Raw genomic sequence first — 55,018 nt, 5'->3', positions numbered from 1 at the left:
AATGCATATCAGTTGACTTTTTCGGGTATCGCCCGTTGATATCGAGTGGCGGGCTGTCCGTAGTCTGACCCTGCGCTTCCGCACGGCTGTTCCGTGCCTTGTGATCTGACCGATGATGCTGAAAATCGAAGCCGTTGCCGCGCCGCAATCCCGCCCCCTGGACCGCGAGGATATCCAGTCCCATCCGCTGTTCGCGGAAATCGAGCGCCAGATCGCGCTGCATCTCATCGCCATCCACGATCGCACGCCGCGCCTGTCGCGCCTCAAGGCCTCGCACCGCAAGTGGCTGATGACGCATTCGCTTTTCGCGCTGAGCCTGCAGCGCCGCGACGACGATCCGCTGTCGGGGCTGACGGCCACCCGCTTCGTCGACACCGTAATGCGGCTTGCGGCCGCGAGCCGGAACACCGCGACCGCCTATCTGGCCGAACTGGTCGCCTACAAGTTTCTCCGCGACGTGCCTGACGTCCCCGACCGCCGCGTGCGCGTGCTCGAGACGACGGAAGCGGCCTATGACGCCATGCTCAGCTGGTTCAATGGCCACCTGGCGTGCCTCGACCGTCTGGACGGCGGCACCCGCCAGCAGCGGAGCCTTGCCGACGGACGGATCTTCCGGCTGGCCCAGCCGATGATCGCCGAACGCCTGTCGGAAGACCCCCTTTGGCGCGATCCGCCCGACAGTATCGGCAACTTCCTCTGGTCCGACTATGGCGGCATGGTCCTGCACGACTTGATCACCCGCATCGAACACTACGATCCGCAGGCGGAAACGACCGAGATCGCCCCGCTGGCGCTGTCGACGCTGAGCGACAAGTACATGCTCTCCACCACCAATCTGAAGCGCATGTTCAAGAAAAGCGAGGACGACGGGCTGATCGGCTGGGAGCAACCGCGTCGTCGGGGGCACATGTGGTTCTCGCGCTCGTTCCTGCACGACTATTTCCAGTGGCAGTCGGCCAAGTTCGCAGCCGTCGACGCGGCGTTCCACGAGGCAAGCTCGCGCTTGGACGACAATCGTTGGACAGCCGCACCGGGTGCATCCGGCTAGGCCGTGCACCCCTGCGGATAGCGCGGCTTGCCGTCGTCGATCTCGTAGAAATCACCCTTGTCGGCGCAGAAGATGTGGTAGCCGATCGACAGGCCGCTCGGCTGCTCGAAGGCACCGGCCATCACGGACACATAGTCCTCGCCATCGCCCTGCCAGAACAGCGCCGACCCGCAGACCCGGCAGAAGCCCCGGCTTGCCGTATCGCTGGCGCGATACCATGTGACATTGTCGGCGCCCTCCACCTCGATCCTGTCGCGCGCCACATTGGTCGCGGCATAGTAGAGCCCCGTCTGCTTGCGGCATTGCGAACAATGGCAGGCGATCACCTCGCGCAACGGCCCTCGCGTTGAAAACCGGACCGCGCCGCACAGGCAGCCGCCGCGATGCTCATCGTTCATCCCTCACTCCCCTCAAACGAAAACCGGGCCAGCATTTCCATGCCGGCCCGGTCCGTCAACTTAAAAGCGGTGAAGCTTAGCTTCAGCCGTTTTCACCGGCCATCAGCCGTTGGCGACCATCATCCGCTTTTCGTCGCGGCCGCTCTTCATCCGCTCGGCCAGCAGGAAGGCCAGTTCCAGCGCCTGGTCGGCGTTGAGGCGCGGGTCGCAATGGGTGTGGTAGCGATCCTGCAGGGCTTCCGCCGTGACCGGACGGGCGCCGCCAGTGCACTCGGTCACGTCCTTGCCGGTCATCTCGATATGGATGCCGCCCGGATGCGAACCCTCGGCCCGGTGGATCTGGAAGAAGCTCTCGACTTCCGACAGAACGCGCTCGAACGGGCGGGTTTTGTAGTTGTTGAGCGTGATCGTGTTGCCGTGCATCGGATCGCACGACCAGACGACCTTGCGGCCTTCCTTCTCGACGGCGCGGATCAGCTTCGGCAGATGGTCGGCGACCTTGTCGTAGCCGAAGCGGCAGATCAGCGTCAGGCGGCCGGCCTCGTTTGCCGGGTTCAGCGCGTCGATGAGCTCGAGCAAGCCGTCAGCCGTCAGCGACGGACCGCATTTCAGGCCGATCGGGTTCTTGATGCCGCGGAAGTATTCGACATGCGCATGATCCGGCTGACGCGTCCGGTCGCCGATCCACAGCATGTGGCCGGACGTCGCGTACCAGTCGCCGGTGGTGGAATCCACCCGGGTCATCGCTTCCTCGTAACCGAGAAGCAAAGCTTCATGGCTGGTGAAGAAATCGGTCTCGCGCAGGCTCGGATTGTTTTCCGACGAAATCCCGATCGCCCGCATGAAATCCATGGTCTCGGAAATGCGGTCGGCGAGCTTACGGTAGCGTTCCGCCTGGGGCGAGTCCTTGATGAAGCCCAGCATCCACTGGTGGACGTTTTCCAGGTTGGCATAGCCACCCATCGCGAAGGCGCGCAGCAGGTTGAGCGTCGCGGCGGACTGGCGGTAGGCCATGATCTGCCGTTCCGGATTCGGAATGCGCGATTCCGGCGTGAACTCGATGCCGTTGATGATGTCGCCCCGGTAGCTCGGCAGTTCGGTGTCACCGGACTTCTCGAAATCGGACGACCGCGGCTTGGCGAACTGGCCGGCAATACGGCCGACCTTGACGACCGGCAGCTGGGCGCCGAAGGTCAAGACGACAGCCATCTGCAGGAAGGCGCGGAAGAAGTCGCGGATATTGTCGGCGCCGTGTTCGGCGAAGCTCTCGGCGCAGTCGCCGCCCTGCAGCAGGAAGGCATTGCCTTCCGCCACTTCGGCAAGCTGCTTCTTCAGGCGGCGTGCCTCACCCGCGAAAACGAGCGGCGGAAAGCTTGCGAGCCGCCCTTCCGCGGCCGCCAGCGCGGCAGCATCCGGATAGGCCGGAACCTGCTTGATCGGCTTTTGCCTCCAGCTGTTCGGGGTCCAGTTCTGTGCCATGTCATCACCTGTTGTCGATCGGGCCGGCATATCCGGCTTTTTGAATGGGCGGCTTATAGACGGTTAATCGGGTCTTGCAAAGCCGCAGTGCGACGCCCGCTGTCCGATTCGACACCCCTTCTCCGGCAAAAGCCATCAAAAAAGATGCTGCATCGCAACGGAAACGCAGCGCTTTCCGTGCCTAGACCCGCTCCCCGTTCCGGACGCGGTAGGTGGGGCTATACATCGTCACCAATTCTTCCGCCGCCGTCGGGTGAACGGCCATGGTGCGGTCGAAATCGTCCTTGGTGACGCCCGCCTTCAGCGAAACGCCAAGAAGCTGCGCCATCTCGCCGGCGTCGTGACCGAGGATATGGGCACCCACCACCTTGCGGTCCGCAGCGTTGACGATCAGCTTCATGATCATCTTTTCCTGCCGCCCGGAGAGCGTCGCCTTCATCGGCCGGAACTGGGCGCGATAGACCTCGATCTCCTCGAAGCGCTTCGCCGCATCCTCCTCGCTCAGCCCAACGGTGCCGATTTCCGGCTGCGAGAAGACGGCGGTGGCGATCAGATCGTGGTCCGGTGCGGTTGGATTGTTCTTGTATTCGGTCTCAATGAAGCACATCGCCTCGTGGATGGCGACGGGGGTCAGCTGCACCCGGTCCGTCACGTCGCCGAGCGCGTAGATGTTCGGCACGTTGGTGCGGGAATATTCGTCGACGATGACCGCACCACGATCATTGACCGCCACGCCCGCGGCCTCGAGGCCGAGACCGGCGGTGTTCGGATCGCGGCCAAGCGCCAGCATCACCTGATCGGTGGACAGGTGGCCGTTGTTTTTCGTCTCGGCCAGCAGGCCGCCGGCGGCGGTACGGCTGACCTTGGTGATGATATCCTCGCAGAGGATGCGAATACCCTTGGCTTCCATCGCCTCGTGCAGCCCGTGACGCATGTCCTGATCGAAGCGCGACAGGATTTCCTTGCCCCGATAGATCAGTGTCGTATCGACGCCGAGGCCGTGGAAGATATTGGCGAATTCCACCGCGATATAGCCACCGCCGGCGATCACGATCGAGCGGGGCAGTTCCTCCAGATGGAAGGCATCGTTGGAGGTGATGCAGAGCTCGTATCCCGGCAGCGAGGCGTGCGGATTGGCCGAACCGCCGACGGCGATGACGATGCGCTCGGCCGTCACCACCTTGCCGCTCTTCACGAGCCTGATGTTGTGCGGCCCAACCAGTTCCGCCCGCGTCTCGAGGATTTCCGCACCGGCGTTTTCCAACCCCTTGCGGTAGAGACCCTCAAGCCGGGCGATTTCCCTGTCCTTCGCCTCGATCAGCGCCTTCCAGGAGAACGAAGTGTCGCCGACCGTCCAGCCATAGCCGCGGGCGTCTTCGAAATGCTCGTGAAACTGAGATGCGTAGACGAAAAGCTTCTTCGGCACGCAGCCGCGGATGACGCAGGTGCCGCCGAACCGGTACTCCTCGGCGATGGCCACCCTCTTGCCCATGGCCGCGGCGAGCCGGGCGGAGCGTACACCGCCGGAGCCGCCGCCGATTACGAAAAGGTCGTAGTCGAACTGGGTCATGGTCATCTCCGGATTAACAACGTGAAAAGCCGCCCTTCTCAGGCGGCCATTGGAAAGAAGGCCCGGACATGGTGTCCCGGGCCTTGATTTGCAAGACGATCAGGGATTGGCCGGAGCCGCGGTCCCCTCGGCGGCCGCCCCGTCCGCCGGCTGCTGCGTCGGCACGAGCTTCAGCATTTCCTCGTTGGTCTTGGTGCTGAGGTCACGCTGGATGCCCGATGCCCAGATGTCGGCGGCCTTCAGCATTTCGCGCGCCGCGATCGGACCGTCCTTCAGGAGCTTCTTGCCCGTTTCGCTGCCGTAGAAGTCGGCGATCGCCTTCAGTTCCTCGACGCTGAACGACTTGGCGTAGACCAGCGCCGCTTCGCGCTCCAGATCGGCACGACGCGGGGCCAGCGACAGCGCCGTCTGGTCGACCGTAGCGGAGATCTGATCCTCAAGGTTCGGATAGTTGAGGATAAGTTCGCGCTTCAGCCTTTCAGCAAGCGTCGGCAGGATGTTGTCGAACTGGTTCGTCAGGCCCAGCGCGCTGATCGCGGCGCGCGCAGCCTGCACATGTTCTTCCGGCACGTCTTGCGCCCGGGCCGAGGCACCAAGGGCAAGTCCGCTGATGACGATAGCGACCGATACGGCGCGGCCGAAGCCCGTTTTCGTGAACATGAAACTCATTGCTCCTGTTTATTTTTGTCTCTCGACCGTGCGCGCGCCGGACGGACCGGCGATGATCGCAAGCGCAGCCAGATTGATGAAAAGCCCGTGCTCGACGACCCCCGGAATCGCGTTCAGCGAAGCTCCGAGCGCCTCTGCATCAGGAATACGGCCAAAAGATGCATCAAGGATCAGGTGCCCGCCATCCGTCATGAAAGGGTCATCGCCCGACTTCCGCGGGGCGATTTCGCCGCTCAAACCGAGCCGGGCGGCCACCTTCTCGACAGCGATCCGCGTCGCCACCTGACCGAAGGGATTGATCTCGATCGGCAACGGGAATGCGCCCAGCGTGTCGACCATCTTCGTCTCGTCGGCGATGACGATCATCCGCGAGGAGGCCGCAGCGACGATCTTCTCGCGCAGCAGAGCGCCACCGCCACCCTTGATGAGACGCAACGAGCGATCCACCTCGTCGGCGCCGTCGATGGTCAGGTCGAGTTCGGGGAGTTCGTCGAGCGATTTCAGCGGCACGCCGAGTTCGACACACAGACGAGCGGTACGTTCCGATGTCGGAACGCCCTCCACCTTGAGGCCCGACGCGACCTTTTCCGCCAGCAACCGGACGAATTCTTCGGCGGTCGACCCAGTCCCGATCCCGAGCCGCATGCCGTCCTCGACATGCGACAGCGCCGCCTCGGCGGCCTTGATCTTCATCTGGCGGGCGTCCATGCGCCGGATACTCCGTCTGTTTCGTCGCAAGCTGTTTACACGCCTCGCCCGCCAAACGAAAGCCCCTTTTGCCACCCTCGCGCGCCTTGCATTTCGGGCATGCGTGACGTACGCGCAGACCATGAAACGCTTCGAAAGGCCGCGCCGTGACAGTCACCACAATCGTATTCGACCTCGACGGAACGCTGGTGGATACCGCTCCGGACCTGATGCACAGCCTGAACCACACGATCGCCGCTGTCGGTCTGGCGCCTGTCGGCTACCAGGACATAACTCATCTCGTCGGACAGGGCGCCAAGGTGATGATCGAGCGCGCCTTCAGGCTGCGTGAAGCACCCCTGGCGGATAGCGAACTGCCAGCCCTTCTCGACCGTTTCATCGACCACTATTCCGCGCATATGCCGGGCGAAAGCCTCCCCTTTCCGGGGGTCGTCGACGCCCTCGACCGGCTGACGGCTGCCGGCTACCGGTTGGCGGTATGCACCAACAAGATGGAGCGCCTTGCCGTTCCGCTGATCGCAAAGCTCGGCCTTGGCGATCGTTTCGCCGCGATAGCGGGCGGCGACACCTTCCCCACCCGCAAACCGGATGGGGCGCATATCGTCTCGACGGTTGAAAAGGCGGGCGGCGATCCCCGCCGTGCGATCATGGTCGGCGACAGCGTCAACGACATTCTGGCGGCCCAGAATGCCCGAATGCCTTCGATCGCCGTGCCGTTCGGGTATTCGGACGTTCCGGTCGACACACTCGGCGCCGACCGCATCATCGGTCACTTCGACCAGCTGACATCGGAACTGGTCGAAGCTCTTCTCGCCTGAAGCCGTTGAGCCAGGGCGTCAGCCCTGGGCTTCGCGTGCCTTGGTGGTGGCCTCGAACGCCTTCATCGTGTGCTCGTCGCGACCATAGACGTCGTCGAAGAACTCGACCTGACCGTCCTTGTTCGGCCATGCCGTGAAATAGGACACGTAGACCGGAATGTCGCCCTTGACCGGGATCGCCTTGTTGCGACCCTGGGCGATCTCCCGGCCGACGTCCTCGACGCTCGTGCCGAGCACCGCCGCCGCCATCACCCGCGGTTCGGCAAGGCGCACGCAGCCATGGCTGAGCGCCCGAACGTCACGCTGGAAGAAGCTCTTTTGCGGCGTGTCGTGCATGTAGATCGCGTGGCTGTTGGGGAACAGGATCTTCAGCTCGCCAAGCGCATTGCCGCCGCCCGGCGGCTGACGGACGTCGACGCTATGGGTAGAGTTCCAGTCGACCTGGCTCGATGCGACGGTTCGGCCCTTGTAGCTCACTTCATAGCCGAGACGATCGAGATACGTCGGATCCTGGCGCAGCTTCGGCAGCATCTCGTTGACGATGATTGACTGCGGCACGCCCCAATAGGGATTGACCTCGACGGTCTCGATCTTGTCCTGGAAGAAATAGGTCTGGTTGGCGCGCGAGCCGACGACGACGCGCATCGACAGCTGCTCGCGTCCATCATTGACATAATAGACACGATAGGCCGGCTGGTTGATGAAGACGTAGCGCGAGCCGAGATCGGCAGGAAGCCAGCGCAACTGCTCCATGGCGATCACGAGCTTGGAAATCTTCTCGGCATTGCTGTGCCCGACGAGCGCGCGGATCGTGGCGGGGCCAATGACGCCATCCGGCTTCAGGCCGGCTTCCTTCTGGAAATCCTCGACGGCAGCGACGAGTTCTGGCGTGTAATCCTGACCATCGACATAGGCTGAAAGCGTCGCGGCATGCGCAGCCTTCATCGCCTCCGATCCGTTCTTGCGCAGCGCCGCGACGACATTGCGCAGTTCGGCGCTTGTCTGGCCCGGCTTCAGCAGCGTGCCGCTGGCGATCACGATCGACGGACCCGACGAGGCTTCCGCGGCACGCAGCTTAACAAGTTCGCTCTTCAAAGCCGCGAATTGCGGGCTGGACGGGTCACGGTTCCGCAGATAGGCCGCGACATCGGGGCTGAGCCGCAGCATGTTGAGCACAGGTCCGAGGTTGACCGGCTTGCGCTTGAAGTCATGGTAACCGGAGAGCTTGTTCGGGTCGATCCGACCGCGCACCGTGTCCTGAACATAGGCGACGACCTTGGCCGACAGCATCAGCTCGAACCGTGCCAGGGCGCGGCGCTGGGCATCGATATCGGCACCGGCGAGCGTGGCTTCGGGAGGGCTGACCAGGTAGTCGGACGCATCCAGACCGACATCGCCTGCGGCAGCCAGCGCCGACATCGCCGATTTCGCCTTTTCGGTAACCGCATCGCCTTCGACCCAGATCAACGGCTTGCCGGAGGCATAATAAGCCTCGACCGCCTTGGCGACGTCGTCGGTCGCCAGAACCTTAGTCTCGGCAAGGGCCGCCCGAACGTCGGAAACAGGCGCAACCGAGCCGGTCGTCACGTCGGTGTCGGTCGCAGCCGGTGCGGAGACGGCGGGCAAAGCGATCTTGATCGGCCGCTGCGCCTCGGTCTTGTAGGTGTAGTAACGCGGTCCGCTCACCTTCGGCAGCGGTTCGGGATCGCCGTCGAGCATCGGCGCGGCAGCGGACGAGGAGCCGCCGAAAAGCGTGGGACGCTTTTCAGCATTCCTCTCTGTCGACTTGCCGGGGCCGCCGCGCAGAAGGTCCATCAGCGTGGTCGCGTGGGCATCCGCAACGAGGGCGGTGCTCGCAATCAGGGAAATGGACAGGGCCGAGGCCCAAACGAATGGTGTCTTGAACTTAGGCAATGTCATTCCCCGACGGATCTAGGCGAAGGCTGAATCGAAGTTTGGAGCTGAATGCTCCAGTTAGCGGATAGGCGAAAGGTTGAAAAGGCAAAGCCTGCAACACCCGTCGGCTAATTTGTCACTTGTCCGTGAGACGGCCACGGTGCTCGTCACAGGCCAACGATTGTAAAAGGGCCGCCAGTTAATGCAAAGTTAATCTGGACCGTAAAATCCACAGCATTCCTCGGTGACCTCGGAACGCCGCCAGCGCGTGAGCGAAAAACGATAAGATGACTGCAGACATCAAATTAACCGCTTCATCGTATCGCCGACCGGCAGGCCGTTGTGATAAGGCGATGGCCTGCAATTTCTGTGACGGAGACACTTCATGACGACGACACGCACCGAAACCGACACCTTTGGCCCGATCGACGTGGCGGCCGACCGCTACTGGGGCGCGCAAGCCGAACGCTCGCGCGGCAACTTCAAGATCGGCTGGGAAAAGCAGCCGCTGTCGGTCGTTCGTGCGCTCGGCATCGTCAAGCAGGCGGCCGCCCGCGCCAACATGGCGCTCGGCGTTCTCGATCCGAAGATCGGCAATGTGATCGTGGACGCCGCGCAGGAGGTGATCGACGGCAAGCTCGACGACCATTTCCCGCTGGTCGTCTGGCAGACCGGGTCCGGCACCCAGTCCAACATGAATGCCAACGAGGTGATCTCCAACCGCGCCATCGAAATGCTGGGCGGCGAGATGGGCTCGAAGAAGCCGGTCCACCCCAACGACCACGTCAACATGAGCCAGTCGTCGAATGATACCTATCCGACGGCCATGCACATCGCCTGCGCCGAGCAGATCGCCCATCACCTGATCCCGGCTCTCACCCATATGCACAAGGCGCTGGAGGCGAAGTCGCAGGCCTTCGCGCACATCATCAAGATCGGCCGCACCCATACGCAGGACGCGACGCCGCTCACGTTGGGTCAGGAGTTCGGCGGCTATGCAGCCCAGGTGCATTCGGCGATCAAGCGCATCGGCGACACCATGGGCGGACTGCTGGAACTCGCACAGGGCGGCACGGCCGTCGGCACCGGCCTCAATGCTCCTGTGGGCTTCGCCGAAAAGGTCGCAGAGGAAATCGCCAGGATTACCGGCATGCCGTTCGTGACCGCGCCCAACAAGTTCGAGGCGCTCGCCGCCCATGACGCAATGGTCTTTGCCCATGGCGCCATCAACGCCGCGGCCGCCGCCTGCTTCAAGATCGCAAACGACATCCGCTTCCTCGGCTCCGGTCCCCGCGCCGGACTCGGCGAGCTGGCCCTGCCGGAAAACGAACCGGGCTCGTCGATCATGCCCGGCAAGGTCAACCCGACCCAGTCGGAGGCGATGACTCAGGTCTGCGCCCACATCTTCGGCAACCAGGCGGCCATCACCTTCGCCGGCAGCCAGGGCCATTTCGAGCTCAACGTCTACAATCCGATGATGGCCTACAATTTCCTGCAGTCGGTACAGTTGCTCGGCGACGCCGCGATCTCCTTCACCGACAATTGCGTCGTCGGCATCCAAGCCCGCGAGGACAATATCAGGAAGGGCGTCGAGAATTCGCTGATGCTGGTCACGGCGCTGAACTCGCGTCTCGGCTACGACACCTGCGCGAAGATCGCCAAGACAGCCCACAAGAACGGCACGACGCTGCGCGAGGAAGCGGTCGGCGGCGGTTACCTGACGAACGAGGAGTTCGACCAGCTGGTGCGGCCGGAACTGATGATCGGTCCGAAGTAAGCCGCGTCACATCTCGGCGAGGTGAGCGTCAGACCGTGCTCACCTCGACACGGTTTCGTCCGGTTTCCTTCGCGCGGTAGACAGCCATATCCGCCGCGTGAATGAGTTCGGCGATCGACGGGTTTTTCGAGGCCCGCGTCGCAACGCCAAAGCTCGAAATCAACGAGCCCTGCTCCACGGCGTTCGTCGAGGCGGTCTCGAGAGTAGCGCGCAGGGCTTCCGCCCGTTCGCGCGCGTCCTTCTGGTTCGCCCCCACCAGGACCAGCGCAAACGTCTTCTCCGACAGGCGTCCGCCAAGATCGGCGGGGCCAAGGACACCGCGAACGATGTCGCCGACGACGACCAGAGCCCTGTCGGCCGCCTCGCGGCCATGCCGGCGGCGGATGTCGCCGTATCGGTCGAGGTCGAAGACGACGACGCTCAGCTTTCCCTGGCCGAGGACGACCTCCGCCAGCCGCTCATCGCCCATGTCATAGATGCCGCGCGCGTTCGCTAGTCCGGTCAAGGGGTCGCGCATGGCGCGCTCGGTCACCTGCTCTCCCAAAACGGCGATCTCGCCAACGAGGCCGCAGACGCCGCGCGTAACGATCCCGATCTCGCTATTTCCGCGCTTGTCGAGCCTGCTTTCGCTGAGATGACCGGTCGCGCGGTAGACGGAAATGGCCTTGGAAAGCCGGCGGATTGGTGAAACGATCTTCCACATCAGCCCGAGGCAGACGACAGTGCCGACCAGAGTGGCCCCGAGCACGGTCCAGAATGCCGCAAGGTCCTCAGCCAAGCCGCGCGAGAAGAACAGGGCGGCCAGCGCCAGCAGCGGCAGGTGGATGCAGACGAAGCTGACCACGAATATCCTGAAAATCATCGTCTGGTGCCACACCGGTGATTGCTGCGTCGTCATGCTCATTCCTGTCTCCGCTCGTCGTCTGCCGTCACCCCTCATGTCATGACAGACATTATGAATATCCTAAAAAAGGAATGCTATGTGATCGTCCTGACCGGCCGGGGCCATAGGCTTTCGGCTCATTGAATTTCCGCCGCGATAATCCTAAACCACGGCGATTTTCCGCGTCCGCACGAAAGGCTCGCATCCATGGCTGACGATCTCTTCCCGCTTGGCGAAGACCAGACCCCCTACCGCAAGATCACGTCGGACTACGTGTCGACGACCAGCTTCAACGGCAAGGACATCCTGACCGTCGATCCGGAAGGCATCCGCCTTCTTGCCGAAACCGCGATGGCCGACATCAACCATCTCTTGCGCCCGGGCCACCTCAAACAGCTGGCGTCGATCCTCGAAGACCCGGAAGCCACCGATAATGACCGTTTCGTCGCCTATGACCTGCTGAAGAACGCCAATATCGCCGCCGGCGGCATCCTGCCGATGTGCCAGGATACCGGCACCGCGATCGTGATGGCCAAGAAAGGCCGCCGCGTCTGGACCGAGGGCGGCGATTACGAGGCGCTCGCCCAGGGCGTGCGCGATGCCTATGAGCGCAAGAACCTGCGCTACTCGCAGCTCGCGCCGCTGAAGATGTTCGAGGAAAAGAACACGAAGACCAACCTGCCAGCACAAATAGACATCTACGAGGAGGGCGAGGACGCCTACAAGTTCCTGTTCATGGCCAAGGGCGGCGGCTCGGCCAACAAGACCTTCCTCTACCAGGGCACGCCCTCGCTGCTGACCCACGACCGGATGATCGACTTCCTCAAGGAGAAGATCCTGACGCTAGGTACGGCGGCCTGTCCCCCCTACCACTTGGCGATCGTCATCGGCGGCCTCTCGGCGGAGATGACGCTGAAGACGGTCAAGCTTGCTTCGGCGCGCTACCTCGACGACCTGCCGACCGAAGGCTCCGAAGGCGGCCACGCCTTCCGCGACATCGAGATGGAGAAAGAAATCCACAAGCTCACCCAGTCGATGGGCGTCGGCGCCCAGTTCGGCGGCAAGTATTTCTGTCATGACGTCCGCGTCATCCGCCTGCCCCGCCACGGCGCCTCGCTGCCGATCGGGCTCGGTGTCAGCTGTTCCGCCGACCGCCAGGCGAAGGGCAAGATCACGAAGGATGGCATCTATATCGAGCAGCTGGAAGCCGATCCGTCGAAATACATGCCTGATATCGACGAAAGCGCCCTCTCCTCCTCTGTCGTGAAGATCGACCTCAACCAGCCGATGAGCGCCATTCTGGCCGAACTGACGAAGCATCCGGTCAAGACGCGGCTGTCGCTGACAGGCACGATCATCGTCGCCCGCGACCTGGCTCATTCGAAGATCAGGGAACGGCTGGAAAAGGGCGAAGGCATGCCCGACTACATGAAGAACCACCCGGTCTACTACGCCGGCCCGGCCAAGACCCCTGCTGGCTACGCCTCCGGCTCCTTCGGCCCGACGACCGCCGGACGCATGGACAGCTATGTCGACCAGTTCCAGTCCTTCGGCGGTTCCATGGTGATGCTTGCCAAGGGCAACCGGTCCCGCGCGGTCCGCGAGGCCTGCAAGACGCATGGCGGCTTCTACCTCGGCTCGATCGGCGGCCCCGCCGCCCGCCTAGCACAGGACTGCATCAGGAAGGTTGAGGTGCTCGAATATCCGGAACTCGGCATGGAGGCGGTCTGGAAAATCGAGGTCGAGGACTTCCCCGCCTTCATCGTGACCGACGACAAGGGCAATGATTTCTTCCAGGAATTCAACCTTGGATGAATCGGGTACGTGCCGGGCAAAGCGGCAAGACTTTGCCCGGCACCCAAAAATTCAAATAAAGACAATCACTTGATTGGATTTTTGCTGAGACACCCAAGAATTACTGAACCACAACTGGGGTAATCTCCATTAAAACTTTTCAAACAATTTTACCGTAACCATTAAGCGAATGCGGTTTAAGAATTTGGGGGCATGCGGATGGCCACGGCAACGACGCCGAAGGGTATGAATCCGGACATTGGCGCACAGATCAGCTATGCCATGCGTTCCATGGGCATTGCCCCGATCCCGCGCAATTACGAGCTTTTTTACGAAGCCTACATAGGGTCCAATCCGGCGCTCAGCCGCGAACTGGCGGCACTCGGAAGCCAGGCGACCCAGGAAGAGCTCGACGCCATCGGCCAGCAGTATTTCTCTTCGCAGCATGGGCGAATGGTGGAGACTGCGCACGACCGGATCGCCGCCGAACTGGACAGCCTGCTTCGCCTGCTGCGCCAGGAACAGAATTCGCTGGAAAGCTACAGCCGCCTTCTCGGCGAAACCTATTCGCGCATCAATTCGAAGAACAACGCAAGCGCCGATATTCTCAGAAGCGCAATCACCATTCTGACGGAAGCAACCGAGGGCACCATGGCCCACGGAGAACAGACCGTTGAAAGCGTCACGCGCAAGTCCCACGAAATGGACATGGTGCGCAAAGAGCTCGACGAATACAAGCGGATCGCCAACACCGATTCTCTCACCCGTCTGTCAAACCGCCGCGCCTTCGACGACCGACTTGCCACGGTCTACGACGGCAGCGCCGGGCTCACCGGCCTCATCCTGATCGACATCGATCATTTCAAGCGCGTTAATGACAGTTTCGGCCATCCCGTCGGCGACAAGGTGCTCGCCACCGTCGCCACCGTGATCCGCAACCATGTGCGCAAGGACAGCTTCATCGCCCGGACCGGCGGCGAGGAATTCGCCGTCATCGTTGACGGACTGGGCGCGGAAGAAATCCAGCAAATCTGCGAGCGCGTTCGAACAGCGCTCGAGTCCACGCCGTTCAAGAACTCGAAGTCCGGCGTCAACTACGGCCCGATCACCATTTCTCTCGGCTACTGCATGGCAGGAGAAGCGGAAGATGCGGGCGACCTCTACAGCAAGGCCGATATCGCGCTCTACTGCGCCAAACATGCCGGACGAAACCGCACCAAGGTGTTCGAAGCCGGCATGCAGAAGGATTTCACGAAGAGCTGGTTGATCTATCGCCGCTGAACCGACGATTACCACATCGTTTTGGCGGCCCGCTCCGGCCACTGCCTGTCATAGGTTTCCTTGTCGAAATCGGCTTTCGCCGCCTGCAGGAGATCGCCGGGCGTTGGCAGGCTCTTCGGATCGGCGTAACGCTGCGGGTTCCAGAGTTGCGATCGGATCAGCGCGCGCGCGCACTGGAAATAGACCTCATCGATCTCGATCAGCACGACGCTGCGGGGGTGTTTTCCCTCCATCTCGAAGCTCGCGAGAAGGTCCGGATCGACGGATACGACGGCCTTGCCGTTGACGCGCATGGCCGTGTTCGAGCCCGGGACCAGGAACATCAGGGCAACGCGCGGATCGCGCACGATGTTGAGGAGCGAATCGATCCGGTTGTTGCCGCGCCAGTCCGGCAGCGCGAGCCGTGTCGGGCTTTCGACGCGGACGACGCTGCCATCGTCGCCGCGCGGAGAACAGTCCATGCCCTCCGGGCCGATGGTTGCCAGCGCCACGAACGGAGAGGCTTCGATCATCTGCCTGTATGCAGGCGTGAGAGACGCGGTGACCTTGACCACAGATGCTTCGCTGACACCGTCATAGATCGCCTTGAGCTCTTCCACGCTGCGAAGAATGGTCATGTCGGATGCGCCTCCCTTGGGGTGTCTCCCTGCTGCTATCGCCCGACCATATCAGTTTCATGACGACCGGCCACCGCCTCTGTCGCTGCATCTCCATGGGCGAAGGCGGCGACGGCTGCGATGACCTCCGGGGCGCTGACGATGCGCCGGTGACCGTGACCGTTCGCCCATTCGAGGCGAACATGTTCACCTAAACCTTCGTATCTGCGGGCGTGGCGGGGATGGACCTCCTTGTCGTCCTCGGCATGGATCACCAGCAAAGGGCGTCCCAGGCGGCGGGCGATTGTAACGGTGTCAAACGCCTCCAGCGTCGTCCCGACCCTGCGCTCCGCGTGGCCGAAAAGACGCCTCTGCGCCTTGGGCGGCAGCCCCACCATGGCGAAGAAATCCTCGAAGATGAACTCAATTTGCGATGGTGCGCCGAGAACAGCGAGCCTCGGCGCCCGCACCGCCTCAATGCCCGGGAAAATCCCTCCGGCAGCAACCAGCAGCGACGCGCCACCGAAGGAATGGCCGACCGCCGCGTCGAACGGCCCGAGCGTCTTTTCGACCGCCGCGATCGCCTCGGCCGCCAGCCGCATGTCGAGCGCTCTTCCGTAGGATCGCCCATGGCCTGGCAGATCGAGGACGGTGACGTCGAGGCCGCTGGCGCGCAACCCCGAAGCCAGACCGGCCAGATATTCCGCCCGCGATCCCCAGCCGTGGATGATCAGGACCCGTGGCGCGTCGTGGCACGAAAGCCTGTACGTCATGACGGCGCCCGAGCCGGTCGGGACCGCGACACGCTGCGCGCTGGCGAGCGTCCGCACGCCCTCATCGAACGCCTTGCGGGCCTTCTCGCCTGCCGGCCGGCGGGACGGGGTTCGACGGAACAGCCGCCAGGCAAGCCTGCCGGCCAGATCCGGCGCGACCGCACCAAGCCCGCCGACTCCGAGACGGGTGACCTTGAGCAGAAACGGTGGCATAGTCGGGACTCCGGAAATATGTTCAACTATGAACAATAAGAACAAATATGGACGAAAATCAAGTTCTGCCTTGGGATCATCCGCGATTTCGCAGCTGGATAGCCGTCGGCCGCGCCTGCCAGATGATGCAACAAGCCCTGTCGCGGTCGCTCGCACCCCTCGACATCAAGCCGCCGCATCTCGACATTCTCGTCAATCTCTACCGTTTCGAAGGCATCTCGCAGCAGGAACTGGCCCGCAAGCTTCTGGTCGGCCGCTCCAACATGAGCATGCTGCTGCCGCAGATGGAAAAGCGCGGACTGGTGGAGCGTCGCGGCGATCCGGCCGACAAACGCGTCCTGCGGCTTTATTTGACGGAGAGCGGCAACGCGCTGACCCGCAAGGCCATGGTCATCCAGACGGAGCTGATCGAAGCGACGCTGTCGGCCACTCCGCTCGAAGAATGCCTTGCCATGGCCGAAGTGATGGAGGCACTGACCCGCCGGTTGCAGTCCGAGGAAAAGTTAGCCTGCTGACGCTCAGTTGCGGTGATCAACCACAACTTTCTCCAGACGTCGATCCGGCACGATCCACATCAGGGCGACGACCGCGTAGAGACCGTAGGATATCAGCGGAGACACGAAGGCCAGAGCAATCGCCGTCACGTATATGAAAGGCGAGATCAGTCCTTTTACGTCCCGACCAAGGGCCGATCTTAGTGCGTCCCGCCGGGACGACGAGTTGATGATCTGCACCTGGAGAATCTTGTAGGCGATCGCCGCCATCAGCATGACCGCGCCGTAGCAGGCGGCCGGCATCGCGGCGCCATGCGACTCACCCACCCAGCCGGTGACGAATGGCACGAGAGACAGCCAGAACAGCAGATGCATATTGGCCCACATCTCGCGCGCCGTGGTCCGCCCGCAGAACGTCAAGAGATGATGGTGATTGTTCCAGTAGATCGCCACATAGACGAAGCTCAGCACGTAGCTGAGAAATACCGGTAGAAGCGGAATGAGATTAGCGAGGTCCTCGCCGTGCGGAACCTTGAGTTCCAGCACCATGATGGTGATAACGATCGCAAGCACCCCGTCACTGAATGCTTCCAGTCGTGCCGTACTCATGACGCTCTCCCTCGCCCGTGTCGTCAGCGAGGATCGCGGCTGAGCCCCTTTTCCGCAAGTGCCTTCTCATAGTCGGCGAATTTTTCAGCGCCACTCTCCCCGAGCTCGCCGAGATAGATCCAGGTGAAGATGCCGCTGTCGTGACCGTCGTCGAAACCGATGCGCACCGCATAATTGCCGGTGGGGGTCATCGACGAAATCGCAACCAGGCGTTTGCCGGGCACGGTAACGCCCTGCCCCGGCCCGTGACCCTGGACCTCCGCCGAGGGAGACAGAACCCGCAGCATTTCGGCCGGAAGCGCGTAGGACGCCCCGTCATTGAAACTGACTGTCAGGGTTCGCCTGTCCTTGGAAACCTTGAGTTCGGTCGGCCAGATGTCGGTCATGAGCGCAATATCCCGCGAGTTTTCAGAGGCAGACCTAGTCGCCGCACGACCGCCGCGCAAGAGATTTTGAACCGATTGCACGTACCCTTCCTTGACCGGATTGCCCGCAAGTCCCAGATTAGCCGCAAGCTTAGGGAGACATGCCTTGGACAACAGCATCGCGGCCTTTCGGGAGGGAAAACCTCTTGCCGCCGCCGAAGGACCGATGATCGACCCGTTCGGACGCGCGGTGACCTATCTCAGGGTCTCCGTCACCGACCGTTGCGATTTCCGCTGCACCTATTGCATGGCGGAGAACATGTCGTTCCTTCCCAAGAAGGATCTGCTGACGCTGGAAGAGCTGGACAGGCTCTGTTCCGCCTTCATCGCCAAGGGCGTGCGCAAACTGCGCCTGACGGGCGGCGAGCCGCTGGTACGCAAGAACATCATGTATCTCGTCCGGCAGCTGGGGAGGCACATCGAGACCGGCGCGCTGGATGAATTGACGCTGACGACCAACGGCTCGCAACTTGCCCGCTTCGCCACCGAGCTTTATGACTGCGGCGTCCGCCGCATCAACGTTTCCCTCGACACGCTTGACCCGGCCAAGTTCCGCGCGATTACCCGCTGGGGCGAGTTCGACAAGGTCATGGAAGGCATCGAGGCCGCCCAGTCCGCCGGCCTGAAGGTCAAGCTGAACGCGGTTGCCTTGAAGGGCTTCAACGAGGACGAATTGCCGGAAATGCTTCGTTTCGCCCATGGCCGGGGCATGGACCTGACCCTGATCGAGACCATGCCCATGGGCGAGATCGACGAGGATCGCACGGACCAGTATCTACCACTCTCCGAAGTGCGGGCCCGGCTCGCCGAAACCTTCACTCTGAAGGACAACCTCTTCCGCACTGGCGGACCGGCCCGCTATGTCGATGTTGCAGAGACGGGCGGACGGCTGGGCTTCATCACGCCGATGACCCATAATTTCTGCGAGAGCTGCAACCGCGTCCGCCTCACCTGCACCGGAACGCTCTACATGTGCCTGGGGCAGAACGACGCGGCGGATCTGCGGACAGCGCTCAGGGCGTCCGATGATGACGCCTACCTTCACAGCGTCATAGACGAGGCGATCCTGCGCAAACCGAAGGGCCACGACTTCATCATCGACCGGGAGCATCGCCGCCCGGCTGTCGCGCGCCACATGAGCGTCACCGGCGGCTGAGCGCCGCCGGCAGGTACCTCAGGCGCTTCGGCGGAACGCGGTCTCCGCGATACCGGGCGTCTCGGTCTGGAAATGCCCGACCTTCTGCATCAATACGTCGACGCGCTGGCGAAGCCCGTGGATTTCGGCATTGTTTTCCTCGACCATCGCCGCGTTCTGCTGGGTGATCAGCTCGACGTCGCGCACCGCGCTGGTAACCTCGCTGATGCCGGTCGACTGTTCGCGGGTTGCCGACGAGATGGTTTCCACCAGCCCCTGAACCTCTTCCACCTGGTCGATGATGGACCGTAGCGCAGCGCCGGTGTTTTCCACGAGCTCGACGCCGGTCTTCACTTGGTCGCCACTGACGGAAATCAGCGACTTGATCTCCTTCGCCGCATTGGCGCAGCGCTGGGCAAGATCGCGGACTTCCTGGGCCACGACGGCAAAGCCGCGACCCGCCTCTCCGGCACGGGCAGCCTCGACCCCGGCGTTGAGTGCCAGCAGGTTTGTCTGGAACGAGATTTCGTCGATGACGCCGATGATCGTCGAGATTTTCTCAGACGACTGGCTGATCGCGGCCATGGCATCGACGGCCCGCCGAACCACGACACCCGACTGTCGTGCATGTTCGCGCGCAGCCGTGACCGATTGCGCCGTCCGTGCGGCACCGTCGGCGGTGGAGCGCACAACTTCGCCGAGATGCGAGAGCGCGCGCACGCTCTCCTCCAGTGCGGCCGCCTGCTGTTCGGTGCGGCGCGCCAGATCGTCGGCCGAAGCCGCGAGGTTTTCCGTGCCGGCATTGATGTCGCTGCTGGCGCCGCGAACCTCGTCGATGGTCGCCCGGAGCGCCTCGACCGCCTGGTTGTAAGTGGTCGCCATGGCGCGGAAATCGGCCGGCAGATCGTTGCGCATGGATGCATGCAACTGGCCGCGCGCAAGTGCCTCCAGAACAGAGGAGAGCGCATCGAGCGCCGCTCTCTGGTCCGCCTCGACCTGCGCCCGTTCGCGGGCGCGCTGCTCGTTCTCTTCAGCCGACCGTTGCCGCGAGGCGGCGGCCTCCTCCTCCAAGCGGCGGTTTTCAAGGGCGGCATCGCGGAACACCGTGACGGACCGCACCATGTCGCCAATCTCGTCGCCGCGATTGCGACCGTCAATCGGAACCGACAGATCGCCGCTTGCGAGCCTGGACATGACGCCGGTGATGCGCTTGAGCGGCGCGCGCAGCGTCTCGATCAGCATCAAGCCGCCGACGATCGCCAGAAGCGTGCCGACGACCATCGTGACCACCGAGATCGTCGCGGACCGCTCGCTGTCTTCCTTGCCAATTTCCTGGGCTTGGCTGACGAAATCGCGCAGCGCAGCCATGGCGGCGGCAACCTGCGCATTCGTCGCAAGCCGCTGTTCATCCCACGCCTTGCCGGCGTCAAGCAGCGCCTGCGAACCCGTCTCGATGGCCGCGACCCGCGGCGCGATCTTCTGCGGAAAGTCGCGTAATGCAGCGTTCTTCGCGCCGAGTTCGGAAATCCGCCCCGCCATGTCGGTCAGCGACGCAAGATTGGCGAGCACGGCAGCGCGGGTCTCGCCCTGCGGATTGCCGCGCATCTGCTGGATCCGCAGCTCAAGTGTCGCGATCTGCAGCGCGGCGGCATCCACGAGGCTCATGAGTTCGCGCTGGTCGATGACGAGCTTGTTGAGGCCGACGAAACGGTCAGCGGCGATATCGGTGTTCTTCGCGGCCTGCAGCGTGATCTTCTGCTCGATCTGCACCAGCTCGGACAGGACGCGCGACAGAGCCTGCGCCTTGACGTCTTCCGGCTCGCTCCCCTGGAGCAGCGCATCGATCTTGCCCATGGCGCCCTCCACCTCGGTGATCAGGGCCATGCCCTTCTTCGAGGCAATCGCCTTGGCTTTCGCGATATCCTTGTTGACCGGGCCGGCGAACTTCGTCGCCTCCTCGATCTGTTCGGCCGGCGTGAACGCCATCTGCACGCCGGCGCGCAGCTTGCCGAGCCGGTCGATCAGCATCTTGTATCCGGATGCGTCGAACAGCAGTTCCTTGGCAAAGGTTTCCTTGTCGGAAATCTCCTTGCGCACGAAATCCACCTGCTTGACGATCTGCTGGCCGTCGCCCTGGAGCTGCGCGAACGCCTCGGCAAGCCCTGCATCGAGCGCCGCGCGCTCGCTTTCGGTCTGCCACATCGTGGCGGCCTGCTGGCGCATCCGCTCCGGCAGCGCGCGCAGATCCTCAAGATCGGCGCGTTCGGCCTGCTCGGCGATGACGCCGTCAAGCACGGTCAGGCCACTCTGCTGAGCGTCAACTGCGGCGAGAAAAGCATCCCGGCTGCCTTCGGTCGGCTCAAGGCTGAACTCCTGCAACCCCTGCTGCACGCGTTCGAGATCACTGATGTTGCCAATGGTGGCGCGGGTAACCGTCATATGGCCGTTGAGCATCGTGGCAGTCCGGTAACCCAGAAGTCCGACGCCGGCCATCAGAAGAACGAGAGGAACAACAAATAGCAATACTTTGGTGACGATCCTGCGGCTCTGCAGGAGGCGATCGATAAAATTCATGAGGGCCCTCGGCAATATCAACCGACGGCAGCCATGCATCGGCCGGTCGTCGAACGGGCATAAACCCGCCTCATGCGGGTAGTGCCAGCTTTGCGAGCGAAGTTTGAACAAAGGTTAAACCGGAAGCAGAGTTTTCGCAGTGCAGCACATTTTCTTGGTGTCCCGATCCCAAAAAGGCGGTTTCGCCATCTCACCGCTTGGTCTACAAGAACCGGCGCAATTGAGAATCTGGTAAAACATGGCCTTTTCCGACAATACCCGCGGCGCTCTCCTGATGTCGCTCGCCATGGCTGGCTTCACCTTCAATGACGCGCTGACCAAGACGCTGACTGATGATCTGAATGTCGGGCAGATCATGTTCGTGCGCGGCGTGATGATGACGATACTCGTCTTCGCGCTGGCAAGACGTTTGGGCGGTTTCGCGCCGATGCGGACCGTCATGCAGCCGATGGTCCTGGCACGGGTGGCGCTGGAATGCGCCGCAACCATCCTCTTTCTCTCGGCGCTCGGACTGCTGCCGCTCAGCAGCGTGTCGGCGGTGCTGCAATCCATGCCACTCGTTGTCACGGTTGGCGCAGCACTCTTCCTGCGCGAACCGGTCGGCTGGCATCGCTGGACGGCGATCATCATCGGCTTCGGCGGCATGCTGCTGATTATCCGCCCTGGTCCGGAAGGGTTCCAGCCGGCATCGGTCCTACTTCTTATCTGTGTGTGCTGCACCGCCGGACGCGACCTCGTCACCAAGAGGATCGGCCCCACCGTACCGTCCGTCATGGTGACCTTGCTCACCGCCATAGCCGCCATCGTCATCGGCGCCGCGCTGATCGTGCCGCTCGGCGGGTGGCGCCCGCTCACGGCATCGGCGGTTGGTGTCCTGGCAATCGCCGCCGTCCTTCTCGTCGTGGCGCACCAGGCGATCGTCATGGCCATGCGCACGGCGGAAGTCTCCTTCGTCGCCCCGTTCCGCTACACGAGCCTCATCTGGGCGGTGGCGATCGGCATCGTGTTCTTCGGCGAGACGATCAACATTCCGACCGCCTTCGGTGCTGTCATCGTGATCTGCTCGGGCCTCTACACCTTCTACCGCGAAAACAAGCGCAAGAACGCCCGGCCCATCAGCCAGTCGTCCCGTCCGGGATCACCTTTGTGATAAAGATGATAGCGCTGACAGGATACCGACAGACATGACCGGCGGCCGTTTCCTCGACCGGCGCACGCCGCCGCACATCCTGACCCTCGTGCTGATCGCGGGCCTCTCGGCCCTGACGATGAACATCTTCCTGCCGTCGCTGCCGGAAATGGCGCGGCATTTCGGGGTCGACTATTCCGTGATGCAGTTCGCCGTGTCCGGCTACCTGACCGGCATCGCCATCCTGCAACTCGGCATCGGACCGTTTTCCGATCGCTTCGGCCGTCGCCCGACGATGATCCTCGGCATCGTCGTCTTCCTGTTCGCCACCCTTCTCTGCATCATGGCGCCCTCGGTCACCTGGTTCATGGTCGGACGCCTTCTCCAGACGACCGTCGTGGCCGGCATGGTGCTCTCCCGCGCCATCGTGCGCGACATGGTGCCGATGGAGGAAGCCGCCTCGATGATTGGCTATGTCACGATGGGCATGACCATCGTCCCGATGATCGGCCCGACCGTGGGCGGTGTCCTCAGCGACGTGTTCGGATGGCAGGCGAATTTCATCGCGCTCGGCGTCGCAGGCCTCATCGTACTGGCGCTCGTCGTCTTCGATCTTGGAGAGACCAATCGGCAGCGCTCCACGAGTTTCATGGATCAAGTGCGAGCCTGGCCGCAGCTGCTGCTGTCGCCACATTTCTGGGGCTTCACGCTGACGGCTACCCTGACATCGGGCGCCTTCTTCGCATTTCTGGGGGGCGCGCCATTCATCGGCAGCACGATCCTCAAGCTGTCGCCGAGCGTGCTTGGCATGCAGTTCTTCTTTGTCGCCGGAGGATATCTGATCGGCAACTTCCTGTCCGGCCGCTACACGCGCCGCTTCGGCATCCCGAACATGATGCTGTGGGGCGCCCTGCTCTCGGTGGTTGGAACGGTGATCCCGCTGGTGCTGCTGGTCTTGGGTTTCCACACGGCCCTGTCCTTCTTCGGTCCGCTGGTTCTGGTCGGGCTTGGCAACGGACTGACGCTTCCGAGCGCCAATGCCGGCATGGTAAGCGTCAGGCCGCATCTCGCCGGATCGGCATCCGGCCTTGGCGGCGCCATCACCATGGCCGGTGGGGCGATGCTGTCCGCCCTCGCCTCGGCGATCCTGACCGAGGAAACCGGCGCTCTTCCGCTTCTGATCGTCATGCTCCTCTGCTCTCTGGCCGCGATCGGCTCCGTGCTCTATCTTCGCCGCCTGGACGCTCCGGCATAAGCGGCAAAGGGAAGGCATGAGCACGCAATCCGTCGACCTCGCTGTGATCCTGGCCGGTGGCCTATCCCGCCGCATGGGGCAGGACAAGGCAACGGTATCACTTGCCGGCAAACCGCTCGTCGGTCACGTCATCGATCGCCTGCTGCCCCAGGCGCGAATGCTGGCGATCAACGCACCGGCGCCGCTCGATCTGCCCTATCGGATGCTGCCAGACACAAGATCGGATCGGCCAGGGCCGCTGGCCGGTATTCTCGCGGCCATGCGCGAATCCACGCGACTTGGTCTGCCGCACGTCCTGACGGGGCCGGTCGACACGCCCTTCCTGCCGGCCGACCTTTCGGAACGGCTTGCCGCAAAAGCCGCGCCGGGTTGCATCGCAGTCGCAAGCTCCGCCGGGCGAAGCCATCCGGTGGTAGCGCTTTGGCCGAGCGCTCTTGCCGAAGATCTGGAGCTTTGGCTGGCCGACCCGCAAAACCGCAAAGTCACCGCCTTCCAGGCCCGCCACCCAAGCATCGTTGTGGAATTTCCGCTGCGCGACGGCCCAGCCCGCCCGTTCGATCCGTTCTTCAACGTCAACAACGCCGACGATCTCGCAAGGGCGGAACAGATAGTGGAGGCAGGGGGATGGGACTGATGCGTGTCTTCGGCATCGCCGGCTGGAAGAATTCGGGCAAGACGGGCCTCGCCACGCGCCTCGTCGAGGAATTCACGCGGCGCGGATATCGAATCTCGACCATCAAGCACGCGCACCACGACTTCGACATCGACAAGGTCGGCGCCGACAGTTGGCGCCATCGCCATGCCGGTGCCCACGAGGTCGTGATCGTCTCCGGCACCCGCTACGCCATCATGCATGAATTGCGCGGCGCGCCCGAACCGAGCTTCGAGGAAATCCTCGGCCGCATCGGTCCCTGTGACCTTGTGCTGATCGAAGGTTACAAGCGCGAACCCGTTCCGAAGATCGAGGCGCGGCGCTTAGAGGCGGCCAAGCGCGAGCCCTTGGCGCCGACCGATCCGCATATCGTCGCCATCGCAGCCGACCACGCGGTCACTGACACCGACCTTCCGGTCTTCGATCTCGACGACACCGTCGCCGTGGCCGATTTCATCGCACGCATCACCGGACTGCCGCCCCGGACATGAAAAGGCCGCCGGATCGCTCCGGCGGCCTGGTCTTGGCGGCTGTGCCGATCAGCGCGAGGCGACCGGCTTCACCAGCGGCGTCACGCGCCGGATCGTAACGCGGCGGTTCTGCTCTTCGGCCGCTTGCGTGCGGATCTTCAGGTAGCGCTCGCCATAACCCTGCGTCGACATGTTCTCCGGCGGGATGCCGTAGACCTCGGTCAGCAGGTTGGCGACGGTTTCCGCCCGCTCGTCCGAAAGGATCAGGTTGGAGCGATCTGAACCGACGGCATCGGTATGGCCTTCGATCAGGAAGACCTCGCCTGGATCCCGATCGAGGATCTTGAGCATCGCCTCGGCGACCCGGCGCAGGGTTTTCGCCTGCGAAAGCGACACCTCGGCCGAACCGGTCTGGAACGTGATCGTGTCGAGATCGATACGACGGACCTTGTCGCGCAGTCGGGCCGACGACTTCACCTCGTCGATCGAGTAGACGCGCTCGACGCGCTCGACTGGCGGACGGGCGAGGAAGTCGTAGTAGTCACGATCCGGCTCGTCCGACATGGTCACGATATAGTCGCTGACCGGAACCGTCAGACGCATCGGCGGCAGGCTGGCGCCCACGTCGACATACATGCGCGGACGGTCGCTGTCGGCTTCGGGCGAGTAGAACAAGACATATTCCTCGCCGCGCGGCGAGAACCGCGAACGAAGGATGATGTCGCCGAACCGGTTGTAGATCGTCACAAGTCGCGAGCCGTCCAGTCGCTCGATCGTCTCGCGAACCCGGCCACGCGATAGTTCCTCGTAATATGTACGCTCTTCGTCGTAGCGCAGGCGCGGACGGTCATCGTGACGAACGACAACCTTGTCGCCGACATTGATGATCGTCCGGTTGTCGACCTGCTCGACGACGCGCACTTCGGTAACCTGGTTCACGACGTTGTTGGTCACATTGTTCGTGACATTGGTCACGTTGGTGACGTTGTTGACAACGGTCGTCGGGACCTGGAACGTCGGTGCGGCATTGAGTTCGGTGCCCTGCTCGTTCGCGGCTTCGCGGATCATCTCAGGCTCTATGCGGACGGCATCGGCCTGGGCATCCGCATCGCTTTCCGGCGGCGGAGCAACTTCTGCTTCCTCGCGCTGCTCGCTGCGCTGTTCGCGAACGTCGGTCTGGCCGCTATTGTCGGCGTCCTTGTCGCTGTCGAGAACGGCGGCGCCATCCTCGACCGGAAGGACGATGGTCTCGGACGTCGAACCTGGATCCTCGGCGATCGCCTGCTTCTCTTCCTCGGTGCGGGTGTCCTCGATCTCGACGACCGGCTGTTCCTCGGGCGGCTCTACCGCCGGGACGACAACCTGTTCGCCTTCCGGAAGCGGCTCTTCGCCGGCCTGCTGCTCGTCGGTCTGTTCCTCCTGGCCGGCAGTGTCCTCGCTATCCTGCGACGGACGAAGGTCGCCGTCACCGGGCTGTTCGGCCTGCTGCTCTTCGTCGCTCGAAGGCTTCTCGGCCTGTTCGTCCTGCTGCTGCTCGGCCTCGGCAGGTTGTTCTGCCTGTTCCTCAGTCTGTTCTTGCGCCTGCGGCTGTGTCGCCTCGACAGTGCATTCGTCTTCGGAAGCGGCCTCTGAGCCATCGGCGCAGGTCACGACGTCGGCCTGGGTTTCGTCGGCCGGCTGTGCGTCCTGGTCAGCCTGCTCGGCAGCTTGGCGTTCCGCTTCTTCGGCGGCCTGCTGTTCCTCGGCCTGACGCGCCGCTTCTTCCTCGGCGGCCTGTTGCTCGGCCTGGCGAGCGGCCTCCTGTTCTTCTGCCTGACGCGCTGCTTCTTCCTCAGCCTGTCGCTGGGCTTCCTCGGCGGCCTGCTGCTCTTCCGCCTGGCGTGCGGCTTCTTCGTCAGCCTGACGCTGGGCCTCTTCCGCCGCCTGCTGCTCTTCAGCCTGACGGGCAGCCTCTTCCTCTGCCTGACGTGCGGCTTCCTCTTCGGCGGCTTGCTGCTCGGCCTGACGTGCCGCCTCCTCTTCGGCGGCTTGTTGTTCTTCCGCCTGGCGAGCGGCTTCTTCGTCGGCCTGACGCTGGGCTTCCTCTTCCGCCGCCTGCTGTTCCTCTGCCTGGCGCAGCGCCTCGTCGTCGGCGGCCTGCGCCTCTATCGCATCGCAGGTCTCCTGGTCCGGAGCCTCCGACCCGTCGGCACAGGTGACAGTCTCGGCCTGGGCGACAAGCGTGCCGACCGGTTCGGCCTGTATCCTCGCCTCGCCCACGTGGGCGGTTGCGGCAGCCAAGGCGGGTTGTCCGGCGACGACGGCGGACAGCACCGGCACCGCGACAGTGGCAAAGAGTTTCGATCTCAACGTCATTTCATCTTCCTTGCAGGGCGTGCAGACACGCTCGTTTGAGGCGGGAGCGCGTGAAAACAGTCGTTACGACTCTCCGGACGCCCTCCCAGACACGTCCGAAGCTATTTTCCGGCACATTAACCGCCGCTGAACGAAAAAGTTTCGCAGCACCTCGGGATCACGCCTCCATGACGAATTTCACTCGATTGCGGCGCAATTCGGCGCGATTCGTCACCTACACCCGTCTTTCCTGTTGATTTTCCGGTGAAAGGCGTAGGAATATCGGCCCAGGCCCGACATGGAGACATGAAGGCTTCACCGTTCAGCGCGGGCATCACAACCGTGCGGACGACCAACAGAGAGGATCTCATGCGTATTTCCACCCGCTTCTTCGCCGCTGCATCGATCGCCGCCCTGTCGCTCTTCGCCGGCAGCGCGATGGCTGAAGACAAGCTGATCATCGGCACCGAAGGCGCCTACCCGCCCTTCAACAACCTCGAGGCGGACGGCACGCTCGTCGGCTTCGACATCGACATCGCCAAGGCACTTTGCGAGGAGATGAAGGTCACCTGCGAGTTCGTCACCAACGATTGGGACGGCATCATTCCCGCCCTGCAGGCCAAGAAGTTCGACGCCATCATCGCCTCGATGTCGATCACGCCTGAGCGTGCCGAAAAGGTCGACTTCACCCACAAGTACTACAACACGCCGCCGGCACTCGCCGTGCCGAAGGACAGCCCGATCACCGACGCCACGGCCGAAGGCCTGAAGGGCAAGGTCATCGGCGCCCAGGGTTCGACGACCCACTCCAACTACGCCGAAAAGCACATGCCGGATTCCGAGCTGAAGCTTTACCCGACGGCTGACGAGTACAAGCTCGACATCTCCAACGGCCGCGTCGATGCAGTCGTCGACGACGTCGTCGTTCTCTCCGAGTGGGTCAAGTCCGACGCCGGCAGCTGCTGCAAGATCCTGGCGACCCTTCCGGTCGACGTTGAAATCAACGGCGAAGGCGCCGGCATCGCCATCCGCAAGGGCGAAACCGAGCTGGCCGAAAAGTTCAATGCCGCCATCGACGCGATCCGTGCCAACGGCAAGTACAAGGAAATCAACGACAAGTACTTCGATTTCGACGTCTACGGCGAATAAGCGCCAGACGTTCTGTTGATACAAGACGGCGGAAGGGTTGCCCTTCCGCCGTTTTTGCTGGAAAAAGACCGGATAACAAGAAACGCGGCGCCTGCCGCGAGGGGATAGAAATTTATGGGCGGAGCCCTTTCCGCGATCGGGTCTTTCCTTGCATCCGCCGGACATCTGGTCGATCCGATGTGCGGACCGGTGGGTGTGTTCACGCTGCTTGGTCCGTCGTCGATCCTGTCCTGTGGGGCCGAAGGCTGGGGTGACGAGATCGCGTTCGGTTTTCGCGTCTCCCTCTCGCTTGCCATCGCCACCTTGCCGGTCGGCCTTGCCATCGGCTTCTTCGTGGCCCTTGGCTCCCAGTCGGGCGAGCGCAGCCTGCGCACCGCCGCCGGCATCTACACCACCATTTTTCGCGGACTGCCGGAGCTCCTGACGCTCTTCATCGTCTACTATGGCCTGCAGATCCTCATCCAGTCGACGCTGACGGCGCTCGGCATCGAGCAGCGCATCGAGATCAACGCCTTTTTCGCCGGCATGATCGCGCTCGCGGTGGTCTTTTCCTCCTACTGTTCTGAAGTCCTGCAATCGGCCTTCAAGGCCATTCCCAAGGGACAGTATGAAGCCGGTCACGCACTCGGTCTTTCCGGCGGCCGGACACTTCGTCTGATCGTCCTGCCGCAGTTGATCCGCATCGCCCTCCCCGGCCTCGTGAACCTCTGGATGAACCTGTTGAAGGATACCGCGCTCGTCTCGGTGGTCGGCCTTTCCGACATCATCCGCCAGACCGGCATTGCGGCGAAAGTGACCAAGGAAGCGTTTTTCTTCTACCTGATCGCCTGCGCCCTTTATCTCGCGCTTGCGGTAGTCTCCTCAATCGGCATCCGCTTCATCGACCGCTGGACCAAACGATCGGAGGCACCGCGATGAGCGTCGCCGAACACATGATCGACCCGCGCCCGGCGCCGCCGCCGGCTCCCAAGCCATTGACCGCCGGCCGCATCGTCGGCACCGGCATGATGGCGCTCTGGCTGCTGCTCGCCGCAAGCCTCCTTGCGATGATCGTCACAGGTTGGGACACGGATAAATTCGTGCGCTACGGCCCCCGCTATCTCGAAGGGCTTTGGGTCACCGTGTCGCTGGTGACGGTATCGGTGGCGCTCGGCGCCCTGCTCTCCGTCCCGCTCATCTTCGCCCGCATGTCGAAGAATTCCGTGCTGAACGCCATCGGTTTCGGTTACGTCTATGTTTTCCGCGGCACGCCCCTGCTCGCCCAGCTCTTCCTGATCTACTACGGCCTCGGCAGCTTCCGTGGCTTCTTCGAGAGCATCGGCCTGTGGTGGTTTTTCCGCGAGGCCTGGTATTGCGGCCTGCTGGCGCTGACGCTGAACACCGCCGCCTACCAGGCGGAAATCCTTCGCGGCGCGATCCAGAGCGTGCCGAAGGGTCAGCATGAAGGCGCCGCGAGCTTGGGCCTGCCGAAACTCGTCACCTTCTGGAAGATCGTCCTGCCGCAAGCCCTCATCGTCGCGCTTAGACCCTACGGCAACGAGATCATCCTTCTGATCAAGGGCTCGGCCGTCGTCTCCATCGTCACGGTCTTCGACCTGATGGGCCAGACGCGCTACGCCTTTTCGCGCACCTTCGACTACCAGGCCTATCTCTGGGCGGCGATCTTCTACCTGGCGATCGTCGAGACCATGCGCCATGCCTGGGCGGCGATAGAGCGACGCCTGACGCGCCACCTCGTCCGGTAAGCGCTTGTCAGCACTCTCACCGATTGGCTGCTAACGACCTGAAAGAAAAAGAGAAAATCTCTTTTGACGGCGATCCGTTAAGCTTCGGTTAAGCATCCCTTGTTTCCATTGAGGACGCTCCCGGGCGGAGCACAAAAAATGGGAACGTTGACGAGGCGGACATGAACGCAGACATGGACATGATGTTGAAAGGCTATGGCCTGACGACGGCGCAGATCCTCTACCGCATGCCGGACCACCCGGCCCTTCTGCAAACCTATCTCTGGCAGCACTACGACCTGGCGCCGGACTTCCCCGAAATGAAAAGCTTCCTCAAATTCTGGCAGGAAAAGCTCGACGGCCCTCTGCACTCGGTGCGCTACGTGCACCGCAAGCTGATCGGCGCCAGCGAATGGAGACATCTGAACGGCGAATTCATCCTGCACTGACCTCGCTCAGACATGCACCTCGCCATAGGCGAACTCGCCGTTGTCAGGCTCGCGCCGAACGGCGAAATAGAGGATTGCGAGGTGCACCAGACCGACCGTCATGAGCACCGACCAACCGGGCAGCGGGCCAAGGCTGGCATTCTGCACCAGATGTCCCCATGACCAGACCAGGTCGGTCGCCGGCTGGTTGGGCAGAAGCTTGGGCGTCGATATCTTGAGGCTCCAGGCGAGCAGCAGGATCAGGTACATCCAGCCGTAGTTCCGGCGGATGCGGCGCGCCACGGCCTGACGCCGGGTCATTAGAAAGGCCGGCGACCGTAGGCTGTTGGCAATCGCCCCCGCCCAATCGTCATTGAGTTCGGCCTGTGGCAACAGGGCCTGCGCGAAATAGTGTCGCTCCAGCTGTCGCACCCGCGCCCGGTAAACGTCGAAGAACCGATAGCGCCGGGCCTCGATCATCAGGAACACGGAGATGATCAGCATGGCGAACAGCACGACGCCGTGGTGAGAGGTCGGCGTGGACAGCGACACCGACAGCAGACCGGCGACCACCGTCATGGCCCAGTTCGACGTGCGGTCGATGCGGTCGCGCCAACTCGTCATCCGGCCGAGTTCCCCGCGATAATAGTGGATGATCATGTTGGCCTTCTCGCCGGACGACGACGGAAGCCTTGGCGCCGTCGGCCCCGGACGCTCCGCTTTCTCGAAAATGGTCTCCTGCGTATCCATCGCTCGCTCCGTTCGTTCAAAGGAGAACGGAGAAATGGAAATTCCGGTTCCACCCCGCTTTGCATTGCCAAAGCGGCGGCGAAGCTTTAGAGCCCGCCTCAAACGACCTTCAGGAGACGACAATGGCCAAGATCGACGAGGAAGCCCTGGCGGAGGCCTATAACCGCGCCCTGGCGCACGAGAAGGCCGGAGAGGTCGACGCCGCGGTCAAGGCTTATGAGGAATGCCTCGCGCTCGATCCCGATGATCACGGCGGCGCATCGGTGCGCATCGCCGCACTCGGTCGTGGCGAAGCGCCGCCGAAGGCGCCTGACGCCTATGTCGCGACCCTGTTCGACCAGCACGCCGCCGCCTTCGAGGATATCCTGGTGGAGCAGCTTGGCTATGCCGTTCCCATGCTCGTGCGCCAGCGCCTGCAGGAACTGAAGCTTGGGCCCTTCAAGCGCATGCTCGATCTCGGCTGCGGCACCGGCCTGACCGGTGGCGCGCTCCGCGACATGGTCGAGGATATCACCGGCATCGACATTTCGGAAAACATGGTCGAGCTTGCCCACGAAAAGGACCTGTACGAGACCCTCTACGTGGCGGAGGTCGAGGACTACCTCGAAGACAATGACGAGGACGCGTTCGACCTCGTCACCGCCACGGATGTGCTGCCCTATCTAGGCGCGCTGGAACCGCTGTTCTTCGGTGCCGCCGAAAACATGGAACAGGGCGGCATCTTCGTCTTCTCGTCGGAAACGCTGCCATCCGGAACCGGCACCTATGCCGTCGGCCCGCATCAGCGCTTCCTGCATTCCGAGGCCTATATCCGCGACCGCCTGGCCGCGACCGGTTTCGAGCTTCTGGAAGTGACCGAGATCAACGTGCGCATGCAGGACGGCGAGCCGAGCCCCGGCCATCTGGTGATCGCGCGACTGGCGTGAGCCAATCCAGCCACGCAGCCTGCCATCGCATCGGCGACCCTGACAGACCCTTTCGTCGGGCGCCCACATGCTTTAATCGTTCGGCCAACAAGGCAAGACAGGAGTTTAAGGCATGGCGAAGGTAGCGTTCATCGGTTTGGGCATCATGGGGTATCCAATGGCGGGACACCTGAAGGTGAAAGGCGGCCACGACGTCACGGTCTACAATCGCACGACCGCAAAGGCCGATGCCTGGGTGAAGCAATATGGCGGCACATCGGCCGAGACGCCGGCAAAGGCTGCCGAGGGCGCTGATTTCGTCTTCACCTGCGTTGGCAATGACGACGACCTGCGGTCCGTCACCCTTGCCGACCAGGGCGTGATCGGCGCGATGAAACCGGGCGCCGTCCTGATCGACAATACCACCGCCTCCGCAGAGATCGCCCGGGAGCTGGAAGCAGCGGCGAAGGCGCGCGGCTGCGGCTTCGTCGACGCGCCCGTCTCCGGCGGACAGGCAGGCGCGGAAAACGGCGTGCTCACTGTCATGTGCGGCGGCGATGAAGCGACCTTCGAACAGGCGCGGCCGGTCATCGACGCCTATGCCCGCATGGTCGGCCTGATGGGTCCGGCCGGCTGCGGACAGCTCGCCAAGATGATGAACCAGATCTGCATCGCCGGCCTCGTCCAGGGGCTGGCCGAGTCGATCCACTTCGGCAAGAAAGCCGGCCTCGACATCGAGAAGGTGGTGGAGGTCATCTCCAAGGGAGCCGCCGGCTCCTGGCAGATGGAAAACCGCCACAAGACCATGAACGCCGGCAAGTACGACTTCGGCTTCGCCGTCGACTGGATGCGCAAGGACCTCGACATCGTGCTGTCGGAGGCCCGTCGCAACGGCGCCAATCTGCCGGTGACGGCGCTGGTCGACCAGTTCTATGGCGAAGTCCAAAAGCTTGGCGGCAAGCGCTGGGATACGTCCTCGCTTCTCGCGAGGCTGGAAGCCAAGTGATCGGCCCGTCCTCCTCCGCCGAGGACATCATTGCGCATCTGCGAACGATGCGGTCGGAGGAGAATATCACCGGCATGGCCCGCTTCGGTATCGCCACCGAAAATGCGCTGGGGATCGGCAATCCGGTGATCCAGAAAATTGCGAAGGCGGTCGGGAGGAATCAGCCCCGCGCCTCAGCGCTCTGGCAGAGCGGCATCCGCGAGGCGCGGCTGCTGGCGATCTGGACATTCGATCCCGCGCAGTTGTCGCGGGACGACATCCGGCGCCTTGCGGCCGATTTCAACTCCTGGGAAATCGTCGATGCCGCCGCCGATCTTCTGACCGAGACTCCCTTCTGGCGCGAACTTGTCGAAGAATTTGCGAAAGACGAGCGAGAGTTCGTGCGGCGCACGGCATTTGCCATGATTGCCGGTGCGACGGTGCACAACAAGAAGGAGCCGGACGAGACCTTCATCGCCTGGCTGGCGCTGATCGAGCGATACGCTGTCGATCCCCGCAATTTCGTGAAGAAGGCCGTCAACTGGGCACTGCGCAACATCGGCAAGCGCAGCCGCAAATGCCACGACCACACGCTGCCGCTGGCCGAACGTCTTGCGGAAAGCGGCGATCCCTCAGCCCGCTGGATTGGCAAGGATGCCCAGAGGGAACTGCGCGACCCGAAACGTATCGCCAAACTGAAGGGCTGAGGCGGTCGGACTATTCCTCGCCGGACTTCTGGTTGTCGATTACCATGTAGTCGAGCGGCAGCTCGGTCGTGTACTTGATCTGCTCCATGGCAAACGCCGAGGAGACGTCGCGGATTTCGATCTTGGCGATCATCCGCTTGTAGAAGGCGTCGTAGGCCGCGATATCAGGCACGACGACCCGGAGCAGATAGTCGACGTCGCCGCTCATGCGGTAGAATTCAACCACCTCCGGAAATTCGGCAATCACCTCGGAAAAGCGCTTCAGCCATTCGATCGAATGGGTGTTGGTGCGGATCGACACGAAGACGGTGACCTTGGTGTTGACCTTGGCCGGATCGAGCAGCGCCACGCGCCGGCGGATCACGCCGTCCTCTTCCATCTTCTGGATACGGCGCCAGCACGGCGTCGTCGACAGTCCGACCTTCTTGGCGAGGTCGGCGACGGCGAGCGTCGAATCTTCCTGGAGGATACGCAGAATCTTTCGGTCTAGTCGGTCCATTGCATGCCTTTCACGTTCCCTCCGTCTTATAGAACGAAGACATTAAAACAAACTCTATCTTTCTAGGCGATCATTCGCTCCACCTCTTTCCGCAGCACCGGCAAAACCTCTGCCTCGAACCACGGGTTCCGCTTCAGCCAGCCGGTATTGCGCCAGCTTGGATGCGGCAGAGGCAGCACGCGCGGAAAGATGTCGTTGGCGAAGAACGTGGCCCGCCAGTTCTTCACAGTGTCGGTCATCGTCTTCTGCCGGTGGTCTCGCATGTGCCAGGCCTGCGCATACTGGCCGATGACCAGAATAAGCTCGATCTGCGGCATCGCTGCCATCACCGTTGCCCGCCAGAGCGGCGCGCACTCGCGACGGGGCGGCAGATCGTGCCCCTCAGCGTCGTATCCCGGAAAACAGAAGCCCATCGGGACGATGGCGAAGCGGTCGCGATCGTAGAAGGTCTCGCGGTCCACCCCCAGCCACTCGCGCAGCCGGTCGCCCGAGGCATCGTTGAAGGTGAGCCCGCTCTGATGCGCCTTCATACCCGGCGCCTGGCTCGCGATTAGCACCCGTGCCGTCGAGGAAATCACCGGCACGGGCCGCGGCTCGTGCGGCATCCGTCGCTCCGGCCCTCCATCCGGCGCGTCGCGGCATTTCCGGCAGCCGGCGATCGCCAGCCTCAGCTCATCGAGGTCGTGCATGTGTTCTCCATAAACGCCGTTCTCCCCCTCGTGCCGACGAAATCCTGAACGGCGGGGCGATCCGTTGAGTTTCATGGCAAACAAATCCTTTAGCGAAGCATCTTCTTAAGAAATCGCCTCTAGTCTGTCGTGAGTTTGGTGAAATCGTCAGATCGTCATGAGTACAGACGCAAGTTCCTCGACCGACAAGAACATCGTCGACCTGACGCGCAAGCACCGCGACAAGGCGGCGGCGAAAGCCGTCCGCACTACGCGCGAGCGGCTGCAGTCCGGCAACAATGCCACCGGCGCCTTTGCTCCCGAAATGCTCAGGATGTATCTCTCGTCGAGCCTTCAGGGTGCCGCGATCATGCCGGTTCTGGTGATGCTGGTCGGCGGTGTTGGCGCCTATCTCGACCTCCGGCCGGAACTCTATCTCTGGGCACTTCTGACGCTCTCTGTCCACGCCCTCAATATCGTGCTGGCCCGGAAGGCGATCAAGAGCGAGATCACCCAGACCACCGTCGGCAAATGGCGTACCGCCTTGCTCGTCGGCCAGGTCGCGATGGGATCGTGCTGGGCTGTGTTCGCCTGGCAGGATTGTTCAGCCTGCGACGGCAATACATACATCCTCTACAAGGGCGCGGTCCTTCTCATCGTCCTGTCGATCACGGCCATGGCCAACATGCTGTTGCGACAGGCGGTACTCGTCGGCTTCTTGCCGACTGTCCTTGTCCTCAGCCTCATCGCCGGCACCACCCGCCAGCCACTCGATATCGGCCTTACCGCGATGTTCACCACGGCTATGGTGTTCTTCGTCTACGTGACCGACCGGCTCTACCAGAACAGCCTCAGGCTCATGTCCTTCCAGACCGAAAAGGATGACCTGATCGCGGAGCTGGAGGTCGCGAATTCCATGTCGGACGAGGCACGTCGCCGGGCCGAGGAGGCCAACCTCGCCAAGTCGCGCTTCCTCGCCTCGATGTCGCACGAGCTTCGCACCCCGCTCAACGCGATCCTGGGCTTTTCCGAGGTGATGGCGACCGAAGTCCTCGGCCCCCTCAACAATCCGCTCTACAAGGAATATGCTGGCGACATCCATCGCTCCGGCCAGCACCTTCTGAACCTCATCAACGAAATCCTCGACCTCTCCCGCATCGAGGCGGGCAAATACGAACTGAATGAGGAAGCGATCTCGCTGCTCGAGCTCGCCGACGACTGCATCGGCATGGTGCAACTGCGCGCGCGGGCAAAGAACATCTCCATCACGCCGCACCTCGAACAGCAGCTGCCGCAGGTCTGGGCCGACGAAAAGGGCATGCGGCAGGTGATCCTCAACCTGCTTTCCAATGCCGTGAAATTCACACCGCAGGGCGGCGAGATTTCCGTGAAGGTCGGCTGGACGGCCGGCGGCGGGCAGTATGTCTCCATCCGCGACAACGGTCCGGGCATTCCAGAAAAGGAAATCCCGGTGGTGCTTTCGGCTTTCGGCCAGGGGTCTATTGCCATCAAGAGCGCCGAACAGGGTACGGGCCTCGGCCTGCCGATCGTCCAGGCCATCCTCGCCAAGCATGGCGGCGACTTCAAGCTGAAATCCAAGCTGCGCGAAGGTACCGAGGTCATCGCCATAATGCCCGCGAGCCGCGTTCTTCAGAGCCTGCCGGCCGTTGCCGAAACCCAGGCGATCGAGCCCCGCAAGCGCCAGTTCGCCTAACGTCGAGCCTGTTGCTTCAAGGCTTTCTGCCTTCTTCCAGCCGTCACGATTCCGCGATAACGTCGGGCCGATCAACCGCCGTTCCGGAGCAAATGATGTTCAGCGCCCGCGCAACCCTTCTTGCCGCCTTCGTCTCCTCGATCCTCTGCTTCAGTGCGCAGGCGCAGCAGCCGACAACCGAATTGACGGTGATGTCCTTCAATATCTGGGGCGGCGGCGCCAATGAAAGCAAGGGCGTCGAGGAAACGGTCGCCGCCATCCGTGCGGCCGGTGCCGATATCATCGGCATTCAGGAGACAAAACCGGAACCGGAGGTCTGCGAGGCGGACGATTGCGCCGCCACCGGCGAGAGTGCGGCTGCGCGCATCGCCGAAGCGCTTGGCTTCCACCACTTCGATCAAAGCAAGGAAAACCCCGCGCTTTGGGCAAACGCGATCATCAGCCGCTATCCGATCGGCAAGCCAACCGCAAACGAACTCGGCGTCGAGATCGCGGTCGGCGACCGCAAGGTCTACGCCTTCAACATCCACCTGACGGACTTTCCCTACCAACCCTACCAGCTTCTGAACATCGAATACGGGCCGGCGCCGTTCCTGAAGACCGGTGAGGAAGCGGCAGCCGCGGCGAAAGCCGCTCGCGGCCCGGCACTCGATCTGTTGATGAGCGACCTGAAAGAGGCAGACGGCGCCGATGCGGTCTTCCTCTTCGGCGATTTCAACGAGCCCTCGCACCGGGACTGGACCGAGGCCGCGGTCAAGGCCGGCCATCAACCGACCGTCGTTGAATACCCGACCACACTCAGGATCGAGAAGGAAGGCGGCTTCACCGATCTCTTCCGTGCGGCATTTCCCGATGAAGTCGCCAAGACCGCCTTCACCTGGACGCCGACGAGTGAGCCGACGGACCCCGAGGATCACCACGACCGCATCGACTTCACCTTTGGTAAGGCGGATAACCTAACAGTCGTTAAGGCCGGCATCGTTGGCGAGAAGGCGCCGGAGGCCGATATCGTCGTGACGCCGTGGCCGTCGGATCATCGCGCCAGCATGGCGACCGTCAGGTTCTAGGCGAGAGCGGTGCGGATAACGACGCTCGCGACGAACACCGCATTGGCCACGAGAAGGCAGAAAACGGCGAAGGAACCCAAATCCTTGGCGTGTTTCGCGACGATCGAAAACTCCGGAGAAATGCGGTCGATGATCTCCTCGATCGCCGTGTTCAGCGCCTCGACAGCGAACAGCACGAAGGCCAGGACGCTGAACAGCAGATAATCGTTGAACGACGCGCCAAGAACGGCGAAGAGAACGATGATACCGGCATAGGCGAGCAGTTCGTGGCGGAACGCCGACTCCTGCGTCAGCCGCTTGAAACCCTGAAACGAATAGCGGGACGCGGCAAAGAAGTGAGCGATCCCCCTCTCCTTGCGGATTCCGGTGTTGCCGATGATGTCGGGCTCGGGTGCCTTGTGTTCATTCATGGGATTTGTTGCTCACGCCTGCGCTTTCGAACGTCGCCATGCCCGAATGGCAGGCCGCAGCGGCCTTCACGATACCGGCCGCGAGTGCCGCGCCTGTCCCTTCGCCAAGCCGCATGCCGAGCGCCAGGAGCGGCGTCTTATCAAGACGGTCAATGGCCTTGATGTGACCGGGCTCGGCCGAGACGTGGCCGATCAGGCAGTGATCGAGCGCCGACGGGTTCATCGCCTTCAGGATCGAGGCCGCCGCCGTCGTCACATAACCGTCGAGCAGCACCGGAACGCGCTCGACGCGGGCGGCCAGGATGGCACCCGCCATGGCCGCGATTTCGCGCCCGCCGAGACGGCGCAGCACTTCGAGCGGATCGCCGAGATGGTCACGGTGGAAATCGACGGCCTTCTCCACCGCCTCGATCTTCCGCTTCAGGACGTCGCCTTCCGAACCGGTGCCGGGTCCGACCCATTCCTCTGCTGTGCCGCCATAAAGCGCGAGGTTGATCGCAGCCGCGATCGTCGTGTTGCCGATGCCCATCTCGCCGACGCAAAGAAGATCGGTGCCGCCGGCAATCGCCTCCATGCCGAAGGCCATGGTCGCCGCGCAATCGCGCTCCGACAAAGCCGGTTCACAGGTGATGTCGCCGGTCGGATAATCGAGCGCCAGATCGAAGATCTTCAGCCCGAGGTCGTTGGCGACGCAGATCTGGTTGATGGCAGCGCCACCCGCGGCGAAGTTCTCGACCATCTGCTGCGTCACCGACGAGGGGAACGGCGTGATACCGTGCTTGGTGACACCGTGATTGCCGGCAAAGATGGCGACCAGTGGGCGATTGACCGCCGGCGGACGACCGGTCCACGCTGCCAGCCACATCGCGATCTCCTCGAGACGACCGAGCGCGCCCGGCGGCTTGGTCAATTGCCGATCGCGGTCGCGCGCGGCAACGAGCGCGGCCGTATCCGGTCCCGGCAGATCCCGCAGGAGGGTGCGAAAGTCGTCGAAAGGCAGTCCGGTGACCGTCATGGAGAAAGCTTTCTTGTCATCTTCGTGTAAATCAGGCTTTGTGCGCTTGTCATAATGAGGCTGCGTCACGGCCACAACATGAAAAAGCGACATTTGTCGCGTCCGATGGAGCAGTCGATCGCCATGCAATTGCGTGGATTTTTGGGCGATAGCGTAAGAGCGGTCGGCTTTCTCAGCCGCTTTCCCGTCCCTTCACGGTTTTACGAGGGGCATACGGCGCCTATCTCCGCCATGGCGGGCGCCTTTCCCTTGGCCGGTGCGATCGTGGCCCTGCCTGCCGCCATGCTGCTCCTCGTTCTCGACGCGACGGGCGCGCCCGGCCTGCTCGTCGGCTTTCTGGTCGTCGCCACGCAGATCGTATCGTCAGGCGCACTGCACGAGGACGGTCTCGCGGACTGCGCCGACGGTCTCTTCGGGGGCCGCGACCGGGACAGGATGCTGGCCATCATGAAGGACAGCCGCGTCGGCAGCTACGGCGTGTTGGCCCTCGTTCTGGCCGTTGGCATACGCGCATCGGCCATCGCGGCCGTTGCCGACGCACAGTCGCCGCTTGTCGGCGCCGTCGCCTTGCTGATCGCAGCGATCCTCAGCCGCAGCGCCATGGTGTGGCACTGGTCATCGCTCCCGCAGGCCCGGCCCGACGGCGTGGCGGCCGCGGCTGGCGCACCGGATCGGTCCGCAAGGAGGATCGCCGTGATCAGCGGTGTCGCGCTTTGCCTTGTTCTCGGCACGGTGGAGTTCATCGTTCCTGCCGTCCTGCTGGCCATCACAGCCTCGGCGGTGACGGGCCAGGTCTTCGCCAGCTTCGTGACCCGCAAGATCGGCGGCCACACCGGCGACACCATTGGTGCCAGCCAGCAAATTGCCGAGATCGTGACACTGCTCTGCCTTGCCCTGGTGCTCTGACATACCAATATTAGGCCGCGAACACGGAACATCTCATGGAATCGCCCTGCATTCTCGTCTGCTCCATCGACGACAAGACCGGATACTGTTTCGGCTGCGGCCGCACGCGCGACGAGATCGCCGGCTGGATCGGTTATTCCAGCGCCGAACGTCGATCGATCATGGAGGAGCTTCCGGCGCGGCTGGAAACGGTCGAACGTAAACCCCGCCGGGAAACGCGTCGCACCCGCATGGCCAGGGAGCGCCAGGACGGTGTTTAGGCTCGGTTTCGCGCTCGCCGTTCTCGGATTCGGCCTCGTCGTGCTCATCATGAACAATGACAGCGGCCGGAGCTTCGGCATGGACAACGACCGGTTCGGCGAGATGATCACGCTGCTGCCCTTTGCCGCTCTCATCGGCGCCGGAATCCTGGCGAGCCGCAGGTCGCTCGGCGAAAGCGCGCGCCAGTTGTTGATCTGGGTGGTGATCGTGCTGGCGCTCGTCACGGGATACGTCTATCGCGGCGACCTGATGGCAGTAGGCGATCGGGTGCTCGCAAGCCTGGTCCCGGGCCGCGCCGTGGTGGTCGAGGAAGCGGAGGGTGTGCAGTCGGTGATTTTGCACAAGTCGATGGGTGGCCACTTCGAGGCGACGGTCGATGTCAATGGCACGGGACTGCCGATGCTGGTCGACACCGGAGCATCATCGGTGGCGCTGAGCTGGGACGACGCCATCAGGGCGGGCATCGATCCCCAATCGCTCACCTTCTCCCGCACCATCCTGACAGCCAACGGAACGGCGCAGGCGGCACCGGTCAGGCTGCGCAGCGTATCCATCGGCCCGATCTGGCGTGAAAATGTCGAGGCTCTGGTGACCGAACAGGGAAAACTCAGCCAGAGCCTGCTCGGCATGAGCTTCATCGGCACGCTCGGCGCGCTGGAAATGCGCGCCGACGAGCTACGGCTCAGAAACTAGCAGTATCGCTGCCAGAGAAGCGAGAGACGCCTAGCGCTTCTGCGCGCTCCTGATCTGCGTCAGGGTGTCGAGGTTCTGGTTGACGCGGCAGTAGAATTCCTCGTCGATGAACGGTCGCAGCATGAAGTCGTTGCCGCCGACCTTCAGGAACCGCGCCGACAGGAGGCGGTTCGTCGAGGACGAGACGCCGATGATGCGCAATTCGTGCGAGCCGCGCACGCCGCGGATACGGCGGGTCAGTTCGAAGCCGTCGATGTCGGGCATGTTGTAGTCGGTGACCACCAGGCCGATATCCGGATTGGCCTTGAGAATCTCGAGCGCCTTGGCGCCGCTCTCTGCCGTGCTGACCTTGAAATTGTAGCGCTTCAGACGGCTCGACAGCAGCGTTCTGGCGGTCGGGCTGTCATCGACGATGAGCACGTGATGGCGATGGTTGGTCAGGAAGCGATAGACCGACTCGATCAGCATTTCGACAGCGAAGATGCTGTCCTTCAGGATATAGTCGACGATGTTCTTCTGCAGCAGCTTCTCGCGGGTCTCGTCGTGAAACGTACCCGTGAAGACGATCGTCGGGATATTGCAGTCGATGAGATATTCCAGAGCCTCGCCGCTTTCGGCGCCAGGCAGGTTGATGTTCGAGATGGCGAGAACCACCGGCTCGGACGACAGCTCGTTCGCCGCCTGTATATCCTCGAACGTCCGGCAGATTTCGCAATCGATGCCGAGAAGTTCCTTCAGCCGCGCCGAGATCATGGAAGTGAAGACATTCGAATCCTCGCCCACGAGGATACGAACATCAGGAAACTGCTCACCGGAATACTGCATTCCGGAAATACCAAGGACTGCCATGCTGCGCCTTTTCTGGGAACGACCGAACTGAATCGGACGCTAGCACGTGTCACTTAGGGAACAGTTAATCGGCAAACGCGAGGAATTGGTAAAGCCTAACGAAGGGTAAATCCCACCAGGCTAGATTTGCCACAGCCACGCCGGTGCGAGAGCAGTCAGCGCTGGTCAACGCACGGTCGCCGAGCCATCCTTCACGTCGACGGTCTCGCCGCCCTCCAGGCCTACGCGGTCGCCGTTCGGCAGCGTCAGGAAACAACCGGCCGGGCAGATGGTTTCCGTCTGGCCGGCGTCGAGCGCCACCTCCATCCGGTTGCCGCCCTCGACAACGACGAGGACAACCGGGGCGGAGCCAGAATTGGTCACCGTCGCGGAGAAAGCCGGCACGGCTGCGGCGGAGATCATCGACATGGCGATCAGAAATCTTTTCATTCTCGTCCAGCGTGCGAGCGCTGCCTCTCAGTAGTCGACCCGGTGTTTCCGAGCCTGCCCCTCTTATTAGTTGAACGAGACTGAACGGACGCTGAACGACCGTTCAGTCTCGCGTGACTGTGTCAGCCTCAGGGCGATCTTGCAATTGCCCGTGGTCGCCATCCGGCAACTTCGCCCCCGTTGCTCGCCCGAGTTCGGTCTGGACGACCTCGCGCACGAAGAGATTGACGTCGTGCTTCTGGTAGGGAATTTCGATGCCTTCCGCCCGGAATTTTTCCAGAATCGAAATGCGGACACCATTCTTCACGGCAAGACTGTCCAGAATATCGGGCACGAACAGACAAACCTGGAAGTCCAGCGACGACGCGCCGAAGCCGAGGAAGATAACGAAAGGCTCAGGCGTCAGCAGCACGCCCTCCTGCTCCAGCGCCGCCTGCTGAAGGAGTTCCATGACCTTTCGCGGATCGCTGTCGTATCCGGCTCCGACGACCACATCGATACGCGCCAGGCGGTTGCGGTGGGTCCAGTTGCCGACAGACGCGTTGATCAGCTCGGAATTCGGGACAATGATAGACTGGCGCTGGAAAGTCTCGATCTCGGTCGCCCGCACCGAAATGCGCCGCACGAAGCCTTCCGTCGTTCCCGTCGCCACCCAGTCGCCCACCTTGAACGGCCGCTCGGCGAGAAGAATGAGACCCGAAACGAAGTTCGAAACGATGTTCTGCAGTCCGAAGCCGATGCCAAGCGACAGGGCGCCTGCTACCAGCGCCAGGCTTGAAAGGTCGATCCCGGCTGCAGAAATGCCGATCAGCCCTGCCAGCGCCGTACCAAGATAGCCGACAGCCGTCCTCACCGAGTTGCGCACGCCGCCATCCACATGCGAGCGCGCCATGACGCTGCCGTCGAGCCATTTCTGGAACCAGCGGGTCGCAAGAAGGCCCAGCACGAACAACAGGATGCCGCCGAAGATCCCGACAAGCGAGATTCGGATGCTTCCGATCGATATCTCGGTGAACGCCTGGTAGGCGAGGAGTTGCAGGTCGCGTGGACTGAACCCCCAGGAAAACAGAATGAGCGGCAGGCCGATTGCGATCGCGAAGGCATAGATGAGTAGACCCGCCGCCAGACCCGTCTGGTCTAGCGCGACCGGCGAAAGGGCGAACCGCTGACCGAGACGCCGGCCGACCAGCGTCTCCCCAAACCGGTTCGGCGCGGAAATCGCTTTGCCAGACAGGATACCGAGATAGACGGTCACAAGAACCGCACCCGTCACCACGATCTGTGTCGCCATGAAGCGCGCGAAGCCGACATAGCCGGTCAGTGCAGCGAGGATGAGACCGAGCCCGACCAGGCGGAAGCTGATGGCAAGCGTCCTCGGCCAGGGGCGTCCGCGCAGTGCCGGGTCACCGCTGGCATCCGTGACAGGACGCAGGAAGGACACGATGAAGATGATGAGACCGACGAGAACCGAAGAGATCAGGCTCTTGACGACCGTCAGGACGATTGGCGAGCTCAAGGCTTCCGTCGCGGAGCCCACCACATAGTCCAGGCCGTTGATGACGGCCATCATCAGCACCGCGAAATTGAGGTCGCGTGCACCCTTGTTCGACAGCCGCACCAGCCGCCAGTCGGGCTCCCTTGGCGCAAGGACGGCTGTCGCCAGCAGCGAGACGAACACCACCAGACCGACGAAACCGAAGAGCGCCTGGACGATCGGCGCGATGTCGGCTCGCAGCACGTTGAAAACATCGAGGAAGAAATAGCTCGAGATCAGGAAGACCCCGAGCGCCAACGTCGGGAGGATCGTCGACCAGAATGCCACCGATAGCCGGCTCATGTAACTCGGATTGTCGCGCGTCCGACTGCGTCGGATCAGGTTTCCGAAGAGGCGGTATTCGGAGAAAGCAAGTGCCAGCGCCAGGACGAGCGACAGTGTCACGGCGGCGCCGAGCGCGGCGCGCTTGAATTTCCACACGAACGAATACCAGCTCGACACGACCCGACCGAACCGGTCAGCTTCCTGCACGAAGGTTCCGGATGCTTCCGCGAACACGTCGGCGGAGATATCCGTGTGCTTGAACAACTCGGCGGCAAAAAGCTGCCGACGGATCTCCGTCACGGAATTGGAGAGCGTCGTCCCGCGGATCGACAGGTCTTCGGCCTGTCCCGTCAGCGCATTGATCTGCAACCGTTCGGCGTTCAGCCGATTGCGCTCGTCGGTAATCTCGGGAGCCTCCGCCGGCTCTCCTTCGGCCGGCGGCTCTCCCAGTTCCGTGAGGCGCGACTTCACCTCGTTGAAACGCGGCCGCAAGTCGACGGAGATTTTCAGAAGGTCCCGCACGATCGAATCGATCTGCGCCTTGATCTCCGTCAGGGCAGCGTCGTTGTTGCTTCGGCCCTCGATCTGGCCTTCAAGACTGTTAAGCCTCTGGCTGGCCGTTTCGATCGATTTGCCTGCCTGCTCTAGCTGCGCGGGCGCTGCCGGCGCCTGGGCAAGGACCGGCGTCACGGTGAAGCTGCCGCAGACGAGACATGCAGCCAGGATCACTCGAAGCAAAAGCAGGCGTTGAAAAATAAGAATCAAAATCGGTCCCTGTCGGTGTTCGCGGCACGAGCGCGGAAAATAGGGACAGTTCGGGACAAAAGAAAGGAGGCGTTGATCCTCGCCTCCTCCGGTCTTGCAGCGAATGGTCGCGTGTCAGGCGGACGCCATGTCGCTGCGCAGGCTTTCGAACTGCTCGAGTTGCCCGGCGATCAGGTTCCGTTCGGCATCGCGCCGCACGAAGACCTTGAACATCGCCTTGCCCTCGCTGTTCATGAACCATACCGAGCACGACCGCCGGCCGTGGAAACCACGGTCGACAAACACGATCGAAACGCAACGATCCTTGCGGATGTGACCGCCGATCGGGCTGTCGCCGTGAATGTTGAACCATCCGTGGCCTTCGCTGCCGGCAGGCAGCGCGCCTTCGACTTCAAGCACGATATCCTCGGTATGCACGATCATCAGGACGTCTCCCCAGGCGCCGAGACGCGCCCAGATGTCCTCGAACCGACTGGCGGGAACGATCACCGCGGCGCCCTCGGGCAGCACGGCAAGCACGTCGAGCGGCGTGACGCCGCCATTGGCGGCAATCGCCTCGACAACCCCGTCCGGCTTCTCGGCCAGTGCCGCCCGCGCCTTTTCGGCCGTCTCGGGCGCGATTTCGATGCTCAAGGCGCTCATCACGCGGCCTCGGTCAGGCGCTGGCCCTTGCTGTCTTCGTGGATGATCACCTGGAAGCCCTCGAAATGCGGTCCGGCCAGATACTGCACCTTGCTCTCACCGGTGCGGGAATGGGCAGCGCGGAACTGCTCGGACTTGGTCCAGTCCTTGAAGTGCTCCTCGGTTTCCCAGACCGTATGCGATGCATAAAGCGTGTGATCGTCGCTCTTGGGGCCTTTCAGCATGTGGAACTCGAGATAGCCCGGCATTTCCGCAAGCCTGCCCTGGCGACTGCGCCACATGCTCTCGAAAGCTTCTTCGTAACCGGGAACGACCCGGAAGCGGTTCATTGCGATGTACATCGACCTCAATCCCTTGCTTTGCCACGGTATTCGCCGCGACGGCGATTATCGCCCGCCGCGATCCTGTTGCCTTCTTATTTAAACATGCGTATTAGAGTCAAGTTATAACGCCCTCGGCAAACCGACGACGCGAGCTCCGCACGCGCGCCGGAAATTCGTGCCCGGCGACCAAAGAAACCTCGTGTTTTCAAAGGCCTGATAATATGAACGCTTTCATCTCCCGACTGTTCGGCTTTGCCCTCGGGGTCGCCTCCGTGGCCACGCCCGCGCTTGCCGATGACACCTATCCAGACGCCCGGCGGATCGTCTCGGTCGGCGGAACGGTGACCGAAATCCTCTATGCCCTCGGCGTGCAGGATCGCATTGTTGCGCGGGACTCGACAAGTCTTTATCCGGCTGACGCCGCCACGAAGCCGGATGTCGGATACATGCGACAGCTGTCTGCCGAAGGCATCATATCCCAGAACCCCGACCTGATCCTCGCCGAAAGCGGGGCCGGACCGGCAGACACGATCGCCATACTTCAGGCGGGCAGTGTTCCGCTGGTCTCGATCCCGACTCCGCCCACGGCGGAATCGGTCGGGCCCCGGATTCGCGCCGTCGGCGCAGCGGTCGGCAAGCCAAAAGAAGCGGAGGCGCTGGCTACCGATGTCGAGGCGCGCCTTGCCACATTGACCGACGAAATCGGCAAGCTCACGGGCGCCAAGAAGCGCGTGCTCTTTGCTCTGTCTCTGGCAAACGGCCGCGTGATGGCCGCCGGCCGCAACACCGCCGCCGATGCCATGATAAAGCTTGCAGGCGCCGTGAACGCGGTGGAATCCGTCGAAGGCTACAAGCCGCTGACAGACGAAGCGGTGATCGAGGCGGCGCCGGACGCGATCCTGATCATGAACAATCCGGGCCGCCACATGACAGCGGATGAGGCCTTCGCCATCCCGGCCCTTAAGGCCTCGCCGGCGGGACAATCCGGCACGCTGATCGCGATGGACGGTCTCTACCTTCTGGGCCTCGGCCCGCGCGCCCCGCAAGCGGCCCGCGAACTTGCCTCGAAGCTCTATCCCGACCATTTGACGCCATGAACGCGATCGCCCTGATGCTCCGCCGCAATGACGACGGCGATCGGACCGGCAAGGGGATCATGACCCTTGCCGCCCTGGTGTTTCTGCTCGCCATCGCCGCTCTGGTATCGCTCCACAGCGGCGCCACCGAGGTCGGTCTTGCCGACCTTCTGCGCTATTTGTTCGGCGACGCATCGGCGCTTCCCGAGCAGGACCGCATGATCCTCGAATCCGTGCGCCTGCCGCGCACCGCGTTGGGCCTTCTCGTTGGCGCTGGCCTCGGCGTTTCGGGTGCGATGATGCAGGGCCTGTTCCGCAACCCGCTCGCCGATCCGGGCATCGTCGGCGTCACCTCGGGCGCCGCCTTCGCCGCCGTCACCGCCATCGTGCTTGGTGGGACGGTCCTTGCCCCGTTGCAGGCGCTGCTCAGCCTGCATTTTCTGCCGATCATGGCCTTCCTTGGCGGATTGGCGAATACCCTCGTGCTCTACGCGATCGCCACCCGCAACGGCCAGACATCAACCACCGCCCTGATCCTATCGGGCATCGCGATCGGCGCCATGAGCGCCGCCGCCACCGGACTGCTGATTTTCTTGGCCGACGACAGGCAATTGCGCGACATCACCTTCTGGAGCCTCGGCTCGCTCAGCGGTGCAAGCTACGCCAAGGTCACGGCCACCCTCCCCTTCATCCTTGCCATCCTCGCGGTCACGCCGTTCGTCGCCCGCGGGCTCGATGCGCTGGTGCTTGGCGACGCGGCGGCCTATCACATGGGAATCTCCGTCCAGCGCCTGAAAAAGCTGTCGATCCTGGCGGTCGCCGCCGCCTGTGGCGCCACCGTTGCCGTCGCCGGCTCGATCTCCTTCGTCGGCATCGTCGTCCCGCATCTTCTGAGGCTCGCCATCGGTCCTTCGCACCGCTTCCTGCTGCCGGCATCCGCGCTTGGCGGTGCTGCTCTGCTGCTCTTCGCCGACAGCGTCGCCCGCGTTGTCGTCGCGCCGGCGGAACTGCCGATCGGCATCATCACTGCGATCCTCGGCGCCCCCGTATTCCTGATGCTGCTGCTCGGGAGGACCGGCCGCGCCCAGATGGAGAACCTGCAATGATCAAGGCAAGCGGGGTTTCCGTCATCCGCGCCGGCCGCGCGCTCGTCGACCAGGTGGATCTTGCGCTCTGCGCCGGCCGCTTCACGGTCGTCCTTGGCCCGAACGGCGCCGGCAAGTCGACGCTTCTCAAGGTGATGGCCGGCGAAATCGCGGCCGATGCGGGTCATGTCCTCTACGACGACCGCGACATCAGGGACTGCCGCCCGGTTGATCTCGCACAGCGTCGCGCCGTCCTGCCCCAGTCGATGGCGATCGCCTTTCCGTTCACCGCGCTCGAGGTCGTGCGTATGGGCGCCATCGCCCATGGCAGCCTGACACCGACGGAAGATGCCAGACGGGCGCTTGCCCGCGTCGATCTGAAGGGTTTCGAGGCTCGGTCGTATCAGGCGTTGTCTGGCGGCGAGCAGCAGCGCGTGCAGTTCGCCCGGGTGCTGGCGCAGGTGCCGGAACCGGTCGAGCACGGCCGCCCGAAGGCGCTGTTTCTGGACGAACCGACGGCAAGCCTCGACATCGGTCACCAGATATCGGTGCTGGAAATTGCGAGAGATTTCGTGGCCCGCGGCGGCGCGGCACTGGCCATCCTGCACGACCTCAACCTCGCCTGCGAGTTCGCAGACCGCCTCGTCGTCATGCACCGGGGCCGCGTCGTTGCCGCCGGAACGCCGGCCGAGACCATCACCGAGGAGGTGATCGCGTCGGTGTACGGCATCAGGGGCGCCGTCGGTCGCGTACCCCACGCCATTCCCTACGTGCTGCCGCAGGCACGTATATAGCCGGCTATCGGCCCAATAGTTATCCACAGCTCTCCACAGGAACATTCTGAGGCGCACGCGGCGCGCAGAGAACGAGTCGGGAACATAAGGGGAAACCAGGGACTTTTTCGGTCCATCATGCGCCGCTTTCGATGCCACCCTTCAAGTTCGCATCTCGCCGTGGCGCATCGCCCGCGGCCATGACTTTCGTTTATTCGGCCGGACGATGGAACAGAGCGCGAGCCTTAAGGTTAGCCCTGTGCAAGGCACAAGGAGAAACACATGCGCGCGCTCAACCTCATCACACTGCTTCTCGTCATCGTCGGCGGCCTGAACTGGCTCCTGGTCGGCATTGCCGACTTCGATCTCGTAGCCACGCTGTTCGGCGGCCAGGACACCGCACTGGCCACCATCGTCTACGTCCTCGTAGGCCTTTCCGCGATCTGGCAGCTGGTGCCGTTCGCCAAGGCTATGTCGGTCGGCGAACCGGCAGCCGAATCCAATCTCGGTCACCGCCACTAACAGGCCGCAAGGTTTTCACACGCGCGCCGCTGGCAGGGTCTGCCGGCGGCGTTCTTGAAAAGCCCTGCGCCGGCCATATCGATCAGCGCAAAACGCCAAAAAGCGGCCATAGCCGCTCTTCCACATCATCGCTAAGTCTTTGAAAATGGTGGGTGATGTAGGGCTCGAACCTACGACCCGCTGATTAAGAGTCAGCTGCTCTACCAACTGAGCTAATCACCCGAACGCTGCCTTCCGGCGGCGTGAGGGGGGCTATAAAGGGGAACGTTCGGCTTGTCCAGCACCTTCGGAAAAAAACTTTCGCCGCCGGGCGATTTGCGCAGAACAGGGTTACCGCCCGCTCATATCTCCAGCGTGCCGGTAGCGATACGGACCGCCTGACCTCCGATACGGGCACGGGAAATGCTGCCATCCTTGATGTCCATGTGCAGATGGATATAGGAGGGCCGCCCCATTTCGACCCCCTGCTCCACCAGGACTGGATGATGGCCGTCGGGCATGGCGTCGAAATGGTGGATGGCGCCGGCAAGCGCCGCCACCGCCGAGCCTGTTGCCGGATCCTCCGAGATCCCCATTCCGGCCGCAAACATCCTGGCATGAAAACGCGCCGTATGGTTCACACCGCCACGACAGTAGACATAGGCCGAAACGAGCCCGCCCTCGGCGAACGGCGCGACGTGTTGCCAGAGTTCCGCATCGAAATCGAGGCTTTCGACCGCTTGGAGATTATGCACCGGTATGACGGCAAACGGCACGCCGGCCGTCCAGATCGACGGCACGTGGTTCTCGAAGCCGATATCGGTGCTCTTCAGTGACAAGGCATCGGCCACGCCCTGTCGGTCGAGCGGATGATCGAGGCGCACCGGCACTTTCGGCAGGTCGAACTCGGCAAAGGCGGCCTCGTCCTCGCGCAGCCGCACGGCGCAGCGGACCGGACCGATCTTCTCCTCGATGACGGACACGATGTCGAGCGATGCGCCCTCCCCGCCATAGGATCGCTCGGCGAGCGCGACGGCGGTTCCGACCGTCGGATGACCGGCGAACGGCAGCTCCCGGCCGGGCGTGAAAATGCGGATCCGTGCTGTGTGGGCGGGATTGTCGGCGGGGATGACGAAGACCGTTTCCGAGAGCTTCAGCTCCGCCGCGATGGCCTGCATCGTCTCGTCGCTCAGACCCTCACCATCGAACACCACGGCAAGGGGATTTCCGGCCAGTTTCGTGCCGGTAAACACATCATAGATCGAGTAAGCGCGCGCCAAGCCTGCCTCCGCTCCTTCATTACCGTCCGCCGCGACGGCCACTCCACATTTCTGCCGCCCCCTTCGACAGGGTCAAGTGCCGCCACCGAAAAACCACGAGAGGAGCGGCGGCATGGTCGGGTTATACGGATGCGCGTCCGGATCGGACGAGCGTATCGCGATCGCACCCGCGATCTCCTGTTCCTCATCCTCCGCCATGTGCCGCTCGATGGCCGCCAGAAGTTCGTCCGCCGACTGGCGGAAACGAAATACCCGGCAGACCATCATCCGCCGCTCCTGATGACAGGCGAAATAGCGACCGTCGTCATCGGCCTGTCTGAGGTCGAGGCCGGTTTCCTCCCGCACCTCGCGCATCATGTTGCCGAGCACTTCGCATACGCCATCGACGACATCGGAGGCATCGAGCGACCCGGCCGGACAATAGACCTGTCCGGGATTGGCGGTCCGCTCGCCCATCCGCACCGCGATGATCGCCCCGTCGGAACTGACCGGCACGGGATAACAGAACAGGTGAAGCCCCCCGCTCGGCCGCTCCTGCCGGCGCCACCAGAGAAAGGTGGAGAACGGCACCATGTAGGCCTCGCCGCGAATGATGCCGTCCTGCAGCGCCAGCCGGTGCTGGAACACCATCTTGCCGTCGAACAGCGCCGGATTGGCAGCGACTTCCTTCCGCCAGTTTTCCGCCGCCCTCTCACGCTCGGCGAGATACCAGGGATGGTCGCCGGGAGAGACCTTGAGGTCCAGCCCCGAGATCGGAAAGACGGTGTTCGCCGGATAAAGACGGAAAGGATCGTGATCGATCGACACGGTCATGCGAAATCCAGGCTCATGACAACGGGACAATGGTCGGAGGCCTTCGGCCGGTCCCAGCCGACGCGCGGAAAACGCTCGACATCCTGCCCCGGCGGAAACACGGTACGGAAGGGCTGCCCGCCGCGCACGATCTCCGGCGCCCGTCCGCTATTCCGGGCGGCGAGCGATGGCGACAGCCAGATATAGTCGAGCTGGCAGAGGTGCTGCTCCTCCGGACCGCGGGCATGATACAGCGTCCAGCGGTCGAGAGGCTCTCGCCGCCGCATGACGTTTTCGGCGAAGCCATCGTGGCTGAAGACGTCGAGCGCGCTCGGCAGGCCGTCCTCGTGCGTAAAGCCGTATCCGGTACGTTTGGAGCCCGATACGATGACCCGCTCTTGGTAGTCGTTCATGTCGCCGCAGATCGCGAAATCCTTGCGGCCCGCATGATCTGGCCCGAAGCGGTTCTCGATGATGTGCCGGACGGCAAGCGCCTCCGCCCGGCGGATCGGCATGGTCGAGGTGCGCCCGTCGACGCCGTCCCGACCGTTGGTCATCGACTTGAAATGCACCACATAGAGCGTGAACGGCCGTCCGCCGATCTTGAGATCGAGTTCCAGGCAATCGCGCTTGAAGATCTTGTCGTCCGGCTTGTTGGTCGCGGCGATCTCGGGCGAAAAGAGCCCGATGTCGGCATAGGTCAGCGCCGCATGGCTCTTGATGTCGACGATCTCGATCCGCTCGCCGTCGCGCGTCTGATCGCGCATCATCACGCCCACATCGATGCCGCGGCTGTCATTGCCCTCGACGAGGTACTTGTGCATGTAGCCGTGCCCGACCATGCGAAACAGGTAGCCGTATTCAAATGCCCTCAGGGCATCCATGTTGTCGACTTCCTGCAGGCAGAGGATGTCGGCCTCGGCCTCGGCGATCGCCAGTGCCGAAAGCTGGCGGGTGTCGTCGGTCGAGGCGACGATGCGGGCGGCTTCGAGCCTGCGGTAATCCTCCTCCGACTTCACTTCGAACAGCTTCAACACGCGGTCCTGGCGCAACTGGTTGCGAAAGCCCGTGAAATCGAACCGGCTCATGAGATTTTCGACATTGAAGGTAGCAAGTCTCAAAGACATCGGCGGTCCGCTGCGAGAAAGCGCCGACTGGGCCGGCTGATCATTTCTGGCATGTCACGCCTGGCGGGTCAAACGCCGCTGGGCAAGCCATCCGTCAGCCTATATCGTCGCAAGCGAGCATTATCCGGGGGGACGCATGCAACGTATTTCGACATTTCTCTTCACTATTACCCTGATCGTCGCGACCACTCTGTCCGGCACGGCCGAGAGTGCCGGCCAGAGCTTCGGCGCGATCGCCTACTCGCCACAAACGGGCGCCATGGGCTGGTCCTATGATTTCGGCAATCAAAGACAGGCGGAGCGGCGCGCGCTTTCGGGCTGCGCGAAGCGAGCCCGCGACTGCCGTGTGGCGATCTGGTTCAGCAACGGCTGCGGCGCGCTGGCCGTCGGTTCGTCCGGATGGGGATCCGGATGGGGCGGCGATCGCAACCGGGCGGAGTACGAGGCGATGGGCAGTTGCGCCAAAAATAGCTACGGATGCCGCGTCGTCCGGTGGCAGTGTTCCGGCGCCCGCTGACGGCATCAAAGCCGCCACCCCGACCTGATCGTCACCCGCAGCACATCACCGGCTGCCGCCGGCAAGCGGCTGTAGGCCCTCAACCGTTGCCCGTCACCAAGTATCAGCCGCAAGGCGTGGCGCTCGCCCTCGAAGGTGGCGCTTTCAACGGTGGCCGTTAGCCCGTCGCCACCGATCTCGACATCCTGGGGACGAACCAGCACGTCGACCGTGGGCATGTCCTCGGCTGTGCCAAGGCAAGCCCTCAGGCGCGGCCAATCATAGCCGCGCTCGCCCGTGCCGTCGTCGCGGACCTGAAGGATAGCCCCCTGCCCGATCAGCGACCCCACAAGCCGGCCCTGGGGCCGGGCGTAGAGCTCGGCCGGCGGCGCCATCTGCAGCACGCGCCCCTCCGACATCACCGCGACGTCGGTCGCCAGCGCCATCGCCTCGGCCTGATCGTGCGTGACATAGATCATCGTGGCGCCTGAGCGGGCATGGAAGTCGCGGAACGCCTCCTCCATTTCCTGCCGCAGATGACGATCGAGATTGGCGAGCGGTTCGTCGAGCAGCACCACGTCAGGCTCGGTCACCAGGCATCGGGCCAGCGCCACGCGCTGCCGCTGGCCGCCGGAGAGGTCCGCAGGTCTCCGGTCGGCAAAGGCCTCCAGATGCACCGCCGCCAGCGCCTTGCGGACCTTATCGGCGGCGACACCCGCCGAAAGTCCCCTCACCTTCAGCGGATAGCCGACATTTCCGGCAACCGTCATATGCGGCCAGAGCGCATAGGACTGGAACACCATGGCCATGTTCCTGCTCTCGGGCGGCACGACGGCATTGGCGGACGAGAGCAGCCTGTCGCCGAGCCGGATCGTCCCCTCGTCGGGCGTCTCGAAGCCCGCAACCATCCTGAGCACGGTTGTCTTGCCGCAGCCGGAGGGACCGAGAAGTGCCAGAAAGCCGCCAGGACGCAGCGTGAGCGAGACGCCGTCGACGGCAGCCCTCCCACCGCCGAACGTTTTTCGCAAATCAGAAAGGATCAGTTCCGCCAAGGCACGACTCCCTTCGGCAGCCTGGCTGCCAGCAGTTCCAGCAACAGCATGAGGATCACGACCATGATCACCACCAGCACGGAGAGCGCCGAGGCAAGATCGTAGGAGCCGCTGTCGTCGAGATTGTAGATCGCCACGCCGAGCGTCTGCGTACCCGCCGACCAGAGCAGCGCCGAGACGGTCAGCTCATTGCACGCGATCAGGAAGACGAGGATCACCGACGCGCCCGCCGCAGGTGCGATCAGCGGCACCAGAATATCGGAAAGCCTGTGCCTGAAACCGGCACCCGAAAGCCGCGCGGCCTCCTCGAGCGCCGGGTCGAGCTGACGGAACGCACTCAGCACCGGCTTCAGGCCGACAGCAAAGAAACTGGACAGGTAGGCAAGCAGGATGATCCAGATCGTCCCGTAGATCGACACCTCGATCACCGGCAGCGGCGCGGCGAAGAGCAGGATGAAGCCGACGGCAATCACGATTCCCGGCAGCGCGTACGGTATCTCGATCATCGCCGACAGCAGCCCGACCAGTCGCCCCCGCTTCCGCGTCAGCACATAGGCCGTCAGCACGGAGAGCGCCAGAAGCATCACGGCGGCCGAGGCGGCGAGGAAGATCGAATTGGAAAACGCCGTCTGCGTCACCGACTGCCGGAACAGGATCTCTTCATAGGCCGACAGCGACGCCGTCTTCACAGACAGGGCAACGCCGTAGGCCGGCACGAGCGAGGCTGACACCAGCGCCAGGAACGGCGCCACCAGCATGACGAACAGCATCAGCCACAGGCAGAGTTGGATCGGCAGCCGCAATCGACCGAGTGCGAATGTCGCCATCGCACCCGAAAGCCCGATCAGCCGGTAGTCGCGCCCCTTCAACGCCCGCTCCTGCACCGCAAGGCCTGCCACGGCAAGAAAACCGATCATGGCGGAGAGGATGGCGATGTCGCCGAACGTGCTGGTCCCGAAGCTCGCGAAGCGCGAATAGACCAGCGTCGGCAGCGTATAGATCGACGCGGGTATGCCGAGGATAGCCGGAATGCCGAAATTGCCGATCCCCGAGACAAATGCAAGCGCCGCCCCGGCAATCAGCCCCGGCAGCGACAGCGGCAGGATGATATCAAGCAGCACCCGCATCGGTCTCGCACCGGAGAGCAT

The 55,018-nt window shown here is 63.0% G+C and carries 56 protein-coding genes and 1 tRNA gene (1 of these 57 running past the window's edge); 28 read left to right on the top strand and 29 right to left on the bottom strand.

Annotated features, from left to right (window positions below):
• Positions 1-112 precede the first annotated feature (112 nt).
• Positions 113-1,048, top strand: coding sequence for a hypothetical protein (locus J5J10_RS06130; RefSeq protein WP_249116684.1), 936 nt, complete (start codon positions 113-115; stop codon positions 1,046-1,048).
• Here J5J10_RS06130 and J5J10_RS06125 read toward each other — a convergent pair.
• From J5J10_RS06125 to rpiA, 5 genes are all read right to left on the bottom strand, one after another.
• Positions 1,045-1,446 carry a GFA family protein gene (locus J5J10_RS06125; RefSeq protein ID WP_211929232.1) on the bottom strand — a complete coding sequence of 134 codons (402 nt, stop codon included), beginning with the start codon at positions 1,444-1,446 and terminating at the stop codon, positions 1,045-1,047. The two genes, J5J10_RS06130 and J5J10_RS06125, sit on opposite strands and share 4 nt — an antisense overlap.
• A gap of 102 nt (positions 1,447-1,548) precedes the next feature.
• Positions 1,549-2,925: a 3-deoxy-7-phosphoheptulonate synthase class II gene (locus tag J5J10_RS06120; RefSeq protein WP_208551337.1), complete on the bottom strand. Its 1,377-nt coding sequence runs from the start codon at positions 2,923-2,925 to the stop codon at positions 1,549-1,551.
• A gap of 181 nt (positions 2,926-3,106) precedes the next feature.
• On the bottom strand, positions 3,107-4,495 hold the full coding sequence (gene gor, locus J5J10_RS06115) for a glutathione-disulfide reductase (RefSeq protein ID WP_211929231.1): 1,389 nt from the start codon (positions 4,493-4,495) through the stop codon (positions 3,107-3,109).
• A gap of 99 nt (positions 4,496-4,594) precedes the next feature.
• Positions 4,595-5,155, bottom strand: a complete 561-nt coding sequence (locus J5J10_RS06110) for a DUF2059 domain-containing protein (RefSeq protein ID WP_208551339.1) — start codon at positions 5,153-5,155, stop codon at positions 4,595-4,597.
• 18 nt (positions 5,156-5,173) lie between these two features.
• Positions 5,174-5,872, bottom strand: coding sequence for a ribose-5-phosphate isomerase RpiA (gene rpiA, locus J5J10_RS06105; protein ID WP_211929230.1), 699 nt, complete (start codon positions 5,870-5,872; stop codon positions 5,174-5,176).
• 146 nt (positions 5,873-6,018) lie between these two features.
• Between rpiA and J5J10_RS06100 the strand changes: the two genes are divergently transcribed.
• Positions 6,019-6,690 carry an HAD family hydrolase gene (locus tag J5J10_RS06100; protein ID WP_211929229.1) on the top strand — a complete coding sequence of 224 codons (672 nt, stop codon included), beginning with the start codon at positions 6,019-6,021 and terminating at the stop codon, positions 6,688-6,690.
• 18 nt (positions 6,691-6,708) lie between these two features.
• On the opposite strand, the gene J5J10_RS06095 is transcribed toward J5J10_RS06100, so the two are convergent.
• A complete protein-coding gene (locus J5J10_RS06095; protein WP_249116683.1) occupies positions 6,709-8,604 on the bottom strand; it encodes a L,D-transpeptidase family protein in 1,896 nt (631 codons plus the stop codon).
• 367 nt (positions 8,605-8,971) lie between these two features.
• On the opposite strand from J5J10_RS06095, the gene fumC reads away from it, so the two are divergent.
• Positions 8,972-10,363: a class II fumarate hydratase gene (gene fumC, locus J5J10_RS06090; protein WP_211929227.1), complete on the top strand. Its 1,392-nt coding sequence runs from the start codon at positions 8,972-8,974 to the stop codon at positions 10,361-10,363.
• A 28-nt stretch (positions 10,364-10,391) separates the two neighbouring features.
• Here fumC and J5J10_RS06085 read toward each other — a convergent pair whose 3' ends face one another.
• Positions 10,392-11,267 carry a GGDEF domain-containing protein gene (locus tag J5J10_RS06085; RefSeq protein WP_211929226.1) on the bottom strand — a complete coding sequence of 292 codons (876 nt, stop codon included), beginning with the start codon at positions 11,265-11,267 and terminating at the stop codon, positions 10,392-10,394.
• 186 nt (positions 11,268-11,453) lie between these two features.
• Between J5J10_RS06085 and J5J10_RS06080 the strand changes: the two genes are divergently transcribed.
• Both J5J10_RS06080 and J5J10_RS06075 read left to right on the top strand, forming a co-directional pair.
• On the top strand, positions 11,454-13,061 hold the full coding sequence (locus J5J10_RS06080) for a fumarate hydratase (RefSeq protein ID WP_211929225.1): 1,608 nt from the start codon (positions 11,454-11,456) through the stop codon (positions 13,059-13,061).
• A 198-nt stretch (positions 13,062-13,259) separates the two neighbouring features.
• Positions 13,260-14,321: a GGDEF domain-containing protein gene (locus J5J10_RS06075; RefSeq protein WP_211929224.1), complete on the top strand. Its 1,062-nt coding sequence runs from the start codon at positions 13,260-13,262 to the stop codon at positions 14,319-14,321.
• A gap of 8 nt (positions 14,322-14,329) precedes the next feature.
• Here the strand turns inward: J5J10_RS06075 and J5J10_RS06070 are convergent, their stop codons facing one another.
• Together J5J10_RS06070 and J5J10_RS06065 are read right to left on the bottom strand one after the other, a co-directional pair.
• Positions 14,330-14,938 (bottom strand): pyridoxamine 5'-phosphate oxidase family protein, encoded by a 609-nt coding sequence (locus tag J5J10_RS06070; RefSeq protein WP_211929223.1) that lies wholly within the window; start codon positions 14,936-14,938, stop codon positions 14,330-14,332.
• 35 nt (positions 14,939-14,973) lie between these two features.
• The gene (locus J5J10_RS06065) at positions 14,974-15,903 is read right to left on the bottom strand and encodes an alpha/beta fold hydrolase (RefSeq protein WP_211929222.1); all 930 of its coding nucleotides are present in this window, start codon (positions 15,901-15,903) and stop codon (positions 14,974-14,976) included.
• Positions 15,904-15,950: 47 nt separating this feature from the next.
• Here J5J10_RS06065 and J5J10_RS06060 point away from each other — a divergent pair, with 47 nt between their 5' ends.
• Complete coding sequence (locus tag J5J10_RS06060) at positions 15,951-16,418, top strand: MarR family transcriptional regulator (RefSeq protein WP_211929221.1); 468 nt, start codon at positions 15,951-15,953, stop codon at positions 16,416-16,418.
• 3 nt (positions 16,419-16,421) lie between these two features.
• Here J5J10_RS06060 and J5J10_RS06055 read toward each other — a convergent pair whose 3' ends face one another.
• Positions 16,422-17,006 carry a TMEM175 family protein gene (locus J5J10_RS06055; protein ID WP_211929220.1) on the bottom strand — a complete coding sequence of 195 codons (585 nt, stop codon included), beginning with the start codon at positions 17,004-17,006 and terminating at the stop codon, positions 16,422-16,424.
• A 23-nt stretch (positions 17,007-17,029) separates the two neighbouring features.
• Positions 17,030-17,392, bottom strand: coding sequence for a DUF971 domain-containing protein (locus tag J5J10_RS06050; RefSeq protein ID WP_211929219.1), 363 nt, complete (start codon positions 17,390-17,392; stop codon positions 17,030-17,032).
• A gap of 205 nt (positions 17,393-17,597) precedes the next feature.
• On the opposite strand from J5J10_RS06050, the gene moaA reads away from it, so the two are divergent.
• Positions 17,598-18,587 (top strand): GTP 3',8-cyclase MoaA, encoded by a 990-nt coding sequence (gene moaA, locus J5J10_RS06045; RefSeq protein ID WP_211931153.1) that lies wholly within the window; start codon positions 17,598-17,600, stop codon positions 18,585-18,587.
• 18 nt (positions 18,588-18,605) lie between these two features.
• Here the strand turns inward: moaA and J5J10_RS06040 are convergent, their stop codons facing one another.
• Positions 18,606-21,140: a HAMP domain-containing methyl-accepting chemotaxis protein gene (locus tag J5J10_RS06040; protein ID WP_211929218.1), complete on the bottom strand. Its 2,535-nt coding sequence runs from the start codon at positions 21,138-21,140 to the stop codon at positions 18,606-18,608.
• Positions 21,141-21,378: 238 nt separating this feature from the next.
• Here J5J10_RS06040 and J5J10_RS06035 point away from each other — a divergent pair, with 238 nt between their 5' ends.
• From J5J10_RS06035 to mobB, 4 genes are read left to right on the top strand one after another with little or no spacing between them, the layout of a single operon-like run.
• Positions 21,379-22,290: a DMT family transporter gene (locus J5J10_RS06035; RefSeq protein WP_211929217.1), complete on the top strand. Its 912-nt coding sequence runs from the start codon at positions 21,379-21,381 to the stop codon at positions 22,288-22,290.
• Between the two features lie 34 nt (positions 22,291-22,324).
• Positions 22,325-23,524: a multidrug effflux MFS transporter gene (locus J5J10_RS06030; protein ID WP_211929216.1), complete on the top strand. Its 1,200-nt coding sequence runs from the start codon at positions 22,325-22,327 to the stop codon at positions 23,522-23,524.
• A 16-nt stretch (positions 23,525-23,540) separates the two neighbouring features.
• A complete protein-coding gene (mobA, locus tag J5J10_RS06025; RefSeq protein WP_211929215.1) occupies positions 23,541-24,158 on the top strand; it encodes a molybdenum cofactor guanylyltransferase MobA in 618 nt (205 codons plus the stop codon).
• Positions 24,149-24,667 carry a molybdopterin-guanine dinucleotide biosynthesis protein B gene (gene mobB, locus J5J10_RS06020; RefSeq protein ID WP_211929214.1) on the top strand — a complete coding sequence of 173 codons (519 nt, stop codon included), beginning with the start codon at positions 24,149-24,151 and terminating at the stop codon, positions 24,665-24,667. The genes mobA and mobB overlap by 10 nt, the downstream gene beginning before the upstream one ends.
• A 48-nt stretch (positions 24,668-24,715) precedes the next feature.
• Here the strand turns inward: mobB and J5J10_RS06015 are convergent, their stop codons facing one another.
• A complete protein-coding gene (locus J5J10_RS06015) occupies positions 24,716-27,001 on the bottom strand; it encodes an OmpA family protein (protein WP_211929213.1) in 2,286 nt (761 codons plus the stop codon).
• Positions 27,002-27,349: 348 nt separating this feature from the next.
• On the opposite strand from J5J10_RS06015, the gene J5J10_RS06010 reads away from it, so the two are divergent.
• The 4 genes from J5J10_RS06010 to J5J10_RS05995 all read left to right on the top strand — a co-directional run bounded on the left by J5J10_RS06010 (position 27,350) and on the right by J5J10_RS05995 (position 30,302).
• The gene (locus J5J10_RS06010) at positions 27,350-28,129 is read left to right on the top strand and encodes an ABC transporter substrate-binding protein (RefSeq protein WP_208551358.1); all 780 of its coding nucleotides are present in this window, start codon (positions 27,350-27,352) and stop codon (positions 28,127-28,129) included.
• Between the two features lie 114 nt (positions 28,130-28,243).
• A complete protein-coding gene (locus J5J10_RS06005; RefSeq protein ID WP_211929212.1) occupies positions 28,244-29,047 on the top strand; it encodes an ABC transporter permease in 804 nt (267 codons plus the stop codon).
• On the top strand, positions 29,044-29,874 hold the full coding sequence (locus J5J10_RS06000) for an ABC transporter permease (protein ID WP_211929211.1): 831 nt from the start codon (positions 29,044-29,046) through the stop codon (positions 29,872-29,874). Before J5J10_RS06005 ends, J5J10_RS06000 begins: the two co-directional genes overlap by 4 nt.
• A gap of 161 nt (positions 29,875-30,035) precedes the next feature.
• On the top strand, positions 30,036-30,302 hold the full coding sequence (locus tag J5J10_RS05995) for an usg protein (protein ID WP_208551361.1): 267 nt from the start codon (positions 30,036-30,038) through the stop codon (positions 30,300-30,302).
• 6 nt (positions 30,303-30,308) lie between these two features.
• Here J5J10_RS05995 and J5J10_RS05990 read toward each other — a convergent pair whose 3' ends face one another.
• Positions 30,309-31,031 carry a DUF2270 domain-containing protein gene (locus J5J10_RS05990; protein ID WP_211929210.1) on the bottom strand — a complete coding sequence of 241 codons (723 nt, stop codon included), beginning with the start codon at positions 31,029-31,031 and terminating at the stop codon, positions 30,309-30,311.
• Between the two features lie 122 nt (positions 31,032-31,153).
• Here J5J10_RS05990 and J5J10_RS05985 point away from each other — a divergent pair, with 122 nt between their 5' ends.
• The 3 genes from J5J10_RS05985 (at position 31,154) to J5J10_RS05975 (ending at position 33,628) form a co-directional block, all read left to right on the top strand.
• Positions 31,154-31,957: a methyltransferase domain-containing protein gene (locus tag J5J10_RS05985; protein WP_211929209.1), complete on the top strand. Its 804-nt coding sequence runs from the start codon at positions 31,154-31,156 to the stop codon at positions 31,955-31,957.
• Positions 31,958-32,069: 112 nt separating this feature from the next.
• Complete coding sequence (locus J5J10_RS05980; RefSeq protein WP_211929208.1) at positions 32,070-32,942, top strand: NAD(P)-dependent oxidoreductase; 873 nt, start codon at positions 32,070-32,072, stop codon at positions 32,940-32,942.
• Positions 32,939-33,628: a DNA alkylation repair protein gene (locus tag J5J10_RS05975; protein ID WP_211929207.1), complete on the top strand. Its 690-nt coding sequence runs from the start codon at positions 32,939-32,941 to the stop codon at positions 33,626-33,628. The genes J5J10_RS05980 and J5J10_RS05975 overlap by 4 nt, the downstream gene beginning before the upstream one ends.
• Before the next feature lie 10 nt (positions 33,629-33,638).
• On the opposite strand, the gene J5J10_RS05970 is transcribed toward J5J10_RS05975, so the two are convergent.
• Positions 33,639-34,127 (bottom strand): Lrp/AsnC family transcriptional regulator, encoded by a 489-nt coding sequence (locus tag J5J10_RS05970; protein WP_208551366.1) that lies wholly within the window; start codon positions 34,125-34,127, stop codon positions 33,639-33,641.
• Between the two features lie 62 nt (positions 34,128-34,189).
• The gene (locus J5J10_RS05965) at positions 34,190-34,816 is read right to left on the bottom strand and encodes a uracil-DNA glycosylase family protein (protein ID WP_211929206.1); all 627 of its coding nucleotides are present in this window, start codon (positions 34,814-34,816) and stop codon (positions 34,190-34,192) included.
• A gap of 157 nt (positions 34,817-34,973) precedes the next feature.
• Between J5J10_RS05965 and J5J10_RS05960 the strand changes: the two genes are divergently transcribed.
• Both J5J10_RS05960 and J5J10_RS05955 read left to right on the top strand, forming a co-directional pair.
• Positions 34,974-36,509, top strand: a complete 1,536-nt coding sequence (locus J5J10_RS05960; RefSeq protein WP_211929205.1) for a HAMP domain-containing sensor histidine kinase — start codon at positions 34,974-34,976, stop codon at positions 36,507-36,509.
• Between the two features lie 95 nt (positions 36,510-36,604).
• Positions 36,605-37,576 carry an endonuclease/exonuclease/phosphatase family protein gene (locus tag J5J10_RS05955; protein WP_211929204.1) on the top strand — a complete coding sequence of 324 codons (972 nt, stop codon included), beginning with the start codon at positions 36,605-36,607 and terminating at the stop codon, positions 37,574-37,576.
• Here J5J10_RS05955 and J5J10_RS05950 read toward each other — a convergent pair.
• The gene (locus J5J10_RS05950) at positions 37,573-37,986 is read right to left on the bottom strand and encodes a diacylglycerol kinase (RefSeq protein WP_211929203.1); all 414 of its coding nucleotides are present in this window, start codon (positions 37,984-37,986) and stop codon (positions 37,573-37,575) included. The two genes, J5J10_RS05955 and J5J10_RS05950, sit on opposite strands and share 4 nt — an antisense overlap.
• The gene (gene cobT / locus J5J10_RS05945; RefSeq protein WP_211929202.1) at positions 37,979-39,001 is read right to left on the bottom strand and encodes a nicotinate-nucleotide--dimethylbenzimidazole phosphoribosyltransferase; all 1,023 of its coding nucleotides are present in this window, start codon (positions 38,999-39,001) and stop codon (positions 37,979-37,981) included. The genes J5J10_RS05950 and cobT overlap by 8 nt, the downstream gene beginning before the upstream one ends.
• A 123-nt stretch (positions 39,002-39,124) precedes the next feature.
• On the opposite strand from cobT, the gene cobS reads away from it, so the two are divergent.
• The 3 genes from cobS to J5J10_RS05930 are packed head-to-tail and all read left to right on the top strand — an operon-like array spanning position 39,125 to position 40,861.
• A complete protein-coding gene (cobS, locus tag J5J10_RS05940) occupies positions 39,125-39,907 on the top strand; it encodes an adenosylcobinamide-GDP ribazoletransferase (RefSeq protein WP_211931152.1) in 783 nt (260 codons plus the stop codon).
• 35 nt (positions 39,908-39,942) lie between these two features.
• Entirely contained in the window at positions 39,943-40,167 is a 225-nt protein-coding gene (locus J5J10_RS05935) for a DUF1289 domain-containing protein (protein WP_211929201.1), read from the top strand.
• A gap of 49 nt (positions 40,168-40,216) precedes the next feature.
• Complete coding sequence (locus J5J10_RS05930; protein WP_211931151.1) at positions 40,217-40,861, top strand: TIGR02281 family clan AA aspartic protease; 645 nt, start codon at positions 40,217-40,219, stop codon at positions 40,859-40,861.
• A 30-nt stretch (positions 40,862-40,891) separates the two neighbouring features.
• Here the strand turns inward: J5J10_RS05930 and J5J10_RS05925 are convergent, their stop codons facing one another.
• The 5 genes from J5J10_RS05925 to J5J10_RS05905 form a co-directional block, all read right to left on the bottom strand.
• Positions 40,892-41,710: a response regulator gene (locus J5J10_RS05925; RefSeq protein ID WP_208551372.1), complete on the bottom strand. Its 819-nt coding sequence runs from the start codon at positions 41,708-41,710 to the stop codon at positions 40,892-40,894.
• A gap of 165 nt (positions 41,711-41,875) precedes the next feature.
• On the bottom strand, positions 41,876-42,139 hold the full coding sequence (locus J5J10_RS05920) for a hypothetical protein (protein WP_208551373.1): 264 nt from the start codon (positions 42,137-42,139) through the stop codon (positions 41,876-41,878).
• Positions 42,140-42,242: 103 nt separating this feature from the next.
• The gene (locus J5J10_RS05915) at positions 42,243-44,723 is read right to left on the bottom strand and encodes a mechanosensitive ion channel domain-containing protein (RefSeq protein ID WP_249116682.1); all 2,481 of its coding nucleotides are present in this window, start codon (positions 44,721-44,723) and stop codon (positions 42,243-42,245) included.
• 114 nt (positions 44,724-44,837) lie between these two features.
• Positions 44,838-45,365, bottom strand: coding sequence for a heme utilization cystosolic carrier protein HutX (hutX, locus tag J5J10_RS05910; protein ID WP_211929200.1), 528 nt, complete (start codon positions 45,363-45,365; stop codon positions 44,838-44,840).
• Positions 45,365-45,706 carry an antibiotic biosynthesis monooxygenase gene (locus tag J5J10_RS05905; protein ID WP_208551375.1) on the bottom strand — a complete coding sequence of 114 codons (342 nt, stop codon included), beginning with the start codon at positions 45,704-45,706 and terminating at the stop codon, positions 45,365-45,367. Before J5J10_RS05905 ends, hutX begins: the two co-directional genes overlap by 1 nt.
• A 203-nt stretch (positions 45,707-45,909) precedes the next feature.
• Here J5J10_RS05905 and J5J10_RS05900 point away from each other — a divergent pair, with 203 nt between their 5' ends.
• The 4 genes from J5J10_RS05900 (at position 45,910) to J5J10_RS05885 (ending at position 49,144) form a co-directional block, all read left to right on the top strand.
• Positions 45,910-46,785 (top strand): ABC transporter substrate-binding protein, encoded by an 876-nt coding sequence (locus tag J5J10_RS05900; RefSeq protein WP_211929199.1) that lies wholly within the window; start codon positions 45,910-45,912, stop codon positions 46,783-46,785.
• Positions 46,782-47,870 (top strand): iron ABC transporter permease, encoded by a 1,089-nt coding sequence (locus tag J5J10_RS05895; protein ID WP_211929198.1) that lies wholly within the window; start codon positions 46,782-46,784, stop codon positions 47,868-47,870. Before J5J10_RS05900 ends, J5J10_RS05895 begins: the two co-directional genes overlap by 4 nt.
• Positions 47,867-48,643: a heme ABC transporter ATP-binding protein gene (locus J5J10_RS05890; protein ID WP_211929197.1), complete on the top strand. Its 777-nt coding sequence runs from the start codon at positions 47,867-47,869 to the stop codon at positions 48,641-48,643. The genes J5J10_RS05895 and J5J10_RS05890 overlap by 4 nt, the downstream gene beginning before the upstream one ends.
• A gap of 261 nt (positions 48,644-48,904) precedes the next feature.
• Positions 48,905-49,144: a DUF378 domain-containing protein gene (locus J5J10_RS05885; RefSeq protein WP_208551379.1), complete on the top strand. Its 240-nt coding sequence runs from the start codon at positions 48,905-48,907 to the stop codon at positions 49,142-49,144.
• A 146-nt stretch (positions 49,145-49,290) separates the two neighbouring features.
• On the opposite strand, the gene J5J10_RS05880 is transcribed toward J5J10_RS05885, so the two are convergent.
• The 4 genes from J5J10_RS05880 to J5J10_RS05865 form a co-directional block, all read right to left on the bottom strand.
• A tRNA-Lys gene (locus J5J10_RS05880) sits at positions 49,291-49,366 on the bottom strand.
• Between the two features lie 119 nt (positions 49,367-49,485).
• Positions 49,486-50,403: a PhzF family phenazine biosynthesis protein gene (locus J5J10_RS05875; protein ID WP_211929196.1), complete on the bottom strand. Its 918-nt coding sequence runs from the start codon at positions 50,401-50,403 to the stop codon at positions 49,486-49,488.
• A 72-nt stretch (positions 50,404-50,475) separates the two neighbouring features.
• A complete protein-coding gene (locus J5J10_RS05870) occupies positions 50,476-51,216 on the bottom strand; it encodes an NUDIX hydrolase (RefSeq protein ID WP_211929195.1) in 741 nt (246 codons plus the stop codon).
• Positions 51,213-52,322: an endonuclease/exonuclease/phosphatase family protein gene (locus J5J10_RS05865; protein WP_211929194.1), complete on the bottom strand. Its 1,110-nt coding sequence runs from the start codon at positions 52,320-52,322 to the stop codon at positions 51,213-51,215. The genes J5J10_RS05870 and J5J10_RS05865 overlap by 4 nt, the downstream gene beginning before the upstream one ends.
• Before the next feature lie 136 nt (positions 52,323-52,458).
• Between J5J10_RS05865 and J5J10_RS05860 the strand changes: the two genes are divergently transcribed.
• Positions 52,459-52,839, top strand: coding sequence for a DUF4189 domain-containing protein (locus J5J10_RS05860; protein WP_211929193.1), 381 nt, complete (start codon positions 52,459-52,461; stop codon positions 52,837-52,839).
• Between the two features lie 5 nt (positions 52,840-52,844).
• Here J5J10_RS05860 and J5J10_RS05855 read toward each other — a convergent pair whose 3' ends face one another.
• On the bottom strand, positions 52,845-53,870 hold the full coding sequence (locus J5J10_RS05855) for an ABC transporter ATP-binding protein (RefSeq protein ID WP_211929192.1): 1,026 nt from the start codon (positions 53,868-53,870) through the stop codon (positions 52,845-52,847).
• Positions 53,858-55,018 carry the 3' portion of an iron ABC transporter permease gene (locus J5J10_RS05850; RefSeq protein WP_211929191.1) on the bottom strand. Its footprint extends 534 nt past the window's final position, so the window shows 1,161 of its 1,695 coding nt (coding positions 535-1,695); its start codon lies beyond the right edge, outside the window; the stop codon is at positions 53,858-53,860. Before J5J10_RS05850 ends, J5J10_RS05855 begins: the two co-directional genes overlap by 13 nt.

It is taken from the genome of Ciceribacter sp. L1K23 (assembly GCF_018122705.1).
In the GTDB taxonomy this organism is placed as follows: Bacteria; Pseudomonadota; Alphaproteobacteria; order Rhizobiales; family Rhizobiaceae; genus Allorhizobium.
Note: the sequence above shows the minus strand (reverse complement) of the source record. Positions and strands in the feature narration are given on the sequence as shown.

Bases quoted from the DNA above. Each gene is read 5' to 3' on its own strand.
- J5J10_RS05980 (WP_211929208.1), top strand. From the start codon at position 32,070: ATGGCGAAGGTAGCGTTCATCGGTTTGGGCATCATGGGGTATCCAATG.
- J5J10_RS06050 (WP_211929219.1), bottom strand. From the start codon at position 17,392: ATGACCGACATCTGGCCGACCGAACTCAAGGTTTCCAAGGACAGGCGA.
- J5J10_RS05905 (WP_208551375.1), bottom strand. From the start codon at position 45,706: ATGTACATCGCAATGAACCGCTTCCGGGTCGTTCCCGGTTACGAAGAA.
- J5J10_RS06110 (WP_208551339.1), bottom strand. From the start codon at position 5,155: ATGTTCACGAAAACGGGCTTCGGCCGCGCCGTATCGGTCGCTATCGTC.
- J5J10_RS06000 (WP_211929211.1), top strand. From the start codon at position 29,044: ATGAGCGTCGCCGAACACATGATCGACCCGCGCCCGGCGCCGCCGCCG.
- J5J10_RS05930 (WP_211931151.1), top strand. From the start codon at position 40,217: ATGAACAATGACAGCGGCCGGAGCTTCGGCATGGACAACGACCGGTTC.
- rpiA (WP_211929230.1), bottom strand. From the start codon at position 5,872: ATGGACGCCCGCCAGATGAAGATCAAGGCCGCCGAGGCGGCGCTGTCG.
- J5J10_RS05965 (WP_211929206.1), bottom strand. From the start codon at position 34,816: ATGCACGACCTCGATGAGCTGAGGCTGGCGATCGCCGGCTGCCGGAAA.
- J5J10_RS06030 (WP_211929216.1), top strand. From the start codon at position 22,325: ATGACCGGCGGCCGTTTCCTCGACCGGCGCACGCCGCCGCACATCCTG.
- hutX (WP_211929200.1), bottom strand. From the start codon at position 45,365: ATGAGCGCCTTGAGCATCGAAATCGCGCCCGAGACGGCCGAAAAGGCG.
- J5J10_RS06130 (WP_249116684.1), top strand. From the start codon at position 113: ATGATGCTGAAAATCGAAGCCGTTGCCGCGCCGCAATCCCGCCCCCTG.
- J5J10_RS05990 (WP_211929210.1), bottom strand. From the start codon at position 31,031: ATGGATACGCAGGAGACCATTTTCGAGAAAGCGGAGCGTCCGGGGCCG.
- J5J10_RS05920 (WP_208551373.1), bottom strand. From the start codon at position 42,139: ATGAAAAGATTTCTGATCGCCATGTCGATGATCTCCGCCGCAGCCGTG.
- moaA (WP_211931153.1), top strand. From the start codon at position 17,598: ATGATCGACCCGTTCGGACGCGCGGTGACCTATCTCAGGGTCTCCGTC.
- J5J10_RS06125 (WP_211929232.1), bottom strand. From the start codon at position 1,446: ATGAACGATGAGCATCGCGGCGGCTGCCTGTGCGGCGCGGTCCGGTTT.
- gor (WP_211929231.1), bottom strand. From the start codon at position 4,495: ATGACCCAGTTCGACTACGACCTTTTCGTAATCGGCGGCGGCTCCGGC.
- J5J10_RS06055 (WP_211929220.1), bottom strand. From the start codon at position 17,006: ATGAGTACGGCACGACTGGAAGCATTCAGTGACGGGGTGCTTGCGATC.
- cobT (WP_211929202.1), bottom strand. From the start codon at position 39,001: ATGACGGTCACCGGACTGCCTTTCGACGACTTTCGCACCCTCCTGCGG.
- J5J10_RS06085 (WP_211929226.1), bottom strand. From the start codon at position 11,267: ATGAGCATGACGACGCAGCAATCACCGGTGTGGCACCAGACGATGATT.
- J5J10_RS05955 (WP_211929204.1), top strand. From the start codon at position 36,605: ATGTTCAGCGCCCGCGCAACCCTTCTTGCCGCCTTCGTCTCCTCGATC.
- J5J10_RS05950 (WP_211929203.1), bottom strand. From the start codon at position 37,986: ATGAATGAACACAAGGCACCCGAGCCCGACATCATCGGCAACACCGGA.
- mobB (WP_211929214.1), top strand. From the start codon at position 24,149: ATGGGACTGATGCGTGTCTTCGGCATCGCCGGCTGGAAGAATTCGGGC.
- J5J10_RS06065 (WP_211929222.1), bottom strand. From the start codon at position 15,903: ATGCCACCGTTTCTGCTCAAGGTCACCCGTCTCGGAGTCGGCGGGCTT.
- J5J10_RS05925 (WP_208551372.1), bottom strand. From the start codon at position 41,710: ATGGCAGTCCTTGGTATTTCCGGAATGCAGTATTCCGGTGAGCAGTTT.
- J5J10_RS05895 (WP_211929198.1), top strand. From the start codon at position 46,782: ATGAACGCGATCGCCCTGATGCTCCGCCGCAATGACGACGGCGATCGG.
- J5J10_RS05870 (WP_211929195.1), bottom strand. From the start codon at position 51,216: ATGACCGTGTCGATCGATCACGATCCTTTCCGTCTTTATCCGGCGAAC.
- J5J10_RS05960 (WP_211929205.1), top strand. From the start codon at position 34,974: ATGAGTACAGACGCAAGTTCCTCGACCGACAAGAACATCGTCGACCTG.
- J5J10_RS05885 (WP_208551379.1), top strand. From the start codon at position 48,905: ATGCGCGCGCTCAACCTCATCACACTGCTTCTCGTCATCGTCGGCGGC.
- J5J10_RS05860 (WP_211929193.1), top strand. From the start codon at position 52,459: ATGCAACGTATTTCGACATTTCTCTTCACTATTACCCTGATCGTCGCG.
- cobS (WP_211931152.1), top strand. From the start codon at position 39,125: ATGCAATTGCGTGGATTTTTGGGCGATAGCGTAAGAGCGGTCGGCTTT.
- J5J10_RS05995 (WP_208551361.1), top strand. From the start codon at position 30,036: ATGAACGCAGACATGGACATGATGTTGAAAGGCTATGGCCTGACGACG.
- J5J10_RS06075 (WP_211929224.1), top strand. From the start codon at position 13,260: ATGGCCACGGCAACGACGCCGAAGGGTATGAATCCGGACATTGGCGCA.
- J5J10_RS06120 (WP_208551337.1), bottom strand. From the start codon at position 2,925: ATGGCACAGAACTGGACCCCGAACAGCTGGAGGCAAAAGCCGATCAAG.
- J5J10_RS06010 (WP_208551358.1), top strand. From the start codon at position 27,350: ATGCGTATTTCCACCCGCTTCTTCGCCGCTGCATCGATCGCCGCCCTG.
- J5J10_RS06005 (WP_211929212.1), top strand. From the start codon at position 28,244: ATGGGCGGAGCCCTTTCCGCGATCGGGTCTTTCCTTGCATCCGCCGGA.
- J5J10_RS06080 (WP_211929225.1), top strand. From the start codon at position 11,454: ATGGCTGACGATCTCTTCCCGCTTGGCGAAGACCAGACCCCCTACCGC.
- J5J10_RS05985 (WP_211929209.1), top strand. From the start codon at position 31,154: ATGGCCAAGATCGACGAGGAAGCCCTGGCGGAGGCCTATAACCGCGCC.
- J5J10_RS05890 (WP_211929197.1), top strand. From the start codon at position 47,867: ATGATCAAGGCAAGCGGGGTTTCCGTCATCCGCGCCGGCCGCGCGCTC.
- J5J10_RS06035 (WP_211929217.1), top strand. From the start codon at position 21,379: ATGGCCTTTTCCGACAATACCCGCGGCGCTCTCCTGATGTCGCTCGCC.
- J5J10_RS05970 (WP_208551366.1), bottom strand. From the start codon at position 34,127: ATGGACCGACTAGACCGAAAGATTCTGCGTATCCTCCAGGAAGATTCG.
- J5J10_RS05900 (WP_211929199.1), top strand. From the start codon at position 45,910: ATGAACGCTTTCATCTCCCGACTGTTCGGCTTTGCCCTCGGGGTCGCC.
- J5J10_RS06015 (WP_211929213.1), bottom strand. From the start codon at position 27,001: ATGACGTTGAGATCGAAACTCTTTGCCACTGTCGCGGTGCCGGTGCTG.
- fumC (WP_211929227.1), top strand. From the start codon at position 8,972: ATGACGACGACACGCACCGAAACCGACACCTTTGGCCCGATCGACGTG.
- J5J10_RS05935 (WP_211929201.1), top strand. From the start codon at position 39,943: ATGGAATCGCCCTGCATTCTCGTCTGCTCCATCGACGACAAGACCGGA.
- J5J10_RS05865 (WP_211929194.1), bottom strand. From the start codon at position 52,322: ATGTCTTTGAGACTTGCTACCTTCAATGTCGAAAATCTCATGAGCCGG.
- mobA (WP_211929215.1), top strand. From the start codon at position 23,541: ATGAGCACGCAATCCGTCGACCTCGCTGTGATCCTGGCCGGTGGCCTA.
- J5J10_RS06070 (WP_211929223.1), bottom strand. From the start codon at position 14,938: ATGACCATTCTTCGCAGCGTGGAAGAGCTCAAGGCGATCTATGACGGT.
- J5J10_RS06060 (WP_211929221.1), top strand. From the start codon at position 15,951: ATGGACGAAAATCAAGTTCTGCCTTGGGATCATCCGCGATTTCGCAGC.
- J5J10_RS06040 (WP_211929218.1), bottom strand. From the start codon at position 21,140: ATGAATTTTATCGATCGCCTCCTGCAGAGCCGCAGGATCGTCACCAAA.